The following is a 57,412-nucleotide window of genomic DNA, read 5'->3' as shown; positions in this document are numbered from 1 at the left end:
CGTCGGAGCCACGATCCCGACGATACCGTTCGTGATGCGCATCAGGATACTTTCCTCGCGCGGTCCGACGAGCGTACCGAGATCGACGAGAGACGAAGGGCCGATGGTGACCGTCGTTCCGTCGTCGCAGGCAACCTGAAGGCGGCTCGCTGGGCCGGTTCGTATCCGCGTGGAAACCGTCAGAACCTCATCCGGGGCCGGTGTGTGCCAGCCGCCGCTCGAACGTACCTGCACGTCACGGCCAACGAAACGCTCCACCGAGCATACGCGGTCCGCCGCATTTGCCGCGGGCGAGCCGAACACCGCCGATAGCGCGAAGACAAAGGCCGCAACCAGGCGGACTGCGCCAGGGGCCGTGCAACACCAGGTCATCGCCTTGCCCTTTCCAGGAAATTCATTTCCCTTGCAAACGGGTGCCGCTTCCGCGAAGGTCCGCCATGCTTTGCCCGACGGTTCATTCGCACCATCGCGTGCACCACGATTGCACCGTGGCCTGAAGAAATTTACGTTAAGTCACTTAAACGTATATCATCCTCTGCGAAAAACATACCCGGCTCCAGGGTCCAGACCCTAAAATCCGTATTGGCCATTTATCCCAGGCCTGACCGGCCAAGCGAGAGGTTCCATGACCATCACAGGCGCGCATCAAGCCCGCGAAGCCGCCTTGCGCGAATGTTTCCTGTTTGCCGACCTCGACCACGACATCCTGGCGAAGGTTGCGCGCGTGACCCTGCCCGTACGGTTCCAGAGGAACCAGCAACTCTTCGAACAGGGCGACGAGGCGAACGGGCTATACATCGTGCGAAGCGGCCTTGTCCGCATCTGGATATCGAGCGAAGACGGGCGGGAGCTTACGATCAACCTCATCGAGCCCGGAGACGCGCTGGGTGAAATCGCCCTGCTGGACGGGCTGCCGCGCACGGCGAATGCGACCGCGCTCGAGCCTTCCGAAATGCTGTTTCTCTCGCGGCCGGATTTCGTGCGTCTGCTCGACGCGGAACCCATACTCTCCCGCCATATCATCGAGCTTCTGTGCGAAAGGTTGAGACGCAACACCGAGGACCTGAGCAATTTCGCCTTTTTCGACCTGCGACAGAGGCTGGCGGCCAAGCTGCTTGAGCTTGCGATTGCCCATGCCACGCTCTGCGATGGCGGCGCAACTTTCCACCGACGCTTTTCACAAACCGAACTTGCGCAAATGCTGGCGGCAAGCCGCGAAGCGGTGAACAAGGCCCTTTCCGGCCTGAGCCAGCGCGGGCTTGTGACGATTGACGGTGGCACGATTACAATTCCCGATCTGAGCAGATTACGCGAAGTTCTGCAGGCGCCCGCCGACGAGCGCTGAACCACCCCTTGTTTAAAGATGCGGAGGAGCCGGGTTGTGAAACACTTCACAGCGGGCTTGCCCGGACGGTCCTAAATAAAGTTACGCACCGGTGGCCTTTCACCGGCACGCACACCGGCTGAGGACCAAACCGATGAAACTGTTGAGCGGGACACCGTGGAGCCTGGCGATATTGTTCGGCTACGCCTTCAGGCGCGCAGCACCAGGCTCACTTGTGGAAGTGACAGATCCGGCAGTTCTCGAGGAACTTCATGAACGCATGGAGGCCGACCGCCGCTACGACCGCCTTTCCGAACCCGTTTACTCGCGCCGCCGCTGAAGGGCGGACCGCAGGGATTAGCGCAACCTCGTTCCGCGCAGCATGCCGGCTTCTTCAAGCACCGGATAGGTCATCGAAACGAGCAGGGAGTTGATTTCCTTAAGATCGCGGATCGTATCGATGTGGACGGAACTCGTCTCGCGGCTGGAGGCAAGGCCCTCGCGCAGGCGAGCAAGATGGCGGGATTCGCTTTCCTGCTCCATCTTGCGGATAACCTCTTTCTGATTGGCGACCTGACGCGCGGTCTCCACGTCGTTGGAGACCAGGACGTTGAAGGCAAGGCGGGCGTTCTTCACCACCTCGTCATGGAAGGCGGAAAGGTCCTTCCAGCCCTCTACTGAAAACTCTATTCCGCGGTCGCTCATCTTCTGAACCTTGGCCGCCATGCTCTTGGTGACGATATCGGCGATCTGCTCCAGCTTGATGGAAGCGCCCAGAAGGTCGTTCAGGCGCCCGCGCGTCTTGCGGTCGAGCAATTCATCGGGAATGCGGGCAAGGTAGAACTTTATGTCGGCGTGAATTACGTCGACCTGATCATCGAGCTGACGAAGCGCATTGAGGTCGGCCTGGTCGGGATGACGGAAAAGTTCGAACACGCGGGTGAGCATCAGGTCGATACGCTCGCACATCGAAAGAAGCTCGCGCGACGCATTGGCGAGAGCGAGCGTCGGCTTGTCGAGATCCGCCTCGTTGAGCGCCGTCACACGTCCGTTGCCGATTTCGGCGGGTGCCGCCTGCGGCGGCAGGACCGCCTCGATTATGCCGGGCAGGAAGCGGGCCAGCGGCACACCGAAGACCACCACACCCGCATTAAAGGCGATGTGCATCAAAACGACGGTGTCGCCGAGGTTGGGCCCAAGGCGCGCCGGATCGAAGCCAACGACGAACTGGACGGCCAGCAGCCCGAGCGCGCCGATGCCGCGAATGGCGATATTTCCATACGGGACGATGCGCACCCGCCGTTCCATCCCCCGCGTCAGTACCGTCGCGATGATCGCGCCGCCGAAATTGATGCCAAGGACAACCGGCACCGCCAGCACGACTGGAATGAGATGCTGGTCGCAAAGGGAAGCGACAAGCAGTGTCGCGGCAACGCTCGAGTGGAAAAGCCACGTCATGAGCGCGGCAAGAAGGAAGGCCGTGATCCAGTCGCGCGAAAGATATCCAAGCACGATCGGCAGGATCTCGCTTTCCCGCAGGGGCTGAGAAGCCTCGCCAATCAGCTTCAGCGACAAAAGCAGAAGGCCGAGGCCGAGCATGATGCGCCCACCCTGCCGCCAGCCGCGCGCCTCGCTTGCGCGGAAAGCAACCATGCCGGCAAGAAGCAGAACGGGGATGAGAAGCGAAAGGTCGAAACGAAGGAGCCGCGTGACCAGCGCCGAGCCCAAGTCCGCGCCAAGAATGGCGGCAATGCCAAGCCCGGCCTCCACATGCCCGCCGGCGACAAAACCGGAGACGATGAGAGCCACCGCCGTCGAACTCTGCAAGGCCACCGCCAGCATGGAGCCCGTGAAAGCCGCCCGCGGACCATTGGTGACGGCGCGGCGCAGCGCATCCTTGAGCGAAGCACCGTAAGCGCGCTCAACCCCCGTGCGCACCATGCGCGTCGCCCACAAGAGAAGGGCAACTGCACCGGCCAGATTGAGGAAGATTACGGACCCCGACATTTCGACTGTTTGACTCCAATGACCCCGGCGACGCGCCAGCTGGGTTTCCAAGGCAGGTTTGCAGTGATTTCAACTTCCATAAATATATAGGCGCAAAATATGCGCTTTTCAGGAAATTCTGCGTGATTTCCGACACTTGGCTTTGGCAGTCAGACGTGTCGGGTTGAATGCCAAGGCATCGTCGTCAGATAGAGGGTACGATCCAGTCCGGCACGATACCGCTTTCGGTTATGTAGGTTTCCGCGCCAAGACCGCGAAAAAGACCGTGCGAGGCCACCAGCACGGAGCCCCAACCCCGCGCCGCCGCGCCCAGCACATCGGTGTGCAGCGTGTCACCCATCATTACGACCCTGAAAGGGGGAATGCCCGGTGGAAGACGGCTTTCCAGAACATCGTAGATCGAGGGGAACGGCTTGCCATGGAAGGCGACATCTATACCGCACCGCTGCGCGATCCTGTGTCCGTAGTAACCCGGCTCCAGCGACAGGCCATATTCGCGTGGAGCCACCGCATCCGGATTGCCAACGACAACGGGGCGTTTGCGCCGCGTCAGCGAAGCCTCGAGCGCCAACTGCTTCGGCTCCGACCAGCGTGAGGCACTCAGGAACAAAAACCCTTCCGCTTCATCCAACGCTTCCGGCTCATCACCGATCGGCAAAAGCGAACCAAAATCGGTAGCATCGTCATGCTCCGCAGCGATCGCCACCCAACCCTCAAGGCTGTCGAATGTATTCGCCGCCGAGAGGGTCGCACTGCGACTCGACACGATTTCGTTTTCCGTAAAATCGAAGCCGAGCTTCCTGAACTTCTCAAGCGAGTCGGACGATGTAAGGCTTGCGGCATTGGTCATCACGAAGACCGACTTGCCTTTCGAGCGCAGGCGGTCGATGCGTTCTCGCGCGCCCTTGATCGGCGTCTCGCCGACGTTCAGGACGCCAAACGCATCGAAGACGAACACATCATAGCGATCCGCGATCGGGTCGAGATCCGGCGCGCAGGTGGGTGTTGCGGGGTAGCGCGCGCGGGGTAGTACCCCGCGCAGCGTTTCGTAGAACCTGAAGGCCCTGTCGGCGTCCCACCCCGCCAGATCAGATGATAGCACCGCGCACCCTCGCCGAAACCCATTCGCTCAACAACACCGCCAGCAGGATGATGATGAGGATCAATGCGACCTGCGGCCAGGCCAACACGTCAAGCGACGACTTGAGCTGCAAGCCGATACCGCCCGCGCCGACAAGCCCCAATACGGTGGATTCGCGCAAGTTGATATCCCACCGGAATACAGTGACGCCGGCGAATGCCGGAAGGATCTGCGGTACGATGCCGTAGGCCATGACCTGCCAGCGGCTGGCGCCGGTGGCTGTTACGGCTTCAACCTGCTTGGGGTCGATCTCCTCGATCGCTTCGTAAAGGAGCTTGGCGCAAAAGCCGATCGACCTCAGCGCGATCGCCAAAAGGCCCGACAACACGCCGGGGCCGATGATCGAGACGAGAAGCAGCGCCCAGATCAGCGAATTGATTGAGCGGCTCGAGACGATAATGAAAAGGGCTACCGGACGCACGAAAAGCGCGCTCGGCGTGGTGTTTCGCGCGGCAAGGAAGGCCACGGGCACCGCAGCGATGATCGCAAGCAACGTTCCAAGCGTGGCAATGTTGAGCGTGTCCCAGAGCGGGACCCACAATTCGGACATATAGGACCAGCGGGGCGGCCAGGCGCGCGCGCCCATGTCGGCGGCGATCCGCGGAGCATCCCACACGAACACCCAGGTCGTAGCCTCGGAGATACGCTGCCAGCACCACATGAAGATCGCTACGCCGACAAGCCACATGGCCCAGCGCGCAAGCTGCTCGTTACGGGAGCGAAGTTGCCAGACCTTGCGGCCGGAAACGTCGGATATCGGCATTACTGAACCCTCGCACGGATGATGCCTGAGGCATATTCAAGTGCCATCACCGTGAGAATGATGATGAGAAGAATGGCCGCTGCCGTGTCGAACTCATACCGGTCGAACGCGGTGTTGAGCGTTGCGCCGATGCCGCCCGCACCGACAAGCCCCAGCACCGCGGATTCGCGGAAATTGATATCGAGGCGATACATCGACAGACCGATCAGGCGCGGCAGCACTTGCGGCTGGACACCGTAATTGATCCACTGCAGCCAGGATGCGCCGGTTGCGCGGACGGCTTCCGCCTGCACCCGGCTCATGTCCTCGATATCTTCCGCAAGCAGCTTCGACAGGAAGCCGATGGTGGCGAAGCTCAAGGTGATGAAGCCTGCAAGCGGGCCGAACCCGAAGATCGCGACCAGGAGGATGGCGACGATGATTTCGTTAAGCGCGCGCGACAAGGCGATGATGCCCCGGCAGACCAGATAAACCGGCAATGGCGCGATGTTGCGCGCGGCACCGAGCCCGATCGGAACCGAGATCAGGATACCGACGACCGTCGAGGCGATCGTGATGATGCCGCTTTCGATCAGACCATCACGGATATCTTCGCCGCGCGTCGTGAAATCAGGGTTCAGGAATGCGGCAATAAAGCGCCAGCCACGAATGAGCCCTTCACTCACCCGCTCCCAGTTCACTTCAAGGCTGCCGACGGCCAACACGAGGTAGATGGCGGCAACGATGAAGAGACTCCAGCGTAACGCGGCATTCTTGACAAATGGCGGCTTGCGCCATTTTCGCCCGATACGGGCCTGAAGAGCGGTATCCGTCATTCCGCCGCCTCCTCGGCGGAACGCGCGGTCTCCTTCCAGTCCTCCTCGCCGTAGATTTTCGTGAGGACTTCCGGCGTCAGCTCATCGGGCTTGCCATCGAACTGAACAACGCCCTTTTGCAGGCCGATGACACGCTGCACGAACATCTGCGCAAGCGCCACGTCATGAATGTTGATGATCGCGGCAAGCTCACGCTCGGCGCAAAGCTCGCAGATGAGACGCATGATCTGACGCGATGTCTTGGGGTCGAGCGAGGCTGTCGGCTCGTCGACGAGCAGCACCTTCGGATTCTGGATCAGCGCGCGCGCGATGCCGACACGCTGGCGCTGGCCGCCGGAAAGCTCGTCAGCGCGCTTGTCAGCCATTTCCAGAAGGCCGACGCGATCGAGAAGCCGAAAAGCCTCATCCACATCCGACTGAGGATAGCGGCGGGCGAACGAACGCCAGAAACCGACATAACCAAGACGGCCCGACAGAACGTTCTCCATAACCGTCAGACGCTCGACGAGCGCATATTCCTGGAAGATCATGCCCATCTGCCGGCGCATGCGGCGAAGGCCGGCCGAACTCAACGCCGTCACGTTATCCTGATCAAGATAGACCTTGCCCGATGTCGGCTCCACCAGCCGGTTGATGCAGCGGATAAGCGTGCTCTTGCCCGCGCCAGACGGCCCGATCAGCGCCACGACCTGGCCTTTGGGTACGGTAAGATCAACCGCGCTCAGCGCCTTGTCGCCCGTGCGATACGTCTTCGTCAGTTTTTCAAGTCTGAGCATCCTGCCCCCGACAATGAAGGAATAGCCGCCCCGGGCCGACAAGCCCGGGACGGTCGATGGATTTGTGGAAAAACGCTTAGTTGCAGGTGTACTCGACGCCGTTGGCGGCATCGATCTTGCGGATCACGTTCCAGAAATCCTTGTAGTTCATGTCGATGAACTGAGCTTCGCCGGACCTGGAGAATTCTTCCTGCAGGCTCGTCCCCTCCCAATCGAAGGTGAAGAAGGCTTCCTCGATCTTGGCGCGAAGCTCGGGCTTCAGGTTATGAGCCGTGCCGAAGCCGGTCGTCGGGAAATTCTGGGACTCATAGAGGATCTTGACCTGCTCCGGCTTGATGACGTCACGCTCGATCATGCGGTACATCACCTTGTCGGCAATTGCGGCGGCCGGGTAATCCTTGTTGGCGACGCCCAGGATGGAGTTGTCGTGCTTGCCGGAGAAGACCGGCTCGAAATCCCGCTCCGCAACCATGTCGAAATCGGCCTTCAGGATCGCCGAGGGGGCCTTGAAACCGGAATTCGACGTTGGCGAGGTGAAGGCCATTTTCTTGCCCTTGATATCCTCGATCTTTTCGACGCCGCTGCCAGGATAGGTGATGATCGCCATCTTGTAGCCGAACGTTCCGTCCTCGGCCGCCATGATGGTGAAGGGGCTGAAACCCGCGCAATTGACCGCCAGCGGGTTGGAACCGGTGTTGAAGCCGGCGATGTGGAGGCGGCCGGAACGCATCGCCTCGATCTGGGCGGCGTTCGACTGAACGGGGAAGAATACGGCCTTCTTGCCGGTCTTTTCCTCAAGGTGGGTGAGGAAGTCGGCCCACGCCTTTTTGTAGACGGACGGATCCTCCGTCGGGGTGTAGGCGAAGATCAGCGTGTCGGGATCGACCTGTTCGGAGGGATCGGTCGGCGTATCCGCAATCAGGTCGCCATCATTATCGCAATAGCGGCTGTCAAGATCGCCACGCTTGCATTCTTCCGCCGAAGCCGGCGCGGGAGCGAATGAAGCGATAGCGATCGCGGCTACCGCGCCGGCGAGTATTTTCTTCAGATCCATGGATTTATCCTCCCTAGCCTCCCCGAAACCGCACGAAATGCCCGGACCGGAGAGATCCAAATGATTTTCAGGTTCTGGAGCATGCTCCGCCCTCGTCCGGTCGAACGCAAGACACTCCAGGGAGTTTCTTGAGGATCGACGCACCTTCGCGCACCCTCTCCCGAAAGTCCTTCAGCCGGCATGCGGCTCGCACACTCTACCGACTGTTCGCGCAGATTATTCGGCATCGAAGCACTGGATTTTTCGGAAGTGTTTATTTCGCGTTACGAACAAAAATGAAATATGAACATTGTTTCATTGATTTCATTTTGCTGCAGACCGCATCAATCGGCGCACCCGCCGCCCCCACTTCCGCAATAGCCTAACACCACAGGCGGCATGGAGCATGCAGGCCAGCGCGGGGCCGCTCCGCCCCGCCAAGCACGAAACCCGAAGCGCGTGCCGGTCACGAATGCTATCGCGCTATCGTGCAAGACCCTTTCGATTAACGCTGATCGGAACGAACAAAAATCGCTATTGCAACCTGTGGTCTAAATCCGCTTTCATGGCGCCGCGATCGAATTTCGCCGCTTCAAGTTAACGCCACGCAACTTGAACTTCGTTTGCGAAAACCTGCTTGGACGACAAGATAAATGCCTTCAAACCTTGACCAACCTTCCGCAGAAAAGGCGAGCGTTAACCAGTTTATTCAAATTATTTAATCGAAGTATCTAACATCTTAAATCAAATTAACCAATTTAAAATAATAGAAATTGTTATTTTATTAAGAAAATACGCGTGTCAATAAAAATTACAACTTAGATATAAATATGGTTAACAAATTACTTCTTGACTCAATAAACTTTTCCTAAAATTCTATTAATAAATCGTACGGAGAACATTCCAGCGAACCTAAGTAAAATCGAACGTTCATCATCGTTGTCTCCCGTACGAACCAAGGTCTGGATGCATAGGCCGACAGAGCGGCCCGCCGGAACACCGCTTTTTCGAATGAAGGCGGGACAAATGAACCGGGACGTCGAAAGCGGGTAACTCACCGCAATCGGGCGATCGGGCCGGGTTGGGCCGGCTGGACTATGCGCCAGGAATTTTGTTTCGGGGCTGCTTTTCCTAGCGGGAGCGATCCCGTTTTCATGAGGAAACGCTCCGGGTCAGGACCGGAATGTCTTGAGGCCGAGGCAGAAATAGACATGAAAGAGTCGTATCGCGACATCACCGGCATGCCTGCTGCAAAGCCCGCACATGCTGACAACGACCAGGGCCGACGGCACGCGGGCCTGGCATCTCTGACCATGGCGCAGCGCGTTGCGGGCGAACGCTATCCGACGATCGATGTCGAATTCGATGCTTCGATCGGGACCTACTGGTGCACCATGCGACCGGACGGCCATTTGTGCTTCACGCCCAAACTGCTGGAGGATTTTTCCACCATGCAGTCGTCCATCCGCAGGCTTTACCACGCCTATGCGCGGCCGGATCAGCCGCACCAGATGCGCTATTTCGTCCTGCGCTCGGCGCTGAAGAACGTCTACAATTTCGGCGGGGACCTGAACCTGTTCGTCGATCTGATACGCTCGGGCGACCGTGAAGGACTGCTGCGGTACGGGCGCGCCTGCATAAGGGTCCTGCATACCAATGCAACTTCCATCGAGCTTCCGATTGTCACGGTTGCGCTGGTACAGGGCGATGCCCTGGGCGGCGGCTTCGAATGCGCCCTTTCCTTCGACGTGATCATTGCGGAACGACAGGCGAAATTCGGATTTCCCGAAGTTCTCTTCAACCTGTTCCCCGGCATGGGCGCCTACAGCTTCCTGTCGCGCAGGCTTGACGGCAATAGAGCCGAAAAGATGATCCTGAGCGGGCGCTTGCATACAGCCGAAGAACTTTACGAGATGGGGCTGATCGACGTCCTCGTGGACGAAGGAGAAGGCCAGAGCGCGGTATTGGATTACATTTCCCGCAATGCCCGCCGGCATAACGCGCATCAGGCGATCTACCATGCAAGACGCAGGGTGAACCCCCTGCCTTTCGAGGAACTTGAAAGCGTGGTCGAGCTTTGGGTCGAAGCGGCGATGCAGCTTAGCGAATCTGACATGCGCAAGATGCTGCGGCTGACGGCTGCGCAGGACCGGCGCAGGACGGGCGATACCGGCAGCGTGAACAGGCCGGCATGAAGCACGCGAAAGCTGCAAGATCGCCGGAGCGAAAGCGGGCCGGCTCTACGGCGCTACACGGCGTCGCCGCTCTTGGGGCCGAGCCTGGGGTCGCGCGCCACGGTATCCCGCGACGCTGCGATATGGGAATGGAGCGCCGATGTCACGCGGTCCAGTTCATTCGACAGGGTTTCGATGTGGCGGGGTCCATGCGTCAGCAATTCCCGCCCGCCGATCGACTGCCAGGAAGAGCACAGCTTGAACACGTCGCGCGCGCCGATATTCGCCGCTGCCGAGCGCAACGCATGCGCATGCTCGCGGAAGCGCGCGGTATCCGCCGTTTCCACCGCGCTCTTGAGTTCGGCATAGATATCCTTCGCATCGGTCAGGAAATCGGACACGAGGGAGTGGACGAACTCCTCGCCGCCAAGGCGCTCCAGTTCGGCAAGGGTTTGCATATCGACGGAGTTGCGCGCATCCGCCTTGAAGCGAGGGTGACTGGCGATATGCGTCACCTGGCGCGCCGTTTCCTGAACCTTGTCGTCGGAAACGCCCGCCACATGCACCGTTTCGAGGATTTTCAAAAGACGCGCCGGCTCGATCGGCTTGGTTACGCAGGCATCCGCCCCCGCATCCATGCAGCGTCGCGCAGCCTCCGGCGTTGCATCCGCGGTCAGCGCGATGATCGGCAGCCGCTCCGCGCTTCCGGTCGTGGAGAAGCGGTAGAGCTTGATAGCCTCAAGGCCGTTCATCACCGGCATGTTGACATCCATCAGGACAATGTCGAAACCGCCATCGGTCAGGGCATCCAGCGCCTGCTCGCCGTCATCGACGATATGCGCTTCATGCCCCCCGCGCTCCAGTATCTTCGCTATGACACGCTGGTTGGTGCGATTATCCTCGGCAACGAGAACCCGCATGCTCTTGCCGGTAGGAACAAAAGCGGCAAGCCGGTCGTCGTCGCGTTCCGCATTCAGATCGGCGGCGCCCGCCGCGCGCAGTGCCGCGACAAAACCCGCCGATGAAAAACCGCGCGATACGACGGCGTTGAAGCGCCGGCGGATTTCCTCTTTTGTCGCCTCTTCCGAGTCCCCATCCGCAACAAGCAGAAGATTTGGAATTATGGTCTGGCCCGGCCCCTGAAGCGACTGGGCGATGGCATCGGGTCTTCCCGCCTCTGCCCTTTCATCAACCAGCACGATCGCGCGTCGCGAGCCGGAAAGCGTCGTCTTGCGAAGCTGGATGCCGACCTGCTGCACCGTGTCGGCCTGAATGGCGCTGATGTCGTGCCCCATCGTTTCGGTGATGATCCGGTCGAAGAGGGCGCTGTCGCGCGTCAGGACGATGAGATTGCCGCCGTCGAGCGTCAGGCGTGGCGCCTCGGCTTCGGTATCGCGCGCAAGATCCAGTTCGAACCAGAATGTGCTGCCGACGTTCACTTCGCTCTCGACGCCCATCTCGCCGCCAAGTGCGGCGACGAGCTGCTCCACGATCGCAAGGCCAAGGCCGGTGCCGCCGAAACGGTCTATGATTGTTTCATCGGCCTGCGTGAACCGTTCGAAAATACGCTCCTTGGCGTCCGGCGAAATGCCTATGCCCGTGTCCACCACCTCGAAGCGCAGGCGCGTTCTGGCGTTATCGACGTTGACGGCGTCGACGCATATGCCGACGCTGCCGGAATGCGTGAATTTCACGGCATTGCCGGCAAGGTTGATGAGGATCTCCTGCAGGTGGCGCGTATCGCCGATAAGCGAGTAGGGCGTGTCCGGCGAGACGTGCAGGAAGAAGCGCAGCCCCTTCGAGCGGGCCTGCCCGGCGACGATGCTGCGCACTTCGCCTAGCATCAGGTGAAGGTCGAAAACCTCGTCGGATATCGCAACCGCGTTGGATTCTATCTGCGAGAACTCAAGGATGCCGTCGATGAGGCTCAGGAGCGAACGCGCGGAGCTTTTCACCGTGCGGATCATGTCGCGTTGCTCGGGGTCGACGTCGGTGTCCTGAAGCAGCTCGCCCATGCCGATAATCGCGTTGAGCGGCGTTCTCAACTCATGGCTGACGCCTGCCAGGAACTGGCTCTTGGCGCGGCTTGCCTCTTCCGCCTTTGCCTTGGCCGCGGAAAGATCGCGGATCAGCTTCGAGGCATAGAGCGGCAGAATGATCAGGCTGAGCAGCAGGCCGATGCTGAGGCTTATGTGGTTGAGCCAGAACGGCGTCGTCATGACCGCCGCGAAGCCCGCGATCGAAATGGCGACCGCGAGCGCGAGGTAACGCAGGCCGAAACGGAAGCCGTTGCCGAAGATCACCCAAAGATAGATCGGAAAGAGAACCGCCGTCGTCTCGCCGCCATCGTAGAGGCCGATCGTCAGGATACCGAGGTCGCACAGGATCGCAATGGCGCGGCGCGGATAGTTTTGCGCCGGGCGCACGACCAGATGAACGGCAAGCGCGATGGTGCAGGCGAAGAACGCACCCACCTGCAAAAGCGGCCCCTGGATCTGCGGCAAGGCGTGAAACGTGACCAGGTAGATGAGAATGAAAAGCGAGATGACGATACGGTTGAGCGCCATTTCGCCTTCGCCATCGGAGAGCGCGCGAAACCGCCTCAGCGCGGTCAGACAGTCGACCGGCTTCCTGCGAAGCTGCTGATCATGCCCTGTAGGCATGGACGTCCCCCCACCGCATGGCCGCCGACGCGGGAAACGGTTTCCCCCTATCGCAGCGCCCCGTCATCCCTTCACCGCCTTTTCGCCCGGTGTACGGACAACATTTTCGCTCCCCGCCACCATCATGCCCTGAGGCGAGAGAGATTTCACGAACAACTTGCTCGGCATCGGCCTGCCGAAGAAATAGCCCTGCGCTTCATCGCAGCCCGCGCGCGCCAGGAGTTCGGCCTGTTCCGCGCGCTCCACCCCTTCGGCAAGGATGTGGAGATCAAGGCTTTTACCCAGTCCGATGACCGCGTCGATAATGGCCGCGTCGCTTATGTCCTCCTCCATCGTTCGCACAAAACACTGATCGATTTTCAGCCGGTCCACCTTGAAGCGCTTCAGATAGGCAAGCGACGAGTAGCCCGTTCCGAAATCGTCTATCGCGACCTGCACACCCTGTTCGCGAATGTCCTGAAGATCCTTCAGCACGCGTTCGGCGCCCTGCATGACCACGTTTTCGGTAATCTCTATCTCAAGCAGCTCCGGCGAAAGCCGTGAAGCGGCCAGGGCCTGACGCACCAGCGAGGAAACGCTCTGCTTGCGGAACTGTGTCGGCGAAATGTTCACGGCGATGCGCAAATCGCCGAGGCCGGCCTGCTGCCAGCGCACCGCCTGCTGGCAAGCCTCGTTAAGGACCCATTCGCCGATTTCGTAGATCAACCCGCTTTCTTCCGCAACGGGCAGGAACATGCCGGGGGTAATGAAACCCCTTTCCGGATGGTGCCAGCGCAAAAGCGCTTCCGCCCCGATCACGCGCCGGTCCTTGAGATCGATCTGTGGCTGGAAATGCAGTTCGAGTTCGGAGCGAACCAGAGCGTGGCGAAGCTCGGCTTCCATGGCGACCGCCTGGCGCGCGGTCTCGTCCATACCTTCCGCAAACGAACAGAACACGCCGCCGCCCTCGGCCTTGGCCCGATACATGGCAAGGTCGGCGTTCCTCAGCAGCGCTTCGGAAGAACTGCCGTCGGAAGGATACATGGTGAAGCCTATGGAGGCGCTGATCTTCACCTCCTGGCCATTGATATAGAACGGATCCTCGAGTTCCTCGATGATGCGCCGCGCCAGCGAGAGCGCGTCTTCCATGCCCGCGATGGACGTCTGCAGGACGGCGAATTCATCGCCGCCAAGGCGCGCGACCAGATCGGTTCCGCGCACGCAGGCCTTCAGCCGGTCGGCGACGAACTCAAGCAGCCGGTCGCCTGCCGTGTGGCCGAGGGCGTCGTTGATCCCCTTGAAACGGTCGAGATCGAGAAAATGCAAGGCAAAGAGGCTTTCGCCATCAACGTCGCGCGTGATCTCCTCGTCCAGTCGCTCGCCCAAAAGCGTACGATTGGGAAGTTCCGTCAGCGCATCGTGATGGGCTATGTGGAAGAGATGAGCCTCGGCACGTTTGTTTTCGGTAACGTCGAGCGACGTCGACAAGACGTTCACCACCTTGCCGGACTTGTCCTTCAGCGGCACCTTGCGCGTCAGAAACACCCGCGTGGAGCCGTCCGCGACGAGCACTTCCTCCTCATAGGGGGCGAGAGGTTCGCCCGTATCGAAAACCCTGCGGTCGAGCGCCCGCGCGTTTTCGGCAATTTCGCTCGGATACATCAGCGGATAAAGGCTGATGCCGGTCAGGTCGCCTGCCTCCTTGCCCAGAAGCTGCGCCTGATAGGCGTTGACGAAGACACAGCTGCCCGCGCGGTCGACGGCGCTGATCATGACCTGCACCGTGTCGATGACCTGCAGCAGCCGCTCGCGCGAATCTCGCATCGCCTCATCGCGTTCACGCTCGACGATCTGAAGTTCCTGCTCCAGGTCGCTCGCGCGGCTCTTCATCGCAAGCTGGCGCTTGCGAAGGGCAAGCAGGTTGCGCGCCCTTGTCTGGAACTCACTGTGATCGACCGGGCTTTGCAGGAAATCCGTGGCGCCCGCTTCCAGGGCGCGCATGCGGAAGCGCCGATCGGCGAACGCGGTAATTACCATCACCGGAATATCGCTACAGCCCGGAAGCGTGCGGAAGCGGCGTGTAAACTCCGCACCGTCCATCTTGGGCATCCGGTAGTCGGTAATCAAAAGGTCGGGGGTTTCATTGCGAAAATGCTCGAGCGCATCGAAAGGATTGGCGAACGCGCGCGTAACGACCCCGTCCTCCGTCCAGCTCGCCAGCCGGGAGAAGAAATTCCGGTTTATCATTCGGTCATCGACGACGGCGATAACCGACATTTTACGCACTCACACTCACGACGCACACCCCTTGAGGAGCCTTGTTTGCCGTAAACGAACTCTCCGGCACAGCTCATTCCGGCGGCGATGCGCCAACGCGGAATTGATGACCGTTTCCCTTCGCCGCAAGCCCGTATCGAAGCCCGTGGCCAAAGGCGGATCCGGAAAGAAAGCCGTTCGGATCGCTGTGCCATCCGGCGCGAATCCGGCAAGCCATCGGAACCAAGCGGCAATCGAGAGCCCGGAGAGGTTCGTCCACCATCCCAATATTGGGACAGCACGCCTTAATTTTTCACTAATAGTCTATTACCGAAGAAGCGAACTGGAAGTTAAATAGAATAATTTTTGTGTGACATGAGTTTTATATCATGAAATACGTCATGAATAAGACGACTGAGATAATTTTTTGACATATTCATTACTAATATAGATAAAAATTTATGCATTTATATTAAGATCCAAAAAGAAAACAATCTTTACATACTAAAGTTTTTCCAACGTAAGATCACAACCATGGGACGAAATGGAAAATCGACGCCGCTCGTTGCATAGGCGAGCGGGGGCATATCGGAATTAATGCATATGACGGGAGCGCAATCCGAGATCGAGAGCTCTTTCCGGCCCGCCACGCCCTGACCGGGGCCCGTAGATCACCCATGCCATGAAGAGCATGCCGCGTAAATGAAATCCGCCGGCGACCGCTCAGGCCGCCGGCGCGTACAAGGCAAGACTGCCCGGCCCGATCAGGCTTCGCGAACGATCCGCACGAAGTCGGTCACTTCATCCTGAAGGCTCGTGGTATGCGAGGCAAGCTGCGTGGCAATGGAAATAACGCTTTCCGACTGCTCTGCCGTCTCGGAAATATCCTTGTGGATTTCACCGACGGAACCATCGAGGGCGCGCGTATCTTCCACCGTCACCGACACGACATCGGAGATTTCCGAAGTCGCGCGAAGCTGACCTTCTATGCTTTCGCCAAGACCCACCAGAATTTCCATGGAATTGCGGATCGTGTCGACCACGGAGTTCATGGATTCCTGCGCCGTGGACGAAACGGCCTGCATGGAGGCTATCTGGGCGGAGATTTCTTCCGTCGCCTTGGCGGTTTGCGTCGCTAGCTGTTTCACCTCCTGCGCGACGACGGCAAATCCCTTGCCGGCTTCTCCCGCCCGCGCGGATTCGATCGTCGCGTTGAGAGCGAGAAGGTTGGTCTGCTCGGCAATCGAACGGATAAGGTCCACGACCTGGCTGATCGTTTCGGCGCTGGCGACCATCTCCGAAACCGTCCGCGCCGCCTCGCCCGCCTTGCTTGAGGCGGATTCCGCCTCCGTTTGCGAGCGGTTGGCCTCCTCGCGAATGGTCGCGATCGCCTGGCGCATGCTCTCCGCGGATTCCGAGATGGTCATGACGTTGCTGCGGGTATTGTTACTGGTCTCCACGACCATCCGCGAACCGTTGCCGGCGCCGGTGGCTTTCACCCTCATGGCTTCGGCCGCCTTTTGCAGTTCCGCGACCGCAGGCGCCACCTCGCTGACCACGGAAGCGACCTTCGCCTCGAATCGTTCAGAGATTTCGGCGATCGCCCGGCGGCGGTCCTCATCGGACTGACGCGTGAGGGATTCCACCCGCTCCTGCGACTGTTCAGCGGCGTGCTTAGCGTCCGTCGCCGCCATCTGCTCGCGCTCCGCCTTGCACATGGACGCCCTCAGCGTTTCAAGCATCCAGACAAGCGCGCCCGTCTCGAGGAAGACCACGGCGGCGTGGGCGAGCACGCGCAGGATGTTGGCCCCTTCGGGAAAGATCGCGGAAGCATAGAGCGTGTTGAGAAGGAGGTGCTGCACGATGGTCACCGCGCTGGCGGAGAGGATCGCCCGCCAGTCGAGCCAGCCCGCGAGAATTGCGAGCGTGGCGAAAAAATACATGTGAACATCGATCTGGTAGGGGGTACCCGCGAAATCGAGCACGAGGAGCATCACCTGCCCCATCGCCACGACCGCCGTGAACTGGCGCGTCAGCCAGCTGGATTTCTGAACCGCCCAGAGAGCGGTCCCACCGATCGCGAGAGCCAGACTCAGAACCAGGACGATAGTCGAATTCGGGTTTGGAAACAGGAAGATCGCCGCGGCCATGATGGCGGTGTTCAGCCATAGAAGGGCGATTATGAAAGGCGCAAACCTAGCGCGAATGGCTTCAATTCCATGCATAGGTCGATTCTCCGTCTGGGCCGGTGACGCAAAGGCCGAGAGCGCGCGCGTCCCCGACAAACCAGGCGCCGGCCTGGTACAGTTTGTTTATGAAATCCGGGTCGTCACTTGCTGTGACGACGACCGTTGACTGACTCAAAAGGCTTCCTTGGGCCGAAACGATCGCCTTCAATCCGTCGGCAGGGGCGGAAAAGGGCCCCATGAAGACCGCAACCGGCTCGCCCTGACTGGGCATAACGCTCAGGACGCTGAACCCGATCGCGACCAGCATCCCGAACCCGAGCCCGAACCCGAGTTCCTTCATATTCTTTCCAAACCGCTGTTCCTGAACATCGCCACTCCCATCCCTGATATGAAACTGCTGGCCATGGAATGCGCAGGCAAAAACAATTCACTGCGCTACAACTTTATCGCGAGCCTTTCTGGATGAAATTCGTAAAAAAACTATACAGATGATAGTCACATCGCATAAAAGAAAAACAACTTAATGATTACATGGATATCCCAGTGTTATATTTTAATATAAGATAAATTACGCAGCGATATTTACCTAACAGTTTATTTAAAGGAAGCTAATATAGCTATTTAGAATATATACATCGAATTGTTAATACGCATTAGAAATAGCAAATTGAGAGATTTTGACTGGACACTAAAATTCTCAGTCCTCCTTATATTTCGCCGAAAGGTTGAAATACCAAAGCGGCTTAGCAAGCCGGCTTTAGGTCGGCGGCCTTCTTTTTCCGGGCAACGCGGCCAAAAACGAACTATACGCAATACTACTTATGAATTGGCGATCACAAGTTCGTTCAATCCGCGGAAGCCATGATACCGCAGGAAACGGGCCCTGATGGCCTCCATTCGGAAAAAGCCGCGACTGCGGTCCCGCCTTCATCGCTGAAAGCGGCAGCGGCGGAATGCACATGACTTTCCTGCCCGAAGCTTGATGAAGCTTCTCGTCTCAGAGTTCGACGACAAGCCTTTTTTCCGGCCCGTTTTCGCGCGCTGCGGGCACGGCGCAGCAGGTGAGGACCATACCCTTTTCCACCGGGAACGCAGGCTCTTCGGGGTAGCTGACGGCACCTTCGGCAAGACGCGCGGCACATGAACCGCAAGACCCCGAGCGGCAGCCGTAATGCGGCCGCAACCCCGACGCTTCGGCCAATTCCAGCAAAGTGCCGCTTTCCGGCGTCCACGAGGCTTCCACGCCGGATGCGGAAAACCGCACGGCCGCCCTGCCCTCGCCGACGCTTTGCTTTCCGCGTTCGGAATGGTCGGGCCGACGCCTCAAGCCGCTGTCGCCAAAGCTTTCGGAAAATATCCGCCGATCGGCGACATTCAGGTCCCTCAACCCGTCGTAGACCGACTGGGTCATGCCAGAGGGGCCGCAAATATAGAAATCATGGTCGTCGAAGGGCAGGATCGCCTTCAGCAGGTCGACACCGATGCGGCCCACGCTGTGAAGATCCCGACCTGGCTGATCGCCTTCCTCCTGCCGGCGGAGAGTGAAGTGAAGTCTGACCGACTGGGCAAGGCTTGCGATCTTTCGCGCTTCCTCGAAAAATGCGCGTTCCCCCGACGAGCGTGCGGCGTGAATGAAATGGATCGGCCGTTCCTTGCGTGTGCGAAAATCCTCCACCACCAGATGCTTCAGCATGGAAATCATGGGAGTTACGCCAACGCCTGCCGATATTAGCACGATCGGGCGATCATGGGAGGTGTCCGGCGTAAAGTGCCCGCGCGGGGAAAGCGCCTCCACGATATCGCCCTCGCCGACTTGGTCGTGCAAGTGACGGCTGACCTTTCCGTCCGCTTCCCGCTTCACGCTGATCCGGAAGAGCTTGTCGCCCGGCGCGCTCGACAATGTGTAGGTGCGGCACGCCAGTTCGCCATCCGGCAGGCGCAGGCGGATCGGCAGGAACTGACCGGCCTCGAACGCGGGCCGCCAGCCGCCGTCGGCGGGCTCGAGATAGAATGACCTAATCGTCGAGCTTTCTCGTACGACACGCGTGACACGATAGGAACGATAGGTGTTGCGGGCCTTTTCCGCTTCGAGCGCGGCCGCCGCCTCGTTCCAGTCTCCGGTGATAAGCGAATTCGGCGAAAAATCTCCGAACTCGAAACGAAGCGGCAAGGCCCCCTTCAGCCGGACCGTGTGATCGACGCGGATCCTCAGCAAACGCTCGGCCCCGCGGAAGGCCGCAAGTTCCTCACCCTCGTAAATAATCTCAGCCTCGCCCGCGACATGCAGCAGGTCACCTAACGTGAAATCGGGAAACAGAAGGCCCGTTTTTGCATTGAGATGCAGATTGCCGAAGGTGTTGAAGAAGAGATTGCCCGCGAAATCCGGGATCGTCAGCGTTGCGTCATCGTCCACGCGCACGAAGCCCGGCTTGCCGCCGCGGTGCGAAACATCCGCGCCCAACTTGCCTTTTTCGTCTTCGCCCGGTGCGATACTGGCAATGAAGAATGTGTCGGCGGCCTCGATCTGCGCGCGCGCGGCCGCGTCCAGGCCATCCGAACGCCTGACGTCCGGCGCAAAGCCGGTGTCCGTGACATCGCGAACATATGCCGGCCGGCGGGTCTGGATATATTGCGGGCAGTTTCCGAACGACTGGTCGATGGCAAGTTCCAGCGTCTCGCCGGACGCGCTCACATGCGCGGTAAACCGGTTGCGCCGTCGCGTCTGAAACTCGATCCCGATGCCGCCAACCTTCGCGCCCGGGGCCAGGGCAGCTTCCAGGGGATCGCCCGTGATGGGGCGCGCGGCAATGGAAAGTCTGCGCCTGTCGGGAGAGGAGACGAAACCGGGAAGCCCGAAGAGCATTGTCGCACGCGGCCAGCCTTCGCCATCTATCGACGAAAGCACGATGAAGGGAAGCTGCGCGAAAAAAGCCCGATGCTGATCCGGCATGAAGTCGCGGATCGCCATGCGGCCGAAGGCGGATATCCGCTCCTTCACGCCCACTTTCTCCTGAACCGCAAGTTCGCCTTCGTGGAAAGGCGTGCCGCGATCCGCGGTCGAATTTTTATCGGACATGACTTCTCTCCTTCGGGAGGCGGCGTTCAGGCCAAAAGACCTGCCTTCGATGCCGGCATTGCGACAAATCCTGGAAGCGCCTCCATGCGGACGAGCCACGCCCGAATATCCGGATAAGGATCCAGCGAAATGCCGCCTTCCGGCGCATGCGCAGTGTAGGTATAGAGCGCGACATCGGCGATCGTCGGCGCGTCCGCGATCAAAAACGCGCGACCTGAGAGCCTGGCGTCCAGAACCTCGAACAAACCGGCGGCGATCCCGCACGCCCTTTCATGATCGAGCTCCGCCCCGAACACCGTGACGCGCCGTGCGTCGCACGGCCCGTCCGTCAAGGCTCCCGAGGCGACCGACAGCCATGCCTGGACAATCGCCTCTTTTCCCTTCGGCAGCCATGTGCCGGCGGGATCGAATTTTCCGGCAAGATGCACGAGAACGGCGTTGCTGTCCCAGATCGTCTGATCGCCGTCCCGGAGGACGGGAACCTGCCCGAACGGATGCAGCCTCAGATGTTCGGGAGCCTTTTGCGCTCCGGCAGTCAGGTCGACTTCGATGCGTTCCACCTTAAGGCCGAGAAGCGAGGCGAACAGCACGGCGCGATGCGCATGGCCCGATTTTGCGAAGGTATATAGCTTCAATCCGGCAGTCATGAACCTGCATCCGTGCTTTTCGCCAAAGGCGTAATGTTCGCCTTACTCTCCCGAGAGTGCGCCGCCCCGGCGCCAAGGCCTGGACCCTAGGCCAGGAGGCCAGCTTTCGTCTCGGGCATGGCCACGAAACCGGGAAGAGCCTCGATACGCGAAAGCCACGCGCGGATATTCTCGAAAGGCTCCAGCGTCACCCCGCCCTCCGGCGCATGGGCGGTATAGGAATAGAGCGCGACATCGGCGATCGTCGGCTTGTCGCCGACCAGGAACGGACGCTTGCCAAGCTCCTTCTCCAGAACCTCAAACAGCGCGGCGGCCGTCGCCTTCGTGCGCTCGTGGTCGAAATCCGCGCCGAAGACGGTCACGAGACGCGCCGCGCAGGGGCCGTTGAAAAGCGGACCGGCGGCTACCGAAAGCCACGCCTGGATCGCAGCTCTCTGGTCCTGCGGATACCAGGCCCCGGAAGCGTCGTGGTTGATCGCGAGATGCACGAGGATGGCGTTGCTGTCCCAGATCGTCTGGTCGCCTTCCTGAAGGACGGGCACCTGGCCGAACGGGTGCATCGCCAGATAGTCCGGCGTCTTGTGCGCGCCGCCGGCGAGATCGACGTCGATCAGCTCCGCGTCGAGGCCGAGAAGCGAGGCGAACAGCACGGCCCGGTGGGAATGTCCGGATTTTGCAAAACGGTGAATTTTCAGCTTGGCGGTCATGGTCCAGTCTCCGCATGAATCTTCAATCTCAGCCAGGTGGCCGGGTCGATGCGGAATATGCTCATTACGCGATTTCAATGAATAGGCATCTTTTAAAAGACATTATTCCGCAATATGGAATAATAATGGACCGCCTTCATACAATGCAGGTTTTCGTCGCCGTTGCGGATGCGGGAAATTTCGCCCGCGCCGGAGCAAAGCTCAACCTGTCCCCGCCGGCGGTAACGCGCGCCGTCTCGTCGCTCGAAGAGCGGCTCGGCGTCAGGCTTTTCAACCGAACAACCCGCTCGCTTTCGCTGACGGAAGCCGGTGAGGACTATCTGTCCGAATGTCGTCGGCTGCTAGAGGATATCGAAGGTGTCGAACAGATCGTGCGCGGCCGCGCGGCAACGGCGAGCGGCCACCTCAGGGTCACCGCCCCGGTAACCTTCGGGCGAAAGTGCACGACGCCTCTCCTGTCCGATTTTCTCGACGTTCACCCGCAGATAACGGCAACGCTGCTGTGCCTCGACAGGGTCGTCGACATTGTCGAGGAAGGCATCGACATCGCCGTGCGCATTGCCCATCTACCGGATTCCACGCTGCTTGCACGGCGTGTCGGCCATGTTCGCCAGGTGCTCGTCGCAAGCCCCGACTATCTCGATATGGCGCCGAAGCTGGAGACCCCGGGCGATCTTGAAAGCCACCGTACGATCACCACCACGGCGCTCGCGCATGCCGGAAACTGGCGGCTCGTGCTGGACGGCAAGCCCTGCACCGCGGCCATACGCCCACGCCTCGACGTCAACGATGCAGCGGCGGTGATCACCGAAGCGGAGCGCGGAGGAGGCCTCGTCATGGCGCTCTCCTATATGGTGGAGGACGCGGTGCGGGCGGGCCGACTGAAGCTCGTGCTGGACCGCTTCATGCCAGATCCCGTGCCGGTCAGCCTCGTCTATCCGCCGACGAGAAAGGTTTCCGGCAAGGTGCGGGCATTCGTCGATTTTGCCGCCCCGCGCCTTGCCGAAAGGCTTGGCGAAATGGAACTGGCCCGCGAGGTTTAGTCCTTGCGGGCAATGACCAGATGCCCGGGCACCGGCTCACCCTCGTCATGGCGCACGACGATCGGGGCGAGTTCGACAAGCGTAAAGCCATGCTCGTCAAGCAGCGCGCGGACGTAGGCCGGCCGATGGGCGAAACGTTGCTTCGGGCCGACCATGAAGGTCCGGCCCTGAAATGCCTTGTCCAGCAGGGTTTCGGTGGAAAAGGCGACGACCCCGCCCTGCGCCGTCTTCGCGGCAAGGCCGGAGAAGAACGCCTCGAGCCTGCCCATATAGGGAAGCACGTCGGTTGCGACGATCATGTCGAACGCCGACTCGTCCGTGGCCTCCAGGAAATGCACGGCTTCGGCGACATAGAGCCTGTCGTAAACGTCCTTTTCATAGGCGGCTTCCACCATCGCCTCCGAAAGGTCGACGGCGACAAGTTCTTCCGCGTGATCGTACAGTACATCGCCAGAAAGCCCGGTGCCGCAGCCGAGGTCAAGGAGCCGGGAAAAAGGCCCGAGACCGAGACGCTCCACCGCCTCGCCCACCATCATCGGCACATGGTAGCCAAGCTGGTCGACGAGAATGGATTCGAAAACGTCCGCATGCTGGTCGAAAAGGGCGGACACATAGGCATCGGGCGCCTTGTCCGGCGACTGGCCGCGCCCCATCGCGGCAAGACGCACCGACGCGCCGCCCCGATCGTCCGGGTCGATTTCAAGGACAAGGCGATAGGCTTGCGCCGCGCCTTCGAGATCGCCGGCCTTTTCAAGATCCAGCCCGCGGTTATAGGCCTCAGCAAGGGCCTCTTCGTCGATTTCGCTCATGCGCGCGTTTTAGACGAGTTGAACTTGCGCGGATAGCGGATTCGTCAGCCGTTCGCGTGCGTTCCACTGGCTGGCGAAACGGCCTCGCGCATAAACTCTTCAAGCGCCTTGACTTCGTCTTCGGACAGCCGCAGGCCAAGTTTGGTGCGCCGCCAGAGCACGTCCTCTGCCGTGCGCGCCCACTCCTGATCGATCAGATAGCGTACTTCCGCTTCATAGAGATCCGCGCCGAAGTGGCGGCCCAGGCCTTTTTTGTCATGCACGCCGTCCAGGAGGCCATTGCAGCAGGTCCCGTAGAGCCGGACGAGGCGCGTCGCATGACGCTCGTCGAGAAAGGCATGTTTCTGCCGGATCTTGGCGACTTGGCCGGCAAAGCCCTCAACCGGGAAGTCGCCGCCGGGAAGGGCTGCTTTCTTCGTCCAGGCGGGGCCGCGGGCGCCGAGCTGGTCCTCGATCTTTTCAAGGACCGACTGGGCAAGCCGGCGGTAGGTCGTGATCTTGCCGCCGAAGATGTTGACGAGCGGCGCCTCGCCATTCCCGCCGTCGACCTTCAGAACATAGTCGCGCGTGGCCTCCTGCGCCTTGGAGGCCCCATCATCGTAAAGCGGACGTACGCCGGAGTAGGTCCAGACGATATCCTCGCGCTTGAGCGGCTTTTCGAAATATTCACTTGCCGCCGCCAGAAGATAGTCCGTCTCGGCATCGGAGATGCGAGCCGACCCCGGATCGCCGGAGAAGTCCTCATCCGTCGTGCCGATCAGCGTGAAATCACCCTCGTAGGGAATAGCAAAGATGATCCGCCCGTCGGCGTTCTGGAAGATGTAGGCCCGGTCGTGGTCATAAACTTTCCTGACGACGATGTGGCTGCCCTTGACGAGGCGGACGTTGGCTGTATTGCCGCGTCCCAGCGCACCGTTCAAAACATTGTCGACCCATGGGCCGCCTGCATTGACGATCAGCTTCGCCGTCACCTCGCGCGTGGCGCCCGAGATCTCGTCTTTGAGCATCGCCCGCCAGTATCCGTTTTCGCGCGTCGCGGAAACGAGCTTCACTCTCGTGTTGATCTCTGCCCCACGGTCGGCCGCATCGCGCGCGTTGAGCGCGACAAGCCGCGCATCATCCACCCAGCAGTCGGAATATTCGAAACCGGTTGAAAACAGGCCGGGTTTCAGCGGCTTGCCGGCCCGGTCTGTCGTGAGGTCGAGGGTCTTCGTCGCGGGAAGCTTCTTGCGCCCGCCCAAATGGTCGTAGATGAAGAGCCCGAGGCGAAGCAACCAGCGTGGACGCAGGCCCTTGTGGTGCGGCAGCACGAAGCGCAGCGGCCGGATGATGTGCGGTGCGTTCGCCCATAGCACCTCGCGTTCTGTAAGCGCTTCGCGGACCAGACGGAACTCGTAGTATTCCAGGTAGCGCAACCCGCCGTGAATGAGTTTCGTCGACCATGAGGAGGTGCCGCTCGCCAGATCCTTCATTTCCACGAGGCAGGCGGAATATCCGCGGCCGACGGCATCGCGCGCGATGCCTGCACCGTTGATTCCGCCACCGATGATCAACAGGTCGAAATCGCTGGGCGAAGGTACGGTGCTCACGTCGAGGCTCCTGAGTTCTCACCGGCGACCTCGACGCGCACGTCGTTTTCGCGGCAAATTTCCATGATGGGGTCGGGTGGTCTTTCGTCCGTGACGAAGAAATTGATTTCCGAAAGATGGCCGATCCGGACCGGCGCGTTGCGCTCGAATTTCATCTTGTCCGCGACCAGGATCGTAAAGCGCGCATGTTTCAGAATCTCCCGCGACACGCGCACCTCGCGGAAGTCGTAGTCGAAGATCGTGCCGTCCGCGTCGATGGCCGAGGCGCCGATGATCGCGTAGTCGACCTTGAACTGGCGCATGAAATCGACGGTCGCCTCCCCGACGATGCCGCCATCGGATGCCCTGACGAGGCCGCCGGCGATGATTACCTCCACGCCGGGCGCCTCGCGCAGGATATTGGCGACGTTGATGTTGTTTGTGATCGCCATCAGGCCTTCGTGATGCCTGAGCGATGCCGCCACCTGCTCCGTTGTCGTACCGATGTTGAGCATGATCGAACTGTTTTCGGGGATCAGCGCTGCGGCGACCCGGCCGATGCGCTGCTTTTCCTCCTCGGCCAGGTAGCGGCGCGATTCATAAGCCCAGTTGGACACGCTCGACGGCGAAACCGCGCCGCCGTGCACCCGCTGCAGCAGGCCGCGCTCGCAAAGATCGTTCAGGTCCTTGCGGATGGTTTGGGGCGTCACGTCGAAGCCCGCGGCAAGCTTTTCCACCTCCACGCGGCCGACGCGCCGCGCAAGGTCCAGAATGTCCGTCTGCCGTGGTGTTACGGGCTCCATTTGCGATACTATTCGCTTGCTTTCCATGGCGTTTCAGCGATCGCGAGGCCGAATTCGCTTCGGTTTCTTATCGCTTTCGTTTCATTTCGCAATGCAATATGCATGCGACTTTTGTGACTGAAAGTTGATCGGTTTGGGCAATAATCGCAAGAAAATTTTCGTATTGACGTTCGTTTTTTTTCGTTTGATAGTCGATCCGCGGTTTCACTAGGGAGGAATACCGATGCGTCAGAAATTAATGGCCGCGGTCGCTGCCACGACTCTGATCGCCGTCTCGGGATCGGCCTTTGCCGGTGTCGACGAGGCAAGAAAATGGATCGACGAAGAGTTCCAGCCGTCCGTCCTTTCCAAGGACGAACAGCTCCAGGAGATGGAGTGGTTCATCAAGGCTGCGGAACCCTTCCAGGGCATGGAGATCAACGTCCTTTCGGAAACGATCCCCACGCACACCTACGAATCCCAGACCCTGACGAAGGCTTTCGAGGAAATCACCGGGATCAAGGTGAATCACCAGCTTCTCGGCGAGGGCGAAGTCGTTCAGGCGGTTCAGACGCAGATGCAGACGAACCGGAACCTCTACGACGCCTACATCAACGATTCCGATCTCATCGGCACGCACTCACGCCTGCAGCTTGCCGTGAACCTTTCGGAGTGGATGGCGGGCGAGGGCAAGGACGTCACGAACCCAGCGCTCGACATCGACGACTTCATCGGCAAGTCGTTCACCACCGGCCCGGACGGAAGCCTCTATCAGCTTCCCGACCAGCAGTTCGCGAACCTTTACTGGTTCCGCAAGGACTGGTTCGACAATCCGGACCTTCAGGCCCGCTTCAAGGAAAAATACGGCTACGACCTCGGCGTTCCGGTGAACTGGTCCGCCTATGAGGACATCGCCGACTTCTTCACCAACGACGTGAAGGAAATCGACGGTGTGCGCGTCTACGGCCATATGGACTACGGCAAGCGCGCCCCGGACCTTGGCTGGCGCATGACGGATGCCTGGCTTTCCATGGCCGGCGCCGGCTCCAAAGGCCTTCCGAACGGCCGCCCGATCGACGAGTGGGGCATCCGCATGGACGAAGGTTCGTGCAACCCGGCCGGCGCCTCTGTCACGCGCGGTGGCGGCACTAACGGCCCGGCCGCCGTCTACGCGATCCGCAAGTGGGACGAATGGCTGCGCGCCTACGCCCCTCCGGGCGCGGCCGACTATGACTTCTACCAGTCTCTGCCGGCACTGAGCCAGGGCAACGTCGCCCAGCAGATCTTCTGGTATACGGCGTTCACCGCGTCGATGGTCGCGCCGAAGTCGGAAGGCAACAACACCGTAGACGATTCCGGCAACCCGCTGTGGCGCATGGCTCCGTCCCCGCACGGCCCCTACTGGGAAGAAGGCCAGAAGCTCGGCTATCAGGACGCCGGCTCCTGGACGATCCTGAAGTCCACTCCGACCGATCGCGCAAAGGCGGCCTGGCTCTACGCCCAGTTCGTCGTCTCCAAGACGGTTGACGTGAAAAAGAGCCACGTTGGTCTTACCTTCATCCGCGACAGCTCGATCCGTCACGAAAGCTTCACGGAGCGTGCTCCGAAGCTCGGTGGCCTCGTCGAGTTCTACCGCTCGCCCGACCGCGTGCTGTGGACCCCGACCGGCGTTAATGTTCCGGATTACCCGAAGCTTGCCCAGCTGTGGTGGCAGAACATCGGTGACGTGAACTCCGGTGCCTTCACCCCGCAGGAAGCCATGGACCGTCTGGCCGGTGAAATGGATAACGTCATGGCCCGCATGCAGCGCGCCGACGAGGCCAACAACACCTACGGCGGCTGCGGCCCGCGCCTGAACGAGGAAAAGGACGCTTCCGAGTGGCTTGGCCACGGCGGCGCCAAGGCGAAGCTCGACAACGAGAAGCCGCAGGGTGAAACCATCGCCTATGACGAACTCGTCAAGCGTTGGGCGGCCAACTGATCGACATGGATCCAAACCTCCCGGCGGCACCGCCGCCGGGAGGCCATTAAGCTTAGCGGCCCCTATGCGCGATCACCTTCCCTGCCACTGCGGGGCCGGTCGCCCGCCGCAAGATACGCCGGAACGCAAACGGACCGAATATGGTCCCCGCCGGCTTGAACTGTCCGAGCGAACCACTGGAAAGGCGACCGCCTCCGGGTTATGTCCGGCAGGCTGCGCCGGCCCGCAGGCGGATGAACGAAATAAAACAGGCTGTGGCGACGTGATGACCCTGGAACTCAAAGATGTGTCGCTCCGTTTCGGCGCGGATACGCATATCTACCCGACGAGCCTGACGCTCGATCCGGGCTCTTTCAATATCCTGCTGGGCACCACCCTCGCCGGCAAGACCACGCTGATGAAGCTGATGGCCGGACTTGAGAAACCGACCAGGGGAGAGGTCTGGTTTTCGGGAAAGAACGTGACCGGCGTTTCGGTGCGCTCACGCAATGTCTCGATGGTCTATCAGCAGTTCATCAACTATCCGAACCTGACCGTCTATGAGAATATCGCCTCTCCGCTGCGGGTAGCGCGCGTTTCCGAGGCGGAAATCAAGAAGAAAGTCCAATCGCTTGCCGAACTCCTGAAGCTCTCGCCGATGCTGCAACGCAGGCCGGGCGAGCTTTCGGGCGGCCAGCAGCAGCGAACGGCGCTTGCCCGCGCGCTCATCAAGGATTCCGACCTCGTGCTGCTCGACGAGCCACTTGCAAACCTCGATTTCAAATTGCGCGAAGAGCTGCGCGACGAACTACCGCGCCTTTTCGCGGACCGCGACTGCATTGTCGTCTATGCGACGACGGAGCCGACAGAGGCTCTCCTTTTCGGCGGCAACACAGCCTGCCTCCATCAAGGACGCATCGCCCAATTCGGCCCGACGGGCGAAATCTATCGCGCTCCGAAGGACCTCGTGAGCGCGCAGGTGTTTTCCGACCCGCCGATCAACACCGTCGCCGTGACCAAGCGCGGCGGCGAGTTCCGCCTTGCGGATATGGCGACATGGGCCGCGACAGGCGATTTCGCGAATATTGCCGATGGCGACTACACGCTCGGCGTCCGCCCGCATCATGTAAGCCCGCTTGCCAGCGGCGATAACCCGGTAGGCGTCGACGGCAAGGTTCTGGTCGCGGAGCTATCGGGCTCGGAAAGCATCATCCACTTCACCATGCACGGCGCGACCTGGGTCTCGCAGTCGCACGGCATTCACCCGTTCGAGGTCGGAAGCCAGGCGAAACTCTATGCAGACATGTCAAGGGCAATGCTCTTCGACATGGACGGCAGGCGCGTGGCGGCCTGAGCCGGAGGGGCTGAAAATGGCAAAGATCACACTTGAAAACCTCGGCCACTCCTACATGGAGAACCCGCAGAGCGAGGCCGACTGGGCGCTCAAGAAGCTCAACATCGATTGGGATGACGGGGGCGCCTATGCGCTGCTCGGCCCATCGGGTTGCGGCAAGACCACGCTGCTCAGCATCATTTCCGGCCTTCTGCATCCGAGCGCCGGCCGCGTGCTCTTCGACGATCAGGACGTGACCGACCTGCCGCCGGACCAGCGCCACATCGCGCAGGTGTTCCAGTTTCCGGTCGTCTACGACACGATGACCGTCTACGACAATCTCGCCTTTCCCTTGCGCAACCGGCATGTTCCGGAAGCGGATGTCGACAAGCGCGTGCGCGAAATCGCGGAAATGATCGATCTTTCCGACACGCTGAAAAGCCGTGCCAAGGGGCTGACGGCGGACGGCAAGCAGAAGATCTCGCTCGGCCGCGGGCTGGTGCGCTCTGACGTCAACGTGATCATGTTCGACGAGCCGCTTACCGTCATCGACCCGCATCTGAAGTGGCTTTTGCGTTCCAAGCTGAAGGAGCTTCATCAGCGGGTGAAAACGACGATGATCTACGTCACCCACGACCAGACGGAGGCGCTCACCTTCGCCGACAAGGTGGTGGTTATGAACCTTGGCGAGGTGGTGCAGATCGGCACGCCCGTGGACCTGTTCGAACGGCCGCAACACACATTCGTCGGCCATTTCATCGGCTCGCCCGGCATGAACGTTCTTCCTTGCGCGGTTGAGGACGGCAAGCCGCATTTCGCCGGCTCCGAGATCGAAACGGCGTCGAGCCGGAACCTTAACGAACTCAAGGGTGAACTGCAGATCGGCGTGCGCCCGGAATTCGTGCAGTTCGCAGACAAGGGCGTACCGGCGAAGGTCGTCAAGGTGAGCGATGCCGGCCGTTTCCGGATCGTGGAAACGCGGGCCGACGACACTTCGATCAAGCTGCTCGTGCCGGAAGGCCAGGGCATCCCGGCGGACGACGCCTTTCTCGCTTTCGACCGCGACCATACACAGGTCTATCGCGACGGCTGGATCGTGGCCTGAGGGGATAATCGGATGAACAACAAGACGATCAATCACGCCGCCTGGATCTTCGTCCTCCCCGTCGTCGCGCTCGTGGCCTTCAACGCCATCATCCCGCTGATGACAGTGGTGAATTACTCCGTTCAGGAAACCTTCGGCGACAACACCTTCTTCTGGGCCGGCGTCATCTGGTTCGAGGAAGTGCTGCATTCCACGCGCTTCCACGATGCGCTCCTGCGCCAGCTCACCTTCACCTTCACGATCCTTGCGATCGAGGTGCCGCTCGGCGTCGCGATCGCGCTTGCCATGCCGCGAAAGGGCCCCTGGGTTTCCGTCTGCCTGGTGACGATGGCCCTGCCGCTTCTCATCCCGTGGAACGTGGTCGGCGCGATGTGGAACATCTTCGCGCTGCCGGATATCGGCCTTCTCGGCCGCGGGCTCAACGTGCTTGGCTTCGACTACAACTTCACCCGCCAGCCGGGGGATGCCTGGTTCACGCTGATCGTCATGGACGTCTGGCACTGGACGTCGCTGGTGGTGCTGCTTGCCTATGCCGGCCTCGTCTCGATCCCCGATGCCTACTATCAGGCGGCGAAGATCGACGGCGCGGGATCCTTCGCGATCTTCCGCTTCATTCAGCTTCCAAAACTGAAGCGCGTACTCACGATTGCCGTCCTGCTGCGGTTCATGGACAGCTTCATGATCTATACCGAGCCCTTCGTGCTTACCGGCGGCGGCCCCGGCAATTCGACGACCCTTCTATCCATCGACCTTGTGAAGATAGCGCTCGGCCAGTTCGACCTCGGCCCGGCAGCGGCCATGTCGCTGATCTACTTCCTGATCATCCTGCTTCTGAGCTGGATCTTCTACACCTTGATGATGCGCAGCGAGGCCCAGTGATGCGACGCTATTCCTGGCTAGTGCCGACCCTTTACATCCTGTTCCTGATGCTGCCGATCTACTGGCTCTTGAACATGTCGTTCAAGACCACCAACGAGATCCTCGGCTCCTTCACGCTGTGGCCACAGGAATTCACGCTGGAGAACTACCGCGTCATCTTCACCGATCCGACGTGGTACAACGGTTATATCAACTCTCTCATCTACGTGACCTTGAACACGGTGCTGTCCGTGGCGGTGGCACTTCCCGCGGCTTACGCCTTTTCGCGCTACCGTTTCCTGGGCGACAAGCACCTGTTCTTCTGGCTCCTGACCAACCGAATGGCGCCGCCCGCCGTTTTCGCCCTGCCGTTCTTCCAGCTTTATTCGGCCGTCGGGCTGTTCGACACGCATCTGGCGGTAGCTCTTGCCCACACATTGTTCAACATTCCGCTCGCCGTGTGGATTCTCGAAGGTTTCATGTCCGGCGTGCCGAAGGAACTCGACGAGACCGCCTATGTCGACGGGCATTCCTTCTGGTCGTTCTTCCTGAAGATCTTCGTGCCGACGATCGCTGCTGGCATCGGCGTTGCCGCCTTCTTCTGCTTCATGTTCTCCTGGGTGGAACTGTTGCTCGCCAAGACGCTGACGGCGGTAGAGGCCAAGCCGATCGCCGCGACGATGACGCGAACGGCCTCCACATCCGGCTATGAACTGGGGCTGCTGGCGGCGGCCGGATCGCTGACGATCGTGCCGGGCGCCTTCGTCATCTACTTCGTGCGCAACTACATCGCCAAGGGCTTCGCCCTCGGCCGCGTTTAGAGCATATCCTGCAAGAGGAGACTTATCATGGGTCTTACCTGGATGGCCTGGACATGGCCGACCGCATCCTTTTTCGCCTTCATCGCGCTTTGCCTGGTGACAATGAGCGTGTGGGAGTTCAAGTCCCCCGGCGGGGGGCCGCGCCACGGCGTTCTCGGCCTCGACACCACGCGCGGCGACCGGCTTTTCATCTCGCTGCTGGGCTCGGCGTTCATTTTCCTCGCCTGGCTCGCGATCATGGGAACGCCTCTTTGGGGGCCGCTTATTATCGCGCTTGTCTATGCCTTCTGCGTCTTCAAGTGGGTGTGAAAGCAACTCAAAAACAATCAACTCAACAAGTTCGGGACGGCGGAGAAAACAACTCCGCCGTCCTTTTTTGTTCCCGCTCCGTCCGCGTGCCCTAATATGTCCTCGACCCGACAGGATGGAGGCAACGATGGGCGGAAGCTTTGAAGCCGAATTTGCTGCAAGACCTCAGCCTTCGCCGGAGAGGCATTCGGCAAGCGATTTCGCGAGATTTCGCAAGAGGTCGAAATACTGGTCCGGCCCGTCTTCAAGGTCGGCGCCAAGCGGGTCGAGAACGCCGGGGCGGGCGTTGCTTCCTTCGGCGATGACGGCAACCAGACGCGGATCGAACTGCGGTTCGGAGAAGACGCAGACCGCGCCAAGTTCCTTCACTTTTTCCCGCATTCCCGCCACCCGTGCCGCGCCTGGCCTTGCCTCGGGGCTGACCGAAATCGAGCCGACGGCGTTCAGGCCATAGTGTTTTTCGAAATACTGGTAGCCGTCGTGAAAGACCACGTAGGGCGTTGCGGCGACAGGGGCCAGAATGCCCCGGATTTCCGCATCGAGCGCATCGATCCTATCTTCCAGCTTCCTCGCGTTTCCTGCGTAAACACCGGCATTGTCAGCGTCGATTGCGGAAAGCGCCACTTCGATTTCATGGACCAATGCCCTGGCATTTTGCGGATCGAGCCAGAAATGCATGTCCATACCGGCGCCATTGTGGTCCGATCGGTCTTCCCCGCTATCGTGCCCGTTTTCGTGTTCATGCTCCCCATCCTCATGGGCGTGAGCCTCGAAGTCGCCATCCTCACGGTAGGGCAGAAGTTTCACGCCATGCGCCTCGCTTAAGGCAACGACTTCCGCATTCCGGCTTAACGCCCGGATGGGACCTTCCAGAAATACTTCAAGATCGGGCCCCGCCCAGACGACAAGATCTGCGTTCTCCAGTTCCGCGGCATCCGAAGGCTTCAGGCTGTACCCGTGGGGCGAACCGGCACCTTCGACGATCAGACCGGGTTCGCCAATTCCCTCCATCACCGCCGAAACGAGCGAATGAACGGGTTTGATCGAGGCAACCACCTTCGGCGCTCCTTGAGCCTGCGCAGTGGCCGCGAGGAAAATTCCAAACACGGCACATTGGATGCCTTTGAGGGCCAAAAAGGTTCTTTTCGAGGATTTCGTGTCCCAGTCAAGTGGCAACTTCATGGGGCGGCTCTCCAGTGGATGGCTTCAGGAGAATGTGTAACTTTATAACGTTTATTGCGTTATGCTATAACGTATGCCATACCCGATGCCAAGTTCGAGAAATCGGAATACGGTAACCGCCGGAGCGGACATGCTTGACGCCAGCCAGAATACGCCGGGCCGCCTGATAGACATGAAGAACGTCGGCGTGCGCCGGGGCGGGCGATGGCTCGTGCGCGGGATCGACCTTTGCGTGAATGCCGGGGAAATCGTGACGCTGATCGGGCCGAACGGATCCGGCAAATCGACGACCGCGCGCACCGCACTCGGCGTGGTGAAACCCGATGAAGGCGGCGTTACGCGAAAGCCGCAACTCAAGGTGGGATACGTCCCGCAGAAACTTGCGATCGACTGGACGCTGCCGCTCAGCGTCAAGCGGCTGATGACGCTGACGGAAAACCACCCTGCCAGGGAAATAGAAGAAGCGCTGGAGGCGGTCGGCATTGCGCATATGGAACGCGCGGAAGTGCAGCATTTGTCGGGCGGCGAATTTCAGCGCGCGCTGCTGGCCCGCGCGATCATCCGCAAGCCCGACCTTCTGGTGCTGGACGAGCCGGTGCAAGGCGTGGATTTCACGGGACAAGTGGCGCTCTACCGGCTGATAAAGGAGATCCGCGACCGGACGGGCTGCGGCATCCTGCTGATTTCGCACGATCTTCACGTCGTGATGGCGGATACCGACACGGTCGTCTGCCTCAACGGTCATATCTGCTGCCGGGGAACGCCGCAATCGGTCGCCTCAAGTGCCGAATATCTGAAGCTTTTCGGCACGCGCGCTGCCGAAACGCTGGCGCTCTACAGCCACCACCACGACCACACGCACCTGCCGGACGGGCGCGTGAGGTTCGCCGACGGCACCATCGCCGAGACCTGCTCCGACCAGGACCACGAGCATGACCACCATCATTAAGAGCATTTGAATGTTCGACGATTTTTTCACCCGCGCGCTTGTCGCAGGCATCGGCCTGGCGCTGACGGCAGGCCCGCTCGGCTGTTTCATCGTCTGGCGGCGGATGGCCTATTTCGGCGACACCATGGCGCATTCGGCACTGCTTGGCGTGGCGCTCGCCTTCCTGTTCGAGATCGACCTGACGCTCGGCGTCTTCATTGTCGCGGCGCTCGTTTCCGTCGCACTATTGGCGCTGCAGAAAAAGGGCGGGCTTTCGACGGACGCGCTGCTCGGTATTCTCTCGCATTCCACCCTTGCCATCGGCCTCGTCATGGTCGCCTTCATGACGTGGATCCGCGTCGATCTCCTGAGCTTTCTCTTCGGCGATATTCTCGCGGTGACGACGAGCGACATCGCGATCATCTATGCCGGCGGAGCGGTGGTGATCGGCGCGCTTTACTTTCTCTGGCGTCCGCTGCTCGCTTCGACAGTCAGCACGGAACTTGCGGAATCGGAAGGCCTCAAGCCGGACCTTTCGCTCTTCGCCTTCAAGCTGCTGATGGCGCTTGTCATCGCCATCGCCATGAAGCTTGTCGGCATCCTCCTTATTACCTCGCTTCTGATCATTCCGGCCGCAACGGCAAGACGCTTTGCGGCGACACCGGAGCAAATGGCGCTGACAGCCTCGCTGCTGGGGGCCGGCGCCGTCACGCTCGGCCTCTTCGGCTCGCTTGAATATGATACGCCGTCGGGGCCATCCATCGTTGTCGCGGCCCTGATCCTGTTTATCCTTTCGCTCGTACCGATTCGATTGCGCCGAACCGACCCGCAAAACAGCAACCGCCGGGAACACGCCAAATGACCGCCGCCCCGAGCCTGACCCGCAACCAGTCGCTCGTTTTCGACACGCTGACACAGGCGGATCAGCCGATGAGCGCATATTCGATCCTCGACCGGCTTCGCGACGAGGGTTTCCGCGCGCCGCTGCAGGTGTACCGGGCGCTCGACAAGCTGATCGACTACGGGCTGATCCACCGGCTCGAATGCATGAACGCCTTCGTTGCCTGCGCTCATCCGCAGTGCCACAAGGCAGGCATCATCGCCTTCGCCATTTGCGAGGCCTGCGGGCAGGTCGACGAGTTCTCCGACGACATGGTGAGCGAACGGCTTGCCGCCTGGGCGCAAGGCCACCGCTTTTCGCCCTCGAAGACGACGATCGAGATTCGCGGGCATTGCGCGGGATGCGCGCCGCAGGCGGGGACGTGAGAACGGACGGCTTTTGCCGCAAATCTTTACCCCCTAACCCGGCGCGTTCCGCGCCGACCTCTCCCGCCAAAGGGGGAGAGGTCATGGAGTGTGTGGCTGACACTCGGTCAGTTCGCCATATCTGCCCATAACCGAACAGCGGTGGACATTTTGCGCGGCATTCGACCCTTCACCGGCGTCGTCCCGGACTAGATCCGGGGCGACGGCGGAGAGTGGGCTAGCGCCTTGCAAAAAACCGGGCAGGATATCCAAACGGACAGGAATGAATTCAACGCGGGTATCCATTCGCAGTCATAACATTTGGCCATGGTACAATGGATCGCCGGGTCAAGCCCGGCGATGGCGACGGAAAGGAAGTCCCCGGAGAAACCTTCGCGCGTTCCGGCCCCACCTTTTTGAGGAACGTACATCAGGTCTTTTCCTCGTCATGGAATTTTGCGACAAGGACGCGGTTTCAGCAAATGGAGGCGACGTTGGCCGGAACACCGCAAGACGCAAGACAGGCCGCAATGGGCGAAGCGTGGAGCCTTGTCCACGCCGAGGCAAGCCGGCTGCGCCCCATACATCTTTCCGGGTTGTTCGCGGAAGACGGAAACCGTTTCGACAGGTTTTCCGCCACGCTCGACGATCTGCTGATCGACTTTTCAAAGGAAAAGATCGACGAAGCCGCGCTCGACGCGCTGATCGCGCTCGCCCGGGCCGCCGACGTCGAGGGGCGCCGCGAGGCGATGTTTTCCGGCGAGCCCATCAACCTGACCGAAGGGCGCGCGGTCCTGCACGCGGCCCTTCGCGCCGGGCCGGATACGAAGGTCTTGGTCGAGGGCGAAAACGTGATCCCGAAGGTGCATGAAACGCTGGACCGGTTCCTCACCTTTGCCGAGGACGTGCGATCCGGCAAATATGCGGCGGCCGACGGGAAGCCATTTACCGATGTGGTCAACATCGGTATCGGCGGATCGGACCTTGGCCCCGCGATGGCGGTGCGCGCGCTTTCGCCCGATGCCGACGGCCCGCGCCTGCATTTCGTCTCAAACGTCGACGGAGCGCATCTGGCCGACACGCTGAAAACCCTCGACCCGGCCCGCACGCTCTTCATCGTCGCCTCCAAAACCTTCACCACCTTGGAAACCATGACCAACGCGCGTTCCGCACGCGCCTGGGTGGAGGCAAAGCTGGGCCAAGATGCCGGCAAGCATTTCGCCGCCGTTTCCACCAACCTCGATGCCACCGCCGATTTCGGCATCGACGAGACCCGCGTCTTCGGCTTCTGGGACTGGGTTGGCGGGCGCTATTCGATCTGGTCGGCAATCGGCCTGCCGCTTGCGATCGCCATCGGCGCGGAGAATTTCCGCAAGTTCCTGGCGGGCGCGGAAGCCATGGACCGGCATTTCCGCGACGCACCCTTACGCGAGAACCTGCCCGTGCTTCTGGCGCTTGTCGGCATCTGGCGGCGCAACGCGCTGGAGCTGCCGACGGTGGCGCTGATCCCCTACGACCAGCGGCTTGACCGTTTCGCGGCCTATGTCCAGCAGCTCGACATGGAAAGCAACGGCAAGCGGGTGACGCGCGAGGGAGAGCCGCCGCATGGCGAGACGGGCCCGATCATATGGGGGGAACCCGGCACCAACGCCCAGCACTCCTTCTTCCAGCTTTTGCACCAGGGAACGGACGTCATCCCGGTCGATTTCCTGGCTGCCGTGAACGTTCGAGACGGAATGGAAGGCCACCACCACCTGCTTCTCGCAAACTGCCTTGCGCAGGCGCGCGCGCTCGCCTTCGGACGGCCCGAGGAAGACGTGCGTGCGGCGATGGAAAAGAAGGGCGCGAGCGCGGATGAGATCGACAAGCTGGCCCCGCACCGCACCTTCCCCGGCGACCGGCCTTCGACCGTGATCCTCTACGACCGGCTCGACCCTTACACCCTCGGGCGGCTGATCGCGCTTTTCGAACACAAGGTGTTCGTGCAGGGCGCGATCTGGAACGTGAATTCCTACGACCAGTGGGGCGTGGAACTGGGCAAGGAACTGGCCGGTCAGCTTGCCCCGCTCGTTTCCGGCGAAGCCACGGACAAGAGCGGCCTCGACGCCTCGACCATCGGCCTGCTTTACCGGCTAACCAACCACAGGACATGATTGAATGACATCCGTTTCGGAAATCTGCGCCGCCGCCCCGATGATCCCCGTGATCGTGATCAAGCGGCTGGAAGATGCCGTACCGCTGGCGAAAGCCCTTGTGGAAGGCGGGCTGCCGGTGCTGGAGATCACGCTGCGCACGCCTGTCGCGCTCGACGCGATCCGCGCGATCAAGGATGCCTGCCCGGATGCAATCGTGGGCGCGGGCACGCTGCGCGGGGCAGCCGACGTTGAGGCGACGATTGAGGCGGGCTCCGTGTTCGGCGTCAGCCCCGGCTCGCCGGCGGAGCTGATCGCGGCGGTGAAACGCGCCAACCTGCCCTTCCTGCCCGGCTCCGCCACGCCGACGGAGGCGATGGAACTGGCCGATCAGGGCTTCGAGGTTCTGAAATTCTTTCCCGCGGAAGCGGCAGGCGGCGTGGCGATGCTGAAATCCATGGCAAGCCCGCTGCCGGATGTGAAATTCTGCCCGACCGGCGGGGTCTCGCTCGACAATGCGCGCAACTATCTGGCACTCCCCAATGTGGTGACCGTCGGCGGCTCGTGGGTCGCACCCGACAAACTGGTGGAAGCCGGCGATTTCGCCGCGATCACGAAGCTTGCCAAGGAAGCCGTCGCCGCGCTGAAGGGCTGACGAGAGATCAACTTCCGGCGGGCGTATAGTCCGCCGGATCGACCGCGGCGGGCCGGCCTTCGAGCGAGAGCGTGGCGACTTGCGCAGGCGTTTCGGAGATGACGCGGCCCGATTTCACCACCGCAAGGCGGCGGGCTTTCAGCCTTATCGCCTCTATCGGATCGGCGGCTTGCAGCAGCACCATATCCGCCTTGCAGCCGACTTCGAGGCCGTAACCCTCAAGCCCCATGATCCTTGCCGGGTTTTTCGTCACGCAATCGAAGGCGTAGCGCATCGCCTCGCGAGAGGTCATGTGCCCCACGTGCAGGCCCATGGAGGCGACCTCCAGCATGTCGGCATTGCCCAGCGAATACCAAGGATCCATCACGCAATCGTGGCCGAAGGCGATGTTGATACCTTGCGAGCGCATCTCCGGCACGCGGGTCTGGCCACGCCGCTTCGGGTAGGTGTCGTGCCGGCCCTGAATGGTGATGTTGATAAGCGGATTGGCGATGGCTGATACGCCGGCTTCGGCGATCAACGGCAACAGCTTCGAGACATAGTAATTGTCCATGGAATGCATGGACGTGAGATGCGAGCCGGCGACACGGCCCTGAAGGCCAAGGCGTTGCGTCTCATAGGCCAAGGTCTCGATATGACGCGACATCGGGTCGTCCGTTTCGTCGCAGTGGATATCGACCATCAGCCCGCGTTCAGCGGCAATTTCGCAAAGGGCGGCAACACTTTTCGCGCCGTCGGCCATCGTGCGCTCGAAATGCGGGATGCCGCCGACGATATCGACGCCCATATCGAGCGCACGAATGAGGTTTTTTTCCGAATTCGGCGAGCGGTAGAACCCGTCCTGCGGGAAGGCGACGAGCTGTAGATCGATATAAGGAGCGATCCGCTTTTTCACTTCCAGAAGCGCTTCGGCGGCAAGAAGCCTGTCGTCGCAGATATCGACATGGGTGCGGATTGCCAGCAGCCCTTGCGAGACGGCGAGATCGCAATAGCGCAGCGCGCGCTCCATCACCGCCTCATGGGTAAGAAGCGGCTTCAATTCGCCCCAGAGCGCGATACCTTCGAGAAGCGTGCCGCTTTCGTTCATGCGCGGCAGGCCAAGAGAAAGCGTCGCGTCCATGTGGAAATGACTGTCGACGAAGGGCGGGGAGACGAGACGGCCTTCCGCCTCGATCACGCGGGCGGCGTCGCCTTCAATGCCGCGGTCCACCGCCGCGATGCGCCCGCCGGCACAGGCGATATCCATGCCCTTTCGCCCGTCCGGCAGGGCGGCGTTTTTGATCAGGAGATCGAAGGTCATGGGTGCTGCTCCAGAATCGACTCATTTCTCGTGGAGGCGATATTGGCACTGTTTCAGTGAGCGCGTCATCCGAGAGGTGGACGGCGCGGCGTCCGGTTCAACCCGACGCGACCGGCTGGGAGCAGACCTTTTCAAGCAGCGGATCATTCGCCGGCAGAACCTCCCAGTCGGGGTTCTTCGGCAGGCCCTCTTCGTTGAACTCGGTCTCCTCGCCAAGGACCATGCGGCGCGGCTCGTTACAGTCGAACAACTGGCGGGTGGTGCCTGTCGGCGAAAAGCGGGTGACAAGGTGAACCTGAGCGAGACGATAGCCCGGCGCCTTGTCGTTGGTGCGCACCGAACCGAGATCGACGGCGGAAAAACGGTCGATACGCGGGAAAAGGAGCGTCCAAGGCTGGATCGCGTTCGAGACGGTGTAGGTCTGGCCGACCTGAACGTGCGGCGGTAGCCCAGCCACGGTGCGGCTGAACCAGGTGTATTCGTTCCACGCGTGGAAGATGATCATGCCGAGAGCGGCACCCACGGGGATGATCCACTTCGGCAGGCGGCGGCCCGAAAGCCGGTAGGCGGCGGTAAGGACGCCGCCGATGGCGATGCCGAGAACGAGAGTGCCGAGAAGACCCAAAAGCATGAGGCGATCCAGTAAAATCCGCTTGGCGAACGGTCAGGCCGCCCGCGAGGAAAGCGCCGACTGCATGGTCTTCACCACGCCGAAGGCATCTTTCAGGTGATTGCGTTCGAGCGCCGAAAGCGCGCCCGGAGCCATGAAGTTATCCGGCTTTTTGCCTTCGCGCACCTGCCGCGCCTGATGCTCCAGGCGAATGTCGGCAATGAGATCGTATGCGTCGATCAGGTCGTCAGCGCCCGACGTGCTGAGCGAACCGGCCTCGCGCGCCGCGACCAGACGCTCGCGCGTGTTCACCGCCTCAATCGCCGCATCGAGCGCGTAAACGCGGGCAAGATCGACGATCGGCACGACGCCCGAATGCTTCAGGTCCACCGTGTCCTTGTGCTCGCCGGATCGGATCAGCGCGAATCCCCGGAAGAGCGACAAGGGGGGCGTGTGCTTCAACGAATTGGCGATCAGATGGGCGCGGAAGATGGAATTGACCCGCGCCGTCTTCAGCGTTTCGCGGTGCATGCCGGCGTAAAGCGTTTCGTCGCCGGCGATGGGACGCAGATCGAACATCACCGACGACAGCATTTGCGCCATCGGGTCCGGCTTTGCGATCCAGCTCCGGAAATAGGAACGCCACACCTTCGCCGGCTGGCGCCATTTCGGGTTGGTCGCCATCATTTCTCCGGGGCAGTAATAATAGCCGCAGGCGTCGAGCCCGTCTGAGACGAATTTGGCAAGATCGGTGAAATAGGCGCCGTGCTCCGATTCCGCATAGTCGTCATGCAGGATCAGGCAATTGTCCTGATCCGAAACGCCGGTCTGCTCGCGCCGCCCTTGCGAGCCGCAGGCAAGCCAGAGATAGGGTACGGGCGGGGAGCCGAAACGATCCTCGCCAAGCTTCAAGAGCCTGCGCGTCAGCGCATCGGCAATGCTGGTGACAAGGTGCCCGACCTTATGCGCCTCCACGCCCGAACCGATAAGCTGGGCAAGAAGCTGCGGGATGTGGGAGACGATCTCCTTCAGATCCTCAAGTGCCGTAAGCCGGCCGATATCGGAAATCATGAAAACGGCCGAAACCGACTGACGGCGGATGAGATCCGTCTTCGTCAGGATGCCGACGGGCCGCCCGCCGTCGACCACCGGAAGATGGCCGATGGAACGCCCGCTCATCTCGATCATCGCGTCGAAAACGAGGGATTCCGGTTCGAAGGCGAGCGGGTTTTTCGTCATCACGTCCGATACGGGGCGCGAAGGGTCGAGCCCCTTCGCCAGGACGCGGGAGGTGAGGTCGCCCGTCGTGAGGATGCCGTCGAGGCGGTGATCGGAACCGATCAGAACGCAGGAAATGCCCCTTTGCGCCAGAATTCCCGCCGCCTCGCGGATCGTGGCGTCCGGCGCGATGATGACGGGGTTTACGGTCATGACCTCACGCAAGGGAGCAGAGATCAGGGCGTTCGTCGTGTCGACGGCCGCGCTCGGCCGCCTGCCCTGCTGCTTCAACCGCTCGAAGAAGGCAGCAAACGCGGGATAATCCTTCAGATATTCTTCGAAAAGAGCGCGCGGGATCGCGAATGCCTGGGCGTCGCGCATGGCGACGGCGCGAAGGGCGGCGATACCGTCACGCAGGAGCGTGCGCGCGCCGAAGGCTTCGCCCGGACGGAAATGGGAAATCACATCGCCTTCCGGCGAGACGAGATCGACCTCGCCTGCAAGCACGACGTAAAGCGCGTCAAGCCGGTGGCCGACCTCGTAAAAGGCCGTGCCCGCATCCGCGTTCTTGGCCTCGCCCGATTGAGAGAGCAGGTCGAGCGCCTCCTCCGGCAAAAGATCGAAGGGATGATAGCGGGCGAGAAAGGAGCGAATTTCCGTCCGGTCCGGCGTCATGCGTTTGCTCCCGACATCTCAGACAAAAAGGACCCCGCCGTGGCGGGGTCCGGTTTTTTTACCACATCCTGGAAGGTCAGTGACCCGTGGCCGCACCCGCTCCGCGCGGAATGCGGATGCTTTCGACGAGGTCCTGGATCTCCTGCGGCGGTTCCTCGGTCGCGTTCGACACGAAGTAGGCGACGCCGAAGTTCAGGAGCGCACCGACCGAACCGATGGAGAGCGGCGAGATGCCGAACACCCATGCATCCGGCGTATCCGGGGCGAAGTTGGTGCCCGGAATGAAGAGCCAGCCCTTGTACCAGAAGATGTAGACGATGGTGAAGATGAGGCCCGTGAGCATGCCCGCGACCGCGCCCTTGTTGTTGATGCGCTTCACGAAGATGCCCATCATCAACGCCGGGAAGATGGAGGCCGCCGCAAGACCGAAGGCCAGTGCCACCGTCTGGGCCGCGAAGCCCGGCGGGTTGAGCCCGAGGTATGTGGCAACCACGATCGACGCCGCCATTGCTATGCGGGCCGCAAGGAGTTCGGATTTTTCCGAGATGTTCGGATTATACGCCCCCTTGATCAGGTCGTGCGACACCGCCGAGGAGATGGCGAGCAACAGACCGGCCGCCGTCGACAGAGCGGCTGCGAGACCGCCGGCCGCGACCAGCGCGATCACCCAGTTCGGCAACTGCGCGATTTCCGGATTGGCGAGCACCAGAATGTCGCGATTCACGTCAAGCTCGTTGCCTTTCCAGCCGAACTCCTCGGCCTTGGCGGCGAAGCCTTGCGATGCGTCATTATAGTACTGGATGCGGCCGTCGCCGTTCTTGTCCTCGAACTTGAGAAGGCCCGTGGTCTCCCAGTTCCTGAACCAGTCCGGGCGGTCGTCATAGGCGAGATTGCCGTCCGGCGCACCGACCTGGCCGATCTGGATCGTGTCGACGAGGTTGAGGCGAGCCATCGCGCCGACCGCCGGAGCGACCGTATAAAGAAGCGCGATGAAGACGAGCGCCCAGCCGGCCGACCAGCGCGCGTCGGCAACCCTGGGCACCGTGAAGAAGCGGATGATGACGTGCGGAAGACCCGCAGTGCCGATCATCAGCGACAGGGTGAACAACACCATGTTGAGCGTATTCGAATGGTGCCCGGTGTAGGAGGCAAAGCCCAGCTCGCCGATCACCTCGTTCAGCTTGGTGAGAAGCGGCACGCCGTCGGCGAGCGTGTTGGAGAACAGGCCAACCTGCGGGAAGGCGTTGCCGGTAAGCTGCAGCGAGATGAAGATCGCCGGGATCGTGTAGGCAAGGATCAGGACGCAATACTGCGCGACCTGGGTGTAGGTGATGCCCTTCATGCCGCCCAGAACCGCATAGGCGAAGACGATCGCCGCGCCCACGAACAGGCCGATTTCCGAAGAAACGTTGAGGAAGCGGGAGAAGGCGACGCCAACGCCCGTCATCTGGCCAATGACGTATGTCAGCGAGGCAACGATGAGGCAGATAACCGCGACGAGACGCGCGGTCGGGCTGTAGAAACGGTCGCCGATAAACTCCGGCACCGTGAACTTGCCGAACTTGCGAAGATAAGGCGCAAGCAACATGGCAAGCAGCACGTAACCACCCGTCCAGCCCATGAGGAAGGTCGAGTTGTCGTAACCGACGAAGGCGATGAGGCCGGCCATGGAGATGAAGGAGGCAGCCGACATCCAGTCCGCCGCAGTCGCCATGCCGTTGGTGACGGGATGAACGCCGCGGCCCGCGGCATAGAATTCGCCCGTCGTGCCGGCCCGCGCCCAGATGGCGATGCCGATATACAGCGCGAAGGTCGAGCCGACGACAAGATAGGTAAGAGTTTGAAGGTCCATCTTTATTTCCCCGCGCTCACTCTTCGTCGACGCCGAATTTCTTGTCCAGCGCGTTCATGCGCCAGGCATAGAAGAAAATCAGGATGAGAAAGACGTAGATCGATCCCTGCTGGGCGAACCAGAAGCCGAGATCCGTGCCGCCGATTTTGATGCCGGAAAGAAGCGGCCGCAGAACAATGCCGAAGCCGAACGAAACGATCGCCCAGATGACCAGGCTCCATTTGACGAGCGACAGGTTCGCCTTCCAATAGGCGACGCCCGATTCCTTGTCGTTGTCCATTTAAGTCCTCCGCAAAATTGCAAATCCGCCGGCCTCGAGCATATTCCGCCAGATCCGATTTGGATTTGGCGGCAAGGATATGCCCAACCCATTGTTTCTGAACCGAAATCCCGTCATGAATGCGATTATGCCTTCAGGACAAGCGCTCCAGCACCTCCTCCGACCGGTCGATGCCCGCCAAGTCTATATGATTCCCTACAGTCAGCGCAGCATTTCGGGCGCGACTATATGTTGGCGGGGAGCACTGACGAAGCGAGACAATGGGTTAATACACTTTGGTCGAAAGCGCTGCCCATGCGGAGCCTCTCCGAAAGCTCCGGGTTGATATCATTAAAGAATCAGAGACCCACTGCTGGCCACAAGTACTAGTGCACGCAACGTGAAGTTGAGTTTTTATGTATAGACATTTTACCTGCTATGATTGAAAACAAAGACCCGTCCGCAAGACGCCCGTGAGAGGGAGAGAACCAATTCGCGCGCGGATTTTGAGTTCCGAGGAAAACGGCGAGCCGCTCTACAAGCGCATCAAGGCCGATATACTGGCACAGGTGCGCTCCGGCAAGTTGAGGCCCGGCACCACCATTCCCGGCGAGGTGGAACTTGCCGAAGGCTACGGCTGCGCGCGCATGACGGTGAACCGGGCAATCCGCGAGTTGGCTGGCGAAGGCGTGCTGGAACGGCGCAAGCGGGCGGGAACACGGGTAGCCCCCTTTTCCGGCCATTCCGCCCTGCTCGACATACCGCGCATCGACCAGGAGATTTCAAAGCTGGGGTGCAAGGTGGGCTACCGGCTGATCCGGCGGCGCGAGGAACCCGCGCGCGGCGACATCGCCCGGGCGCTGGAGGTTGCGGAGGGTGCGCCGGTGCTGGCCATCGTCTGCCTGCACCTGGCCGACGGCACCCCTTTCCAGCTCGAAAAGCGGTGGATCAGCCTTGCCGCCGCGCCGGGAGCGCGCGGCGAACCCTTCGAAAGGCAAGGGCCGAACCAGTGGCTTCTCGACAATGTTCCGTGGTCATCGGTGGAGCACGAGGTTGCCGCAATCGCCGCCGAAGCCGCCGACGCCCGCGCCCTCGGCCTCAGCCCCGGGGCGCCCGTTTTGCAGATTACCCGCGTAACACGCGACGGCGCCCGTGCAATCACGCTCGCAAGGCTCCTCCACCCCGGTGAAAGCTACCGTCTGCAGGCCCGGGCCAGCGCCGTCTGAAATTTCCCCTACGTCAGTTAGCTTGTTAATTAATCTTTGGAATTTTCCGTGAATACTCCCCGGCCAACAAGCACTGGCGCTTTCCGGCCGCGACGGCGGTTGCAGGAAAAGACGCTGGCGCAAAAGCGGCAGAACGATCCGGGAGAACCATAAAAATGCTGCGGAACAAGCTCTCCACCAAACTGGCGCTGATGTTCTTTGCAGGAGCGGCCGTCATGTGCGCCGCCATCGTCATCGCCACGTCGCAACTCGCAAGCGGCGTCGCCAATACCCAGGCCGACAAGGCGCTGACAAGCGCGACGGTGGGCAAGCGCAAGGCGATGGAGCTCACCCTTCAGCAGGTCAACGACAGCGCGCACTTCTTCGCCACCCTGCCAAGCGCCAAGGACAGCATCATGAAGATGCGGGCCGGCTGGAAGAACCTGAAGGAAAACCAGACCGAGCAGCTCTTGCGCGTGTTCGTCGAAAACAACCCCAATGCCGCCGACCAGCGCCACCTCCTCGTGGAGCCGGGCGACGACAGCTATTACGCCACAAACCACAAGGTCATCCACACCGCGTTCAGCGAAATGGTGGGCCAGGGCGTCTTCTCCGACGTTGCGCTTTCCGATCCGGACGGAAACATCGTCTACAGCTACCGCAAGGGCGATGAATTCGCCCGCAACGTCGATGCTGCGGAACTGGCGGGCAACCCCGTGCAAATGGCGCTAAAGCCGCTGATCGAAGCATCCGCTTCGGAAAAGCTGAAGGCGGGCGACGTGTTCTTCTCGGGCTTCACGCTCAACAAGACGGGAGCGCTCACCGCCGTCGTGGCCACGCCGGTGTTCTATCTGGATTCCTTTTTCGGAGCCGTGGCCTTCACCATCGACATGCGGGGCGCGGCAAGCGTGCTGAACGGCAAGACCGGCATCGGCGAGAGCGAACTTGCCCTGCTCGTCGCAGGCGATACGCTCGTCAAGCTCGCCGATGACGGGGCGACCGCCGCCGTATACCCGATGGCGGAGGTCAAGACGTCCGACGACACGCTGACGATCGGCGGCAAAGACTACCGCTTCAGCCAGGCGTCGGGCGAATTCCTGTCAAGGCCCTTCCAGGTGGTGGAAACCGTTGAACAGTCGGAGCTTTCGGCGGCTGCGAGCACGATCATCCTTGGCGTGATCCTCGCCGGCGGGCTCTGCCTCATTCCCTTCGCCGGGATCCAGTGGTGGCTGACGAACCGGATGTTCAAGCCGCTTGGCGCGCTTTCCGGCACGGCGCAGGCCATCGCCAACGGCAATCTGGACGTGGAAATCGAAGGTGCGGCCCGCGCCGACGAGATCGGCGAAATGGCGCGCTGCATCGAAGTCTTCAAGGAAAACGCGGTCGAGCGCGAGCGCCTTGCCGCCGAACGCAAGGTTGGACACATCGCCCGCGAAAAACGCCAGGAGGCGATCGACCGGATGATCGCATCCTTCCGCGATGAAATGCGAACCATGCTGGAAGCGGTGGAAAAGAACCTGGAGCGCGTGGAAACGCTGTCCGGCGGGCTGACCGACCTTTCCGCGACCGCCGCCGGGCGCGGCGGCGAGGCCGCCGAACAGTCGGGCCGCGCCTCGGCCAACGTGCAGGCGGTGGCGAGCGCTACGGAGGAGCTTAACGCCTCCATCGAGGAGATCGCCCGCCAGGTCGCGACCACCGCGCAGATCGTGGAGCAGACCACGGCGAACGCCAACGCCTCCAACCAGAAGATCGGCGGGCTGGCGGAAGCCGCCAACAAGATCGGCGATGTCGTTTCGCTGATTTCCGAGATCGCGGAACAGACGAACCTTCTGGCCCTCAACGCCACCATCGAGGCGGCACGGGCGGGCGAGGCCGGAAAGGGCTTTGCCGTCGTCGCCTCGGAGGTGAAGTCGCTTGCCGGCCAGACCGCCAAGGCGACGGAGGAAATCTCGGCGCAGATCTCGGCGATCCAGGCTTCGACGGCGGATGCGGTCAGCCAGATCGGCTCCGTCACGCAATCCGTCGAGGAGGTGAACCGCTATACGGCCTCCATCGCCGCGGCGGTGCGCCAGCAAGGCGGGGCGACAAGCGAGATATCCTCGAATGTCGCCGAGGCCGCGGAAGGAACGCGCACCGTTTCCGAAGCGATAACCTCCTTGAGCCAGAGCGTTGGCGAAAGTTCCGAATCCGCGAGTGTCATGCGCGCCGCCACGCTGGAAATGAAGGACCACGCAACGCGGCTGCGCTCGGCGATCGACAGCTTCCTCGACGAGGTCGCGGCCGCCTGAGCCGGGCCCGCCAGCGATACGAAACAGGATGAAGGCGGGTCGCGAGACCCGCCGAAATGCCTACCCAAATGGCGCTACCCGCCCCAAGCAAGGGCCATGTGCCCGAAATTTTCCCTTCCACCGGAAATCAGGCCACGCAACCGGCTGCACAGATTGTGAGCGGGCCTGATCTATGCTCATATCCCCTTGCATCAACTGAAAACTGAAAAACGACAAGGGGGTCCAGATGGCAGTCGCACGTGGGATTTCATGGACGAGGCGGGCAATCCTGACCGCCGCAGCAGGGATTTTTTCCGCCGCCGTCATCCTCGGCGGGCCAGCCGTGGCGCAGGAAGAAAAGCTCAAGGTCGCCGCGATCTATACGGTGCCGGTCGAGCAGCAGTGGGTGAGCCGCATCCACAAGGCGCTCAACGCCGCGCAACAACACGGGGACATCTCCTACACCTTCTCCGAAAACGTCGCCAACACCGATTATGAGCGCGTCATGCGCGAATATGCCGAAGGCGGCATGGACCTTATCGTCGGCGAAGCCTTCGCGGTGGAACGCGCGGCGCGCAACGTCGCCAAGGAATATCCCGACACCGCCTTCCTGATGGGCTCCTCCTTCGGGCCCGCCAAGCCCAATTTCGCCGTCTTCGACAACTGGATCCACGAGCCGAGCTACCTGACCGGCATGATCGCGGGCAAGGCGACGAAATCCAACGTGATCGGCATGGTCGGCGGTTATGCCATCCCCGAGGTGAGCCGCCTGATGAACGCCTTCATGGAAGGCGCGCGCGAGGTGAACCCAGATGTGAAGTTCCTCGTCACCTTCATCAACTCCTGGTACGACCCGCCGAAGGCCAAGGAAGCCGCCTTCGCCATGATCGACAAGGGCGCCGACATCCTCTACGCGGAGCGCTTCGGCGTGTCGGACGCCGCCAAGGAAAAGGGGATTCTGGCCATCGGCAACGTGATCGACACGGCTAGCGACTACCCCGGCACGATCCTTTCGAGCGCGCTCTGGCACATGGAACCGACGATCGACAAGGTGATAGAGGACGTTTCGAGCGGCAACTTCGAGCCGGCGGATTACGGCCCCTACAGCTATATGGCGCATGGCGGCGGCAGCTTCGTCGTCGACGAAAGCCTTGCCGACGCAGACGCCTTGAAGGCTGCCAGGGAAAAGGAACAGGAAATCCTCGACGGTCTCTTCCGCGTCAACGTCAACGACGAGGAACCGAAGTCGACCCTGTAAGGGCGCATGTCCCGCGGCGGAGCCACCGCCGCGGGATTCGCATGGCTTCGCGAGCGAAGCAGGTGGCAAACGGGATTATCGGGGGCCCCATGTCCGATGCGCCGGCCGAGCAGGCCGCTGTCCTGAAACTTGCCGGCATCACCAAGCGCTTCGGCGCGCTGTTGGCCAATCACGCCATCAACCTCGACCTCTACCCCGGCGAAATCGTGGCGCTGCTGGGGGAAAACGGCGCGGGCAAGACGACGCTGATGAACATCCTCTTCGGCCATTACGTCGCCGACGAGGGAACCGTCCAGATCGCGACGCCCGGGGGAGAGCTGCGCCCGCTTGCGCAAGGCTCGCCACAGGCAGCGCTCAAGGCCGGCATCGGCATGGTGCACCAGCACTTCACGCTCGCCGAAAACCTGACCGGCATCGACAATATCCTGCTCGGCACGCGCTCGCTCTTCTCACCCTTCGCTTCGAAACGCAGCGCGAGGGCGCGGCTTGAAAAGATCATGCGCGACTCCGGCCTGACGGTCGATCTCGACACGCGCGTCTCACGCCTTTCCGTGGGCGAGCAGCAGCGCATCGAAATCCTGAAAGCGCTCTACCGCGACGCCCGCGTGCTTGTGCTGGACGAACCGACGGCGGTGCTGACGCCGCAGGAATCGGAAAACCTGTTCCAGACCCTGCGCTCGCTGGCCGACGAAGGGCTTTCCATCGTCTTCATCTCCCACAAGATGGCGGAGGTGCTTTCGGCGTCCGACCGGGTGGCGGTGTTGCGTCATGGAGAGCTTGTCGCCGACCTGCCCACGAAAGCCTGCGACCGGAACATGCTGGCCGACATCATGGTGGGCCGGCATCTGGAGCCCGAAGCCCGCATGGAGGTGGACAAGGGACCGCCCCTTCTGAAGCTTTCCGGCATTTCCACCGGACACGGGCGCGACGCGCTGCATAACGTTTCGCTGGAGGTGCATGGCGGCGAAATCCTCGGCCTTGCGGGTGTTTCCGGCAACGGCCAGGGGGCGCTGGCGCGCATCATCTCGGGCCTCGAACTGCCGCGTTCCGGGAGTATGGAGATCGACGGAAGGCGGCTGAAGCCCGCCCCGCGAACGGTGATGCGCGAAGGCCTTGTGCGCATTCCCGAAGACCGGCACCGCGACGGCATCGTCGGCGAAATGACCGTTGCCGAAAACCTCGTCATCGAGGATGTACGCTCAAAGGCATTTCAATCGTTCGGATTTCTCGATTTTTCCGCGATCGAAGAACGCGCGGAGGAAGCGATAGAGGCCTATGACATCCGCTGCCCGGGCGGAGGCGCAGTCGCGCGGCTGCTTTCGGGCGGCAACATCCAGAAGATCATCCTTGCGCGCACGCTCGACAAGGAACCGAAGGTGGTGCTGGCCGCACAGCCGACGCGCGGCCTCGACATCGGCGCCACGGAAGACGTGCACCGACGCCTGTTCGAAGCGCGCGCCAGGGGAGCGGCCATCCTTCTCATCTCCGAGGACCTCGACGAATTGTTCCAGATGTCGGGCCGCATCGCCGTCATCCATCGCGGCAAGGTTTCGCCGCCGCGGGAGGCGGCAGGTCTCAACCGCTCGCAAGTCGGCCTGATGATGGCCGGGCAGGAGAGCGAGGACGCCACATGATCCGCTTCGAACCGAGGGAATACGTCTCGACGCGACGCGTTATCGGCGCGCCCGTCTTCGCCGCCCTGATCGCGCTGGCGCTCGCCGCGATCCCGATCTGGTCCGCTGGCGCGGATATCGCCACCGCATACGTGTTGATGGTAAACGGCGCGATCGGCTCCGTCTTTGCGATTTCCGAGCTTCTGGCACGCGCGACGCCGCTGATCCTCACCGGGCTTGCCGCCGCCGTCGCCTTCCGCGCGAAGCTCTGGAACATCGGCGGCGAAGGCCAGCTTTACGCCGGCGCGCTTGCCGCCGTTGCCGTGGGCTCGGGCAGCCTGGCGCTTCCCTCCTATGCGCTGATCCCGGCAGTGCTTGTCGCAGGCGCGCTCGCCGGCGCGGCCGTGATGCTGGTTCCGACGCTTTTGAAGGTGAAGCTCGGCGCGGACGAGGTCGTCACCACTCTTCTCCTGAACTTCGTCATCCTGCTCATCGTGCAGATGATGCTGGAAGGGCCGATGCAGGACCCGATGGGCATGGGCTGGCCGCAGTCCGAGCCGGTGCTGGAGGAGGCGATGCTGCCGCAGCTCATCGCGCGCATGCGCGTCCACGCCGGGCTGATCGTGGCACTTCTCGCCGCCGTCTTCGCCGCGATCCTGATGCGGCGCACCGTCTGGGGCTTCGAAATTCGCGCAGTCGGCGCGAACCCATCGGCTGCGCGGCACGCCGGCATTCCCGTCACCGCAACCTTCGTTCGCGTCGGGCTTTTGTCCGGCGCATTCGCAGGGCTGGCGGGGGTTGGCGAAGTGGCGGGGCTGAAGGGGTATCTGACGGCCGACCTTTCTCCCGGCTTCGGCTATGCCGGCATCGTCGTCGCCATGCTCGCCGGCCTTTCGCCGCTTGGCGTCGTCATCGCCGCCATCTTCGTTGCAGGCGTTTTCGTGGGCGCCGATTCCATGAGCCGGGCGCTCGGCGTCTCAAGCTATCTCGCCGATCTGGTGGTTGCCATGTCACTGCTTTGCGTTCTCATCTCGGGGCTTTTCGTGCGCTACCACGTGCGTATCGGCGGCTCGCGGGCAACGGATTGACGGGGCGCGCGGCATGATCGAAATCCTCGACATTCTCGTGAACCCGAATTTCTGGGCAGCCGCGATCCGCATCGCCACGCCGCTGATTTTCGGCGTGCTTGGCGCGCTGATCTGCGAACGGTCGGGCGTGCTCAACCTCGGCATCGAGGGCATTTTCACCGCAGGCGCAATGGCCGGCTGGATGGCGGTCTGGCTCGGCGCGGACCTTTGGACGGGCGTTGCCGTTGCGGCTGCCGTCGGCGGGGTCTTCGGCCTTTTGCACGCGATCCTGACCGTGCCATTTGGCCTGTCGCAGCACGTTTCGGGCATCGGCGTGACGCTGTTCGCCACGAGCCTCAGCTATTTCGCCTATCGAACCGCCCTGCCCGATGTTTCCTCCCCGCCACGCATCACGCCGTTCCAGCCGCTCGACATCGAAGGCTTTTCCGACCTGCCGTTCATCGGCGCCGCTCTTTTCCAGCAAACCCCGCTGACGTTCCTTGCGCTTTTCCTCGTGCTGGCCGTCGCCTTCATCCTCAACCGCACGCCGCTCGGCTTCGCGATACGGGCCGTCGGCGACAATCCGGCGGCGGTGGAAGCGCAGGGGCTTTCCGTGTTCGGCCTGCGCGTCGGCGCTGTGATCGTCGGATCTGCGCTGATGGCCATCGGCGGGGCGTTCCTCACCATGTCGGCGTTCGACGCCTTCTTCTTCGGCATGGTCAACGGTCGCGGCTGGATCTGCATCGCGCTTGTCGTCTTCGCATCATGGCGGCCGGGAAAGGCGCTTTTGGGCGCGCTCCTCTTCGGTGCGTTCGACGCCTTCCAGGTGCGCCTGCAGACGGAAGTGGGGGCCTTCGTTCCGGGCCAGGTCTTCCTGATGCTGCCGTATCTTTTGTCGATCTTCGCGCTCGTCGCCGCCGCCCGAAAGGCGGATTACCCAAGGGCACTGCTGAAGCCCTATTTCAAGGGGCAGAGGTAAGCTCGCCCCTCCCCCTCAAACCTTCGTCGTAAGCCGAAGTGCGTCTGGCGCGCGCGGACGCGCTTGGCGATACTGGAGGCGGAGGAAACGGCCATGACCAACAAGAAGCTCATCATCGCCGACGAACAGCCCGTGATCGCGCGCTGCCTGAAGGGCCTTCTCACCCATGAGGGTTATGACGTCGAGGCCACGGCGAGTGCCGACAGGCTGCTTGAAATCGTGCGCGGCGGAGGGGCCGACCTCATCCTCATTGATGCCGATCTGCCGAGGCAAAACGGCATTTCCGTCTGCCAGGCGCTGAAGGCGAACCCCGCGACGCGCGATCTTCCCATCGTCGTCATGAGCGCTTCGGCACGCGCGATCGAGACCGAAAAGGCAACGGCGCTCGGTGCCGATGCCGTGCTGCGCAAGCCTTTCACGCTCGACGACCTGAAAGGCGCTCTCGTCAAGCTTCGCGCAGGCGAAGCACGCACCGCCCTCCATGCTTGAAAAGGCCGCCGAGCGGTGGAGCCTCAGGCTCCGTATCTTCCTGTTCTTCGCGCTGATCGCCGCCGGAGCGGCCGCGATCCTTTGCGCCGCGTTCTTCCTTCTTGGCCGTGAACTCCCGCCCTCCGCCATCAGCCATCTGGCGCTTTACGGCGGAGGCGCGGGCTTTGCGATTGTTGGCCTCGTGCTGTGGGTATGGATCAAGTTCGACGATCACGTGGCAAGGCCCGTCGAGGCGCTTGCCCGCGATCTGCACGCCGCCGTTCATGCGGGATCGGAGAAACTGCCCGATGCCGAGCGCGCGCGATACCTCGGTCAACTTGCGCCCGGTATCGTTGAGGCTTCGCAGGCGCTTCAGGAAACCCGCGCGCGCGTCGACACCGCAATCACCAATGCCACGGCCCGCGCGGAACGCCAGAAGAAGCGGCTTGAAACCGTGCTGCGCGACCTGCAGCAGGGCGTTATCATCTGCCGGCTCGACCATACGGTGCTGCTCTATAACCGCGCCGCCCAGCACTTCGTGGCCCATGCGGCGGCAGGCGCGGGTTCCGCCCCCGGCGGGGAGCTGGGCCTGGGCCGCAAACTGACGAGCCTGATCGCCCGCCAACCGCTGCGCCACACGCTGGACAGGCTGACGCGGCGCTTCGAGGGCGGACGGTACCTTGCCCATCACGACGGGCTGATGGCCCCTTTCCTCGCCGCGACCGCCACGGGCCACGAAACCATGAAGGGGCGCATGTCGCTGGTGCTCGACGAGGACGACGCAAGCCCGATCGGCTATGTCGTCACCTTCGACCGGGTGACGGAGGAGCTTGCCGCCGGCATCTGGCGCGAGCGCCTGCTGCAGGATGTCGCTCAGGACGTGCGAAACCACATCACCAACCTGACGATGGCAGGTGAGCTTCTGTTGAGCGGGCAGCCGCTTTCGGACGAAGAAAAAGAACAGGCGCGCGCGACGATCCGCAGCGAGCCGCGAATTCTCGGCGAAAGGCTCGACCGGCTTGACCAGGTCGCCAACGACATTTTCGCCGCCGCATGGCCGGTCGCGCCGGTCTTCTCCGCAACGCTTTTCGACAGCGCGGCGACGCGCCGTTCGGAAGACCGGGCAATCAAGGTCGAGCAGCGGGGGACGCCGGTCTGGATCACCTGCGATTCGGCGAGCGTCAGCGAGCTTGTCGACCGGATCATGAACCGCGCGGCCGTTTGGGACCAGGTGCGCGACTTCCGGCTGGAGACGGAGCGAAACGGCGAGCGCGTCTATGTCGATATCGTCTGGCGGGGTCAGGTGGTGCCCGAAAGCCTCGTCGAGGAATGGCTGCGCGAGCCGCTCGACGAATCGCTCGGCGCGATGACCGGGCGGGACGTGCTGACCCATCACAAGACGGACCTTTGGTGCGAGGCCGTGCCGGAAAGCGACGGCGACGTGCGCATCCGCCTGCCGCTTGCGATTTCCTCCGACCTGGAGGACCGGCCCGCCAAATCGAGCGTGGCGATCCCCGAGCGGCCCGAGTTCTACGACTTCGACCTTTTCACACGCCACCCACCGGGCGCCCTGGACGACATGCCGCTGAAGGCGCTTTCCTATATCGTCTTCGATACAGAAACGACCGGGCTCGAACCGTCGCGCGGCGACGAGATGGTGTCGGTCGCAGGGGTGAGGATCGTCAATGGCCGCGTGCTCAGGGGCGAGATCTTCTCGACCTTCATCAACCCGGGACGGCGCATTCCAGCCGCCGCCGCGAAAATTCACGGTATTACCGATGCCATGGTCGCCGAGGCGCCGGACGCCGCCACCGTGCTGCCCCGCTTTCACGATTTCGTCGGCGACGGGGTGCTCGTCGCCCATAATGCTCCGTTCGACATGGCCTTTCTGAAGAAACGCCAGGCGGATGCAGGGCTCGTCTTCGACCAGCCGGTGCTCGATACGGTGCTTCTTGCCGCGCATGTGTTCGGACGCGCCGACAGCCTGACGCTCGATGCGCTAGCCGAGCGCTTCAACGTCGTCATTGCGCCGGAGGATCGGCATACCGCGCTTGGCGACGCGCTGGCGACCGCCGATGTTCTCCTCAAGCTTTTCGACCTTCTGGAACCTCTTGGCGTTTCGACGCTGGGAGACGCTATCCGCGTGGCCGACCGGCAGGCCGCGATCCGGCGCAAGCAATCCGCCTATTGAGTACCGGCGCTTGCCGGAAACTCGTCAAACACTCGCGAATGTTGCTTTTTTGAGTCGACTTTCTTCTCCAAACGCACTGTCATGTCGTTTTCATATGAACGTTGCCATGCGTTCATGTGAGCATGGTAACTTATGTGTCAGCGATATTTCACGGGAGTTTCACGCGTCGATGGACATTTCCGAACGGCAGTCGGAGATCGCCGAACTGGTGCAGGCACAGGGCTTTCTCTCGGTTGAATCGCTTGCCGAACGCTTCGGCGTGACCACGCAAACGATTCGCCGGGACGTGAACGGGCTTTGCGAAGTCGGCATACTGCGCCGCACGCACGGCGGCGTAGAACCGCCGCCCGCCATGCACAACATCCACTACCGCACGCGCCAGATCCTGAACCTGCCGGCCAAGCAGCGCATCGCGGCGACCGTCGCCGAATACGTGCCGAATGACGTCTCCCTCGCCTTTTCCATCGGCACCACGCCCGAAATCGCGATGCAGGCGCTGATGAGCCATGAAATGCTTCGCATCTATACCAACAACCTGAATGTCGCCATGGCGGCCTCGGCCAACCCGGGCTTCGACGTCACGATCGTCGGCGGGCGGCTTCGCCATGGCGACCGCGATATCCTGGGACCGGCGACGCAATCCTTCTTCGAAAGCTACAAGTTCGACATCGGCATATTCGGCGTGGCGGGTGTCGACGAGGACGGCACGCTTCTCGACTTTCACGAGGACGAAGTGCTGTCGCGCCAGGCAATTCGCGAAAACGCGCGCCAATCCTTCCTCGTGCTCGACCATACGAAATTCACCCGCCCCGCCCATGTGCGCGGCGGGCATATCAGCGATGTCAGCCACGTCTTTTGCGACCGCAGGCCGCCCGAGGCGATATTGAACATGCTGAAGCCCACGGACACGACGGTGGTCGTCTGCGGGGAAGAGTGAACGGGCCGGGCAAAAGAAATCACCCCTCGCCGGACCGCTCGATGACCCTGTGAAGCGCTGCGACGAGCGTTTCGGTTTCGCGCGGGCCGATCGCCTCGATCAGCCGTTCCTGATGGGCCTTCGCGGCCGAAATCAGTTCATCGACGGTGCGCTCGCCTTCCCCGGTGAGGTTGACGTTGACCCGGCGGCGGTCGCCAACGTCCGCCCGCCTTTCGACAAGCCCCTGGCGAACCAGCCGCTCGACCGTCTTGCTCATCGCCGGCTGGTTGACAAGGCAGACGGCGGCCAGCTCGCCGACAGTCTGGCCCCCGGAGCCTTTCAATGCGGCAAGTACACGCCAGTTCGACACGTTGAAACCACGCCGGCGGACCTCCTCGTGGAATTCCGCGCTCGCAACGCTTGAAGCACGCGCGAGAAGATAAAGCAGGTAGCCGTCGATAAAGCGCGCACTGTCAGCCATTGTCCTCAACATCATCCGGGATGCCCGCCATGGGGGCCAGCGTGGGGGCCAGTGTGGGGGCCAGCGTGGGGGATCGTGTAGCGCCCGGCGTGGAAGATCAGCGGCTCCTTCTCGTCGTGGCCGAAAGCGACGACCTTGCCAAGGAAGACCACATGGTCGCCGGCGGGAACGCGGGTCTCGTTCTCGCACTGGAAGACGGCCGTGGTGCCGGAGATCAGCGGTACGCCGGCGATGCCTTCTTCCCACTCCACATCGGCGAAGCGATCTTCCACCGGCCTTGCGAAACGGTCAGAAAGATAGCGCTGGTCGGCCGCGAGAATGTTGATCGCAAAGTGACTGGCTTGGCGAAAGACGTCGAGGTTTCGCGAGCGCGCGGCAAGGCTCCACAAAACCATCGGCGGGTCGAGGGAAACGGAATTGAACGAATTGGCGGTGAGCCCGACCGGCCTGCCGGCGCCATCGAGCGCGGTGACGATCGTAACGCCCGTCGCGAAACGCCCCAGAGCCTCGCGAAACCGGGCGGCAGGAAACTGGTGAGGGTCTATCGTCATCGCTCCCGTTCCCATTCGTTCATGTATAAAAATATGCCTTTTCATATAATAACAAAATTGCTACGATCCACCAAGTCGTTTTCGTTTCTTGCGCGAATTCCAAAAAAGGAAACTAGAAAAACCGGAAGTCAGGCGCGCGCGAAAACGAACCTGCCAAACGAGGAGGGAGAGGCATGCTGGCGGACCGCATCGAGGGAAAATGGATCGATGCCTTCGAGGCCG

Annotated in this window: 50 protein-coding genes (2 of these 50 running past the window's edge); 26 read left to right on the top strand and 24 right to left on the bottom strand. The window is 61.6% G+C overall.

The genetic code is table 11. The annotated features are described in order from the left end of the window. Positions 1 to 372, bottom strand: partial view of a FecR domain-containing protein gene (locus tag HPQ64_RS07375; RefSeq protein WP_172887718.1) — the 5' portion only. Its footprint begins 270 nt before the window's first position; only the first 372 of its 642 coding nucleotides appear in the window; it begins with the start codon at positions 370 to 372; the stop codon falls past the left edge of the window. A 253-nt stretch (positions 373 to 625) separates the two neighbouring features. On the opposite strand from HPQ64_RS07375, the gene HPQ64_RS07370 reads away from it, so the two are divergent. Both HPQ64_RS07370 and HPQ64_RS07365 read left to right on the top strand, forming a co-directional pair. Beyond that, positions 626 to 1,345 (top strand): Crp/Fnr family transcriptional regulator, encoded by a 720-nt coding sequence (locus HPQ64_RS07370; protein ID WP_172887717.1) that lies wholly within the window; start codon positions 626 to 628, stop codon positions 1,343 to 1,345. Between the two features lie 133 nt (positions 1,346 to 1,478). After that, entirely contained in the window at positions 1,479 to 1,664 is a 186-nt protein-coding gene (locus HPQ64_RS07365) for a hypothetical protein (RefSeq protein WP_172887716.1), read from the top strand. Between the two features lie 17 nt (positions 1,665 to 1,681). Here HPQ64_RS07365 and HPQ64_RS07360 read toward each other — a convergent pair whose 3' ends face one another. From HPQ64_RS07360 to phnD, 6 genes are all read right to left on the bottom strand, one after another. Continuing rightward, a complete protein-coding gene (locus tag HPQ64_RS07360; RefSeq protein ID WP_172887715.1) occupies positions 1,682 to 3,331 on the bottom strand; it encodes a Na/Pi cotransporter family protein in 1,650 nt (549 codons plus the stop codon). 184 nt (positions 3,332 to 3,515) lie between these two features. Then, positions 3,516 to 4,433, bottom strand: coding sequence for an HAD hydrolase-like protein (locus tag HPQ64_RS07355; protein ID WP_172887714.1), 918 nt, complete (start codon positions 4,431 to 4,433; stop codon positions 3,516 to 3,518). Continuing rightward, complete coding sequence (gene phnE, locus HPQ64_RS07350) at positions 4,420 to 5,235, bottom strand: phosphonate ABC transporter, permease protein PhnE (protein ID WP_172887713.1); 816 nt, start codon at positions 5,233 to 5,235, stop codon at positions 4,420 to 4,422. The genes HPQ64_RS07355 and phnE (HPQ64_RS07350) overlap by 14 nt, the downstream gene beginning before the upstream one ends. After that, positions 5,235 to 6,050, bottom strand: coding sequence for a phosphonate ABC transporter, permease protein PhnE (gene phnE, locus HPQ64_RS07345; protein WP_172887712.1), 816 nt, complete (start codon positions 6,048 to 6,050; stop codon positions 5,235 to 5,237). The genes phnE (HPQ64_RS07350) and phnE (HPQ64_RS07345) overlap by 1 nt, the downstream gene beginning before the upstream one ends. Continuing rightward, positions 6,047 to 6,826, bottom strand: coding sequence for a phosphonate ABC transporter ATP-binding protein (gene phnC / locus HPQ64_RS07340; RefSeq protein ID WP_172887711.1), 780 nt, complete (start codon positions 6,824 to 6,826; stop codon positions 6,047 to 6,049). Before phnC ends, phnE (HPQ64_RS07345) begins: the two co-directional genes overlap by 4 nt. 76 nt (positions 6,827 to 6,902) lie before the next feature. Continuing rightward, a complete protein-coding gene (phnD, locus tag HPQ64_RS07335; RefSeq protein WP_172887710.1) occupies positions 6,903 to 7,880 on the bottom strand; it encodes a phosphate/phosphite/phosphonate ABC transporter substrate-binding protein in 978 nt (325 codons plus the stop codon). Between the two features lie 1,190 nt (positions 7,881 to 9,070). Here phnD and HPQ64_RS07330 point away from each other — a divergent pair. Next, positions 9,071 to 10,054 (top strand): crotonase/enoyl-CoA hydratase family protein, encoded by a 984-nt coding sequence (locus tag HPQ64_RS07330; RefSeq protein WP_210260122.1) that lies wholly within the window; start codon positions 9,071 to 9,073, stop codon positions 10,052 to 10,054. A gap of 53 nt (positions 10,055 to 10,107) precedes the next feature. On the opposite strand, the gene HPQ64_RS07325 is transcribed toward HPQ64_RS07330, so the two are convergent. From HPQ64_RS07325 to HPQ64_RS07315, 3 genes are all read right to left on the bottom strand, one after another. Then, on the bottom strand, positions 10,108 to 12,696 hold the full coding sequence (locus tag HPQ64_RS07325) for a hybrid sensor histidine kinase/response regulator (protein WP_172887709.1): 2,589 nt from the start codon (positions 12,694 to 12,696) through the stop codon (positions 10,108 to 10,110). A gap of 63 nt (positions 12,697 to 12,759) precedes the next feature. Next, positions 12,760 to 14,952 carry a GGDEF/EAL domain-containing response regulator gene (locus HPQ64_RS07320; protein ID WP_172887708.1) on the bottom strand — a complete coding sequence of 731 codons (2,193 nt, stop codon included), beginning with the start codon at positions 14,950 to 14,952 and terminating at the stop codon, positions 12,760 to 12,762. Positions 14,953 to 15,695: 743 nt separating this feature from the next. Further along, complete coding sequence (locus HPQ64_RS07315; RefSeq protein ID WP_172887707.1) at positions 15,696 to 17,156, bottom strand: methyl-accepting chemotaxis protein; 1,461 nt, start codon at positions 17,154 to 17,156, stop codon at positions 15,696 to 15,698. Positions 17,157 to 17,304: 148 nt separating this feature from the next. On the opposite strand from HPQ64_RS07315, the gene HPQ64_RS07310 reads away from it, so the two are divergent. Next, positions 17,305 to 17,586 (top strand): hypothetical protein, encoded by a 282-nt coding sequence (locus HPQ64_RS07310; protein ID WP_172887706.1) that lies wholly within the window; start codon positions 17,305 to 17,307, stop codon positions 17,584 to 17,586. A gap of 531 nt (positions 17,587 to 18,117) precedes the next feature. Here the strand turns inward: HPQ64_RS07310 and HPQ64_RS07305 are convergent. The 3 genes from HPQ64_RS07305 to HPQ64_RS07295 form a co-directional block, all read right to left on the bottom strand. Continuing rightward, positions 18,118 to 20,196: a 2Fe-2S iron-sulfur cluster-binding protein gene (locus tag HPQ64_RS07305; protein ID WP_172887705.1), complete on the bottom strand. Its 2,079-nt coding sequence runs from the start codon at positions 20,194 to 20,196 to the stop codon at positions 18,118 to 18,120. A 26-nt stretch (positions 20,197 to 20,222) separates the two neighbouring features. Then, positions 20,223 to 20,843 carry a glutathione S-transferase family protein gene (locus HPQ64_RS07300; protein ID WP_172887704.1) on the bottom strand — a complete coding sequence of 207 codons (621 nt, stop codon included), beginning with the start codon at positions 20,841 to 20,843 and terminating at the stop codon, positions 20,223 to 20,225. Positions 20,844 to 20,929: 86 nt separating this feature from the next. Next, a complete protein-coding gene (locus HPQ64_RS07295; protein ID WP_172887703.1) occupies positions 20,930 to 21,550 on the bottom strand; it encodes a glutathione S-transferase family protein in 621 nt (206 codons plus the stop codon). A gap of 125 nt (positions 21,551 to 21,675) precedes the next feature. On the opposite strand from HPQ64_RS07295, the gene HPQ64_RS07290 reads away from it, so the two are divergent. Next, positions 21,676 to 22,593, top strand: a complete 918-nt coding sequence (locus HPQ64_RS07290; RefSeq protein WP_172887702.1) for a LysR family transcriptional regulator — start codon at positions 21,676 to 21,678, stop codon at positions 22,591 to 22,593. On the opposite strand, the gene HPQ64_RS07285 is transcribed toward HPQ64_RS07290, so the two are convergent. Genes HPQ64_RS07285 through HPQ64_RS07275 form a run of 3 tightly spaced genes read right to left on the bottom strand, consistent with a single transcriptional unit; the run spans position 22,590 to position 25,800 of the window. Then, on the bottom strand, positions 22,590 to 23,402 hold the full coding sequence (locus HPQ64_RS07285; RefSeq protein ID WP_172887701.1) for a class I SAM-dependent methyltransferase: 813 nt from the start codon (positions 23,400 to 23,402) through the stop codon (positions 22,590 to 22,592). The two genes, HPQ64_RS07290 and HPQ64_RS07285, sit on opposite strands and share 4 nt — an antisense overlap. Positions 23,403 to 23,446: 44 nt before the next feature. Then, positions 23,447 to 24,991: a glycerol-3-phosphate dehydrogenase gene (glpD, locus tag HPQ64_RS07280; RefSeq protein ID WP_172887700.1), complete on the bottom strand. Its 1,545-nt coding sequence runs from the start codon at positions 24,989 to 24,991 to the stop codon at positions 23,447 to 23,449. Beyond that, positions 24,988 to 25,800, bottom strand: a complete 813-nt coding sequence (locus HPQ64_RS07275; protein ID WP_246270340.1) for a DeoR/GlpR family DNA-binding transcription regulator — start codon at positions 25,798 to 25,800, stop codon at positions 24,988 to 24,990. The genes glpD and HPQ64_RS07275 overlap by 4 nt, the downstream gene beginning before the upstream one ends. Positions 25,801 to 25,996: 196 nt before the next feature. Between HPQ64_RS07275 and HPQ64_RS07270 the strand changes: the two genes are divergently transcribed. The 6 genes from HPQ64_RS07270 (at position 25,997) to HPQ64_RS07245 (ending at position 32,138) form a co-directional block, all read left to right on the top strand. Next, positions 25,997 to 27,733 carry an ABC transporter substrate-binding protein gene (locus HPQ64_RS07270; protein ID WP_172887699.1) on the top strand — a complete coding sequence of 579 codons (1,737 nt, stop codon included), beginning with the start codon at positions 25,997 to 25,999 and terminating at the stop codon, positions 27,731 to 27,733. Between the two features lie 265 nt (positions 27,734 to 27,998). Beyond that, complete coding sequence (locus tag HPQ64_RS07265) at positions 27,999 to 29,066, top strand: ABC transporter ATP-binding protein (protein ID WP_172887698.1); 1,068 nt, start codon at positions 27,999 to 28,001, stop codon at positions 29,064 to 29,066. A gap of 16 nt (positions 29,067 to 29,082) precedes the next feature. Then, complete coding sequence (locus HPQ64_RS07260; protein ID WP_172887697.1) at positions 29,083 to 30,150, top strand: ABC transporter ATP-binding protein; 1,068 nt, start codon at positions 29,083 to 29,085, stop codon at positions 30,148 to 30,150. 12 nt (positions 30,151 to 30,162) lie between these two features. After that, positions 30,163 to 31,029 (top strand): carbohydrate ABC transporter permease, encoded by an 867-nt coding sequence (locus HPQ64_RS07255; protein ID WP_172887696.1) that lies wholly within the window; start codon positions 30,163 to 30,165, stop codon positions 31,027 to 31,029. After that, entirely contained in the window at positions 31,029 to 31,829 is an 801-nt protein-coding gene (locus tag HPQ64_RS07250) for a carbohydrate ABC transporter permease (RefSeq protein WP_172887695.1), read from the top strand. The genes HPQ64_RS07255 and HPQ64_RS07250 overlap by 1 nt, the downstream gene beginning before the upstream one ends. 27 nt (positions 31,830 to 31,856) lie before the next feature. Beyond that, positions 31,857 to 32,138, top strand: a complete 282-nt coding sequence (locus tag HPQ64_RS07245; protein WP_172887694.1) for a DUF2160 domain-containing protein — start codon at positions 31,857 to 31,859, stop codon at positions 32,136 to 32,138. A gap of 165 nt (positions 32,139 to 32,303) precedes the next feature. Here HPQ64_RS07245 and HPQ64_RS07240 read toward each other — a convergent pair whose 3' ends face one another. Continuing rightward, positions 32,304 to 33,320, bottom strand: a complete 1,017-nt coding sequence (locus tag HPQ64_RS07240) for a zinc ABC transporter substrate-binding protein (RefSeq protein ID WP_172887693.1) — start codon at positions 33,318 to 33,320, stop codon at positions 32,304 to 32,306. 130 nt (positions 33,321 to 33,450) lie between these two features. Here HPQ64_RS07240 and HPQ64_RS07235 point away from each other — a divergent pair, with 130 nt between their 5' ends. From HPQ64_RS07235 to HPQ64_RS07215, 5 genes are all read left to right on the top strand, one after another. Then, positions 33,451 to 34,269 carry an ATP-binding cassette domain-containing protein gene (locus HPQ64_RS07235; protein ID WP_172887692.1) on the top strand — a complete coding sequence of 273 codons (819 nt, stop codon included), beginning with the start codon at positions 33,451 to 33,453 and terminating at the stop codon, positions 34,267 to 34,269. Positions 34,270 to 34,279: 10 nt separating this feature from the next. Next, a complete protein-coding gene (locus tag HPQ64_RS07230; RefSeq protein ID WP_172887691.1) occupies positions 34,280 to 35,110 on the top strand; it encodes a metal ABC transporter permease in 831 nt (276 codons plus the stop codon). After that, the gene (locus tag HPQ64_RS07225; RefSeq protein WP_172887690.1) at positions 35,107 to 35,514 is read left to right on the top strand and encodes a Fur family transcriptional regulator; all 408 of its coding nucleotides are present in this window, start codon (positions 35,107 to 35,109) and stop codon (positions 35,512 to 35,514) included. The genes HPQ64_RS07230 and HPQ64_RS07225 overlap by 4 nt, the downstream gene beginning before the upstream one ends. 509 nt (positions 35,515 to 36,023) lie before the next feature. After that, positions 36,024 to 37,646, top strand: coding sequence for a glucose-6-phosphate isomerase (pgi, locus tag HPQ64_RS07220; protein WP_172888554.1), 1,623 nt, complete (start codon positions 36,024 to 36,026; stop codon positions 37,644 to 37,646). A gap of 4 nt (positions 37,647 to 37,650) precedes the next feature. After that, positions 37,651 to 38,280 carry a bifunctional 4-hydroxy-2-oxoglutarate aldolase/2-dehydro-3-deoxy-phosphogluconate aldolase gene (locus HPQ64_RS07215; RefSeq protein ID WP_172887689.1) on the top strand — a complete coding sequence of 210 codons (630 nt, stop codon included), beginning with the start codon at positions 37,651 to 37,653 and terminating at the stop codon, positions 38,278 to 38,280. Between the two features lie 7 nt (positions 38,281 to 38,287). Here the strand turns inward: HPQ64_RS07215 and HPQ64_RS07210 are convergent, their stop codons facing one another. The 5 genes from HPQ64_RS07210 to HPQ64_RS07190 all read right to left on the bottom strand — a co-directional run bounded on the left by HPQ64_RS07210 (position 38,288) and on the right by HPQ64_RS07190 (position 44,215). Beyond that, on the bottom strand, positions 38,288 to 39,580 hold the full coding sequence (locus tag HPQ64_RS07210) for an amidohydrolase family protein (RefSeq protein WP_172887688.1): 1,293 nt from the start codon (positions 39,578 to 39,580) through the stop codon (positions 38,288 to 38,290). Positions 39,581 to 39,677: 97 nt separating this feature from the next. Continuing rightward, positions 39,678 to 40,211: a hypothetical protein gene (locus HPQ64_RS07205; RefSeq protein WP_172887687.1), complete on the bottom strand. Its 534-nt coding sequence runs from the start codon at positions 40,209 to 40,211 to the stop codon at positions 39,678 to 39,680. A gap of 33 nt (positions 40,212 to 40,244) precedes the next feature. Next, the gene (locus tag HPQ64_RS07200; protein ID WP_172887686.1) at positions 40,245 to 42,083 is read right to left on the bottom strand and encodes a DUF294 nucleotidyltransferase-like domain-containing protein; all 1,839 of its coding nucleotides are present in this window, start codon (positions 42,081 to 42,083) and stop codon (positions 40,245 to 40,247) included. A gap of 76 nt (positions 42,084 to 42,159) precedes the next feature. Beyond that, entirely contained in the window at positions 42,160 to 43,935 is a 1,776-nt protein-coding gene (locus HPQ64_RS07195; RefSeq protein WP_172887685.1) for a sodium:solute symporter family protein, read from the bottom strand. Positions 43,936 to 43,951: 16 nt separating this feature from the next. Then, the gene (locus HPQ64_RS07190; protein WP_172887684.1) at positions 43,952 to 44,215 is read right to left on the bottom strand and encodes a DUF4212 domain-containing protein; all 264 of its coding nucleotides are present in this window, start codon (positions 44,213 to 44,215) and stop codon (positions 43,952 to 43,954) included. A 485-nt stretch (positions 44,216 to 44,700) separates the two neighbouring features. Here HPQ64_RS07190 and HPQ64_RS07185 point away from each other — a divergent pair, with 485 nt between their 5' ends. From HPQ64_RS07185 to HPQ64_RS07145, 9 genes are all read left to right on the top strand, one after another. Continuing rightward, the gene (locus HPQ64_RS07185; RefSeq protein WP_172887683.1) at positions 44,701 to 45,420 is read left to right on the top strand and encodes a histidine utilization transcriptional repressor HutC; all 720 of its coding nucleotides are present in this window, start codon (positions 44,701 to 44,703) and stop codon (positions 45,418 to 45,420) included. A gap of 155 nt (positions 45,421 to 45,575) precedes the next feature. After that, the gene (locus HPQ64_RS07180; protein ID WP_172887682.1) at positions 45,576 to 47,687 is read left to right on the top strand and encodes a methyl-accepting chemotaxis protein; all 2,112 of its coding nucleotides are present in this window, start codon (positions 45,576 to 45,578) and stop codon (positions 47,685 to 47,687) included. A gap of 226 nt (positions 47,688 to 47,913) precedes the next feature. Next, positions 47,914 to 48,924, top strand: coding sequence for a BMP family protein (locus HPQ64_RS07175; RefSeq protein ID WP_172887681.1), 1,011 nt, complete (start codon positions 47,914 to 47,916; stop codon positions 48,922 to 48,924). A gap of 89 nt (positions 48,925 to 49,013) precedes the next feature. Continuing rightward, the gene (locus HPQ64_RS07170) at positions 49,014 to 50,558 is read left to right on the top strand and encodes an ABC transporter ATP-binding protein (protein ID WP_172887680.1); all 1,545 of its coding nucleotides are present in this window, start codon (positions 49,014 to 49,016) and stop codon (positions 50,556 to 50,558) included. Beyond that, positions 50,555 to 51,625, top strand: a complete 1,071-nt coding sequence (locus HPQ64_RS07165) for an ABC transporter permease (RefSeq protein WP_172887679.1) — start codon at positions 50,555 to 50,557, stop codon at positions 51,623 to 51,625. Before HPQ64_RS07170 ends, HPQ64_RS07165 begins: the two co-directional genes overlap by 4 nt. Before the next feature lie 13 nt (positions 51,626 to 51,638). Then, complete coding sequence (locus HPQ64_RS07160; RefSeq protein WP_172887678.1) at positions 51,639 to 52,583, top strand: ABC transporter permease; 945 nt, start codon at positions 51,639 to 51,641, stop codon at positions 52,581 to 52,583. A gap of 93 nt (positions 52,584 to 52,676) precedes the next feature. Then, the gene (locus HPQ64_RS07155) at positions 52,677 to 53,072 is read left to right on the top strand and encodes a response regulator (RefSeq protein WP_172887677.1); all 396 of its coding nucleotides are present in this window, start codon (positions 52,677 to 52,679) and stop codon (positions 53,070 to 53,072) included. Then, entirely contained in the window at positions 53,065 to 55,242 is a 2,178-nt protein-coding gene (locus tag HPQ64_RS07150) for a 3'-5' exonuclease (RefSeq protein WP_172887676.1), read from the top strand. The genes HPQ64_RS07155 and HPQ64_RS07150 overlap by 8 nt, the downstream gene beginning before the upstream one ends. Positions 55,243 to 55,411: 169 nt before the next feature. Then, entirely contained in the window at positions 55,412 to 56,179 is a 768-nt protein-coding gene (locus HPQ64_RS07145; RefSeq protein ID WP_172887675.1) for a DeoR/GlpR family DNA-binding transcription regulator, read from the top strand. A 19-nt stretch (positions 56,180 to 56,198) separates the two neighbouring features. Here HPQ64_RS07145 and HPQ64_RS07140 read toward each other — a convergent pair whose 3' ends face one another. Beyond that, a complete protein-coding gene (locus HPQ64_RS07140) occupies positions 56,199 to 56,639 on the bottom strand; it encodes a MarR family winged helix-turn-helix transcriptional regulator (protein WP_172887674.1) in 441 nt (146 codons plus the stop codon). 11 nt (positions 56,640 to 56,650) lie between these two features. Continuing rightward, positions 56,651 to 57,190 (bottom strand): flavin reductase family protein, encoded by a 540-nt coding sequence (locus HPQ64_RS07135; protein WP_210260121.1) that lies wholly within the window; start codon positions 57,188 to 57,190, stop codon positions 56,651 to 56,653. 173 nt (positions 57,191 to 57,363) lie between these two features. On the opposite strand from HPQ64_RS07135, the gene HPQ64_RS07130 reads away from it, so the two are divergent. Continuing rightward, positions 57,364 to 57,412: the 5' end (the start) of a 2,5-dihydroxypyridine 5,6-dioxygenase NicX family protein gene (locus HPQ64_RS07130; protein WP_172887672.1), read on the top strand. Its footprint extends 998 nt past the window's final position; 49 of the gene's 1,047 nt are visible here — the first part of the coding sequence; the start codon lies at positions 57,364 to 57,366; its stop codon lies off the right edge, out of view.

Source organism: Hongsoonwoonella zoysiae, assembly GCF_013266695.1.
Classification (GTDB): Bacteria; Pseudomonadota; Alphaproteobacteria; order Rhizobiales; family Stappiaceae; genus Hongsoonwoonella; species Hongsoonwoonella zoysiae.
This window is presented reverse-complemented; position numbering and strand designations above follow the sequence as displayed.

Coding starts and splice junctions, on each gene's coding strand:
- HPQ64_RS07370 (WP_172887717.1), top strand. CDS start 626: ATGACCATCACAGGCGCGCATCAAGCCCGCGAAGCCGCCTTGCGCGAA.
- HPQ64_RS07365 (WP_172887716.1), top strand. CDS start 1,479: ATGAAACTGTTGAGCGGGACACCGTGGAGCCTGGCGATATTGTTCGGC.
- HPQ64_RS07360 (WP_172887715.1), bottom strand. CDS start 3,331: ATGTCGGGGTCCGTAATCTTCCTCAATCTGGCCGGTGCAGTTGCCCTT.
- phnE (WP_172887713.1), bottom strand. CDS start 5,235: ATGCCGATATCCGACGTTTCCGGCCGCAAGGTCTGGCAACTTCGCTCC.
- phnE (WP_172887712.1), bottom strand. CDS start 6,050: ATGACGGATACCGCTCTTCAGGCCCGTATCGGGCGAAAATGGCGCAAG.
- phnC (WP_172887711.1), bottom strand. CDS start 6,826: ATGCTCAGACTTGAAAAACTGACGAAGACGTATCGCACGGGCGACAAG.
- phnD (WP_172887710.1), bottom strand. CDS start 7,880: ATGGATCTGAAGAAAATACTCGCCGGCGCGGTAGCCGCGATCGCTATC.
- HPQ64_RS07330 (WP_210260122.1), top strand. CDS start 9,071: ATGAAAGAGTCGTATCGCGACATCACCGGCATGCCTGCTGCAAAGCCC.
- HPQ64_RS07325 (WP_172887709.1), bottom strand. CDS start 12,696: ATGCCTACAGGGCATGATCAGCAGCTTCGCAGGAAGCCGGTCGACTGT.
- HPQ64_RS07320 (WP_172887708.1), bottom strand. CDS start 14,952: ATGTCGGTTATCGCCGTCGTCGATGACCGAATGATAAACCGGAATTTC.
- HPQ64_RS07315 (WP_172887707.1), bottom strand. CDS start 17,156: ATGCATGGAATTGAAGCCATTCGCGCTAGGTTTGCGCCTTTCATAATC.
- HPQ64_RS07305 (WP_172887705.1), bottom strand. CDS start 20,196: ATGTCCGATAAAAATTCGACCGCGGATCGCGGCACGCCTTTCCACGAA.
- HPQ64_RS07300 (WP_172887704.1), bottom strand. CDS start 20,843: ATGACTGCCGGATTGAAGCTATATACCTTCGCAAAATCGGGCCATGCG.
- HPQ64_RS07295 (WP_172887703.1), bottom strand. CDS start 21,550: ATGACCGCCAAGCTGAAAATTCACCGTTTTGCAAAATCCGGACATTCC.
- HPQ64_RS07290 (WP_172887702.1), top strand. CDS start 21,676: ATGGACCGCCTTCATACAATGCAGGTTTTCGTCGCCGTTGCGGATGCG.
- HPQ64_RS07285 (WP_172887701.1), bottom strand. CDS start 23,402: ATGAGCGAAATCGACGAAGAGGCCCTTGCTGAGGCCTATAACCGCGGG.
- HPQ64_RS07275 (WP_246270340.1), bottom strand. CDS start 25,800: ATGGAAAGCAAGCGAATAGTATCGCAAATGGAGCCCGTAACACCACGG.
- HPQ64_RS07270 (WP_172887699.1), top strand. CDS start 25,997: ATGCGTCAGAAATTAATGGCCGCGGTCGCTGCCACGACTCTGATCGCC.
- HPQ64_RS07265 (WP_172887698.1), top strand. CDS start 27,999: ATGACCCTGGAACTCAAAGATGTGTCGCTCCGTTTCGGCGCGGATACG.
- HPQ64_RS07260 (WP_172887697.1), top strand. CDS start 29,083: ATGGCAAAGATCACACTTGAAAACCTCGGCCACTCCTACATGGAGAAC.
- HPQ64_RS07255 (WP_172887696.1), top strand. CDS start 30,163: ATGAACAACAAGACGATCAATCACGCCGCCTGGATCTTCGTCCTCCCC.
- HPQ64_RS07250 (WP_172887695.1), top strand. CDS start 31,029: ATGCGACGCTATTCCTGGCTAGTGCCGACCCTTTACATCCTGTTCCTG.
- HPQ64_RS07245 (WP_172887694.1), top strand. CDS start 31,857: ATGGGTCTTACCTGGATGGCCTGGACATGGCCGACCGCATCCTTTTTC.
- HPQ64_RS07240 (WP_172887693.1), bottom strand. CDS start 33,320: ATGAAGTTGCCACTTGACTGGGACACGAAATCCTCGAAAAGAACCTTT.
- HPQ64_RS07235 (WP_172887692.1), top strand. CDS start 33,451: ATGCTTGACGCCAGCCAGAATACGCCGGGCCGCCTGATAGACATGAAG.
- HPQ64_RS07230 (WP_172887691.1), top strand. CDS start 34,280: ATGTTCGACGATTTTTTCACCCGCGCGCTTGTCGCAGGCATCGGCCTG.
- HPQ64_RS07225 (WP_172887690.1), top strand. CDS start 35,107: ATGACCGCCGCCCCGAGCCTGACCCGCAACCAGTCGCTCGTTTTCGAC.
- pgi (WP_172888554.1), top strand. CDS start 36,024: ATGGGCGAAGCGTGGAGCCTTGTCCACGCCGAGGCAAGCCGGCTGCGC.
- HPQ64_RS07215 (WP_172887689.1), top strand. CDS start 37,651: ATGACATCCGTTTCGGAAATCTGCGCCGCCGCCCCGATGATCCCCGTG.
- HPQ64_RS07210 (WP_172887688.1), bottom strand. CDS start 39,580: ATGACCTTCGATCTCCTGATCAAAAACGCCGCCCTGCCGGACGGGCGA.
- HPQ64_RS07205 (WP_172887687.1), bottom strand. CDS start 40,211: ATGCTTTTGGGTCTTCTCGGCACTCTCGTTCTCGGCATCGCCATCGGC.
- HPQ64_RS07200 (WP_172887686.1), bottom strand. CDS start 42,083: ATGACGCCGGACCGGACGGAAATTCGCTCCTTTCTCGCCCGCTATCAT.
- HPQ64_RS07195 (WP_172887685.1), bottom strand. CDS start 43,935: ATGGACCTTCAAACTCTTACCTATCTTGTCGTCGGCTCGACCTTCGCG.
- HPQ64_RS07190 (WP_172887684.1), bottom strand. CDS start 44,215: ATGGACAACGACAAGGAATCGGGCGTCGCCTATTGGAAGGCGAACCTG.
- HPQ64_RS07180 (WP_172887682.1), top strand. CDS start 45,576: ATGCTGCGGAACAAGCTCTCCACCAAACTGGCGCTGATGTTCTTTGCA.
- HPQ64_RS07175 (WP_172887681.1), top strand. CDS start 47,914: ATGGCAGTCGCACGTGGGATTTCATGGACGAGGCGGGCAATCCTGACC.
- HPQ64_RS07170 (WP_172887680.1), top strand. CDS start 49,014: ATGTCCGATGCGCCGGCCGAGCAGGCCGCTGTCCTGAAACTTGCCGGC.
- HPQ64_RS07165 (WP_172887679.1), top strand. CDS start 50,555: ATGATCCGCTTCGAACCGAGGGAATACGTCTCGACGCGACGCGTTATC.
- HPQ64_RS07160 (WP_172887678.1), top strand. CDS start 51,639: ATGATCGAAATCCTCGACATTCTCGTGAACCCGAATTTCTGGGCAGCC.
- HPQ64_RS07155 (WP_172887677.1), top strand. CDS start 52,677: ATGACCAACAAGAAGCTCATCATCGCCGACGAACAGCCCGTGATCGCG.
- HPQ64_RS07150 (WP_172887676.1), top strand. CDS start 53,065: ATGCTTGAAAAGGCCGCCGAGCGGTGGAGCCTCAGGCTCCGTATCTTC.
- HPQ64_RS07145 (WP_172887675.1), top strand. CDS start 55,412: ATGGACATTTCCGAACGGCAGTCGGAGATCGCCGAACTGGTGCAGGCA.
- HPQ64_RS07140 (WP_172887674.1), bottom strand. CDS start 56,639: ATGGCTGACAGTGCGCGCTTTATCGACGGCTACCTGCTTTATCTTCTC.
- HPQ64_RS07135 (WP_210260121.1), bottom strand. CDS start 57,190: ATGACGATAGACCCTCACCAGTTTCCTGCCGCCCGGTTTCGCGAGGCT.